This window comes from Pseudomonas sp. 3MAES_34.3B, from assembly GCF_058145875.1.
The window spans coordinates 613,726-671,396 of sequence record NZ_CM176960.1; the positions used below are offsets into that span (position 1 = coordinate 613,726).

The 57,671-nt window shown below is 61.4% G+C and carries 45 protein-coding genes, 2 tRNA genes, 1 other RNA gene and 2 pseudogenes (2 of these 50 only partly in view); 27 read left to right on the top strand and 23 right to left on the bottom strand.

All coding sequences use genetic code 11. The features are described 5' to 3' along the window. From AC3Z8Y_RS02690 to AC3Z8Y_RS02725, 8 genes are all read right to left on the bottom strand, one after another. Nucleotides 1-693: the 5' portion of an integrase domain-containing protein gene (locus AC3Z8Y_RS02690; RefSeq protein ID WP_490088353.1), read on the bottom strand. Its footprint begins 564 nt before the window's first position; 693 of the gene's 1,257 nt are visible here — the first part of the coding sequence; its start codon is at nucleotides 691-693; its stop codon lies off the left edge, out of view. Between the two features lie 187 nt (nucleotides 694-880). Beyond that, nucleotides 881-1,280: a transfer-messenger RNA gene (ssrA, locus tag AC3Z8Y_RS02695) on the bottom strand. Nucleotides 1,281-1,362: 82 nt separating this feature from the next. Next, nucleotides 1,363-1,650, bottom strand: a complete 288-nt coding sequence (locus AC3Z8Y_RS02700; protein WP_490088354.1) for a PA2433 domain-containing protein — start codon at nucleotides 1,648-1,650, stop codon at nucleotides 1,363-1,365. A 144-nt stretch (nucleotides 1,651-1,794) separates the two neighbouring features. After that, nucleotides 1,795-4,656 (bottom strand): FAD-binding and (Fe-S)-binding domain-containing protein, encoded by a 2,862-nt coding sequence (locus tag AC3Z8Y_RS02705; RefSeq protein WP_490088355.1) that lies wholly within the window; start codon nucleotides 4,654-4,656, stop codon nucleotides 1,795-1,797. Continuing rightward, nucleotides 4,653-5,324 (bottom strand): LutC/YkgG family protein, encoded by a 672-nt coding sequence (locus AC3Z8Y_RS02710; RefSeq protein WP_490088356.1) that lies wholly within the window; start codon nucleotides 5,322-5,324, stop codon nucleotides 4,653-4,655. Before AC3Z8Y_RS02710 ends, AC3Z8Y_RS02705 begins: the two co-directional genes overlap by 4 nt. Next, nucleotides 5,321-6,775, bottom strand: coding sequence for a LutB/LldF family L-lactate oxidation iron-sulfur protein (locus tag AC3Z8Y_RS02715; RefSeq protein WP_490088357.1), 1,455 nt, complete (start codon nucleotides 6,773-6,775; stop codon nucleotides 5,321-5,323). The genes AC3Z8Y_RS02710 and AC3Z8Y_RS02715 overlap by 4 nt, the downstream gene beginning before the upstream one ends. Then, complete coding sequence (locus tag AC3Z8Y_RS02720; RefSeq protein WP_490088358.1) at nucleotides 6,772-7,596, bottom strand: (Fe-S)-binding protein; 825 nt, start codon at nucleotides 7,594-7,596, stop codon at nucleotides 6,772-6,774. The genes AC3Z8Y_RS02715 and AC3Z8Y_RS02720 overlap by 4 nt, the downstream gene beginning before the upstream one ends. A gap of 94 nt (nucleotides 7,597-7,690) precedes the next feature. Further along, nucleotides 7,691-9,361: a lactate permease LctP family transporter gene (locus tag AC3Z8Y_RS02725; protein WP_490088359.1), complete on the bottom strand. Its 1,671-nt coding sequence runs from the start codon at nucleotides 9,359-9,361 to the stop codon at nucleotides 7,691-7,693. 220 nt (nucleotides 9,362-9,581) lie between these two features. Between AC3Z8Y_RS02725 and AC3Z8Y_RS02730 the strand changes: the two genes are divergently transcribed. Beyond that, nucleotides 9,582-10,349: an FCD domain-containing protein gene (locus tag AC3Z8Y_RS02730; RefSeq protein WP_490088360.1), complete on the top strand. Its 768-nt coding sequence runs from the start codon at nucleotides 9,582-9,584 to the stop codon at nucleotides 10,347-10,349. Nucleotides 10,350-10,428: 79 nt separating this feature from the next. Here the strand turns inward: AC3Z8Y_RS02730 and smpB are convergent, their stop codons facing one another. Further along, on the bottom strand, nucleotides 10,429-10,914 hold the full coding sequence (gene smpB, locus AC3Z8Y_RS02735; RefSeq protein WP_181117712.1) for an SsrA-binding protein SmpB: 486 nt from the start codon (nucleotides 10,912-10,914) through the stop codon (nucleotides 10,429-10,431). A 134-nt stretch (nucleotides 10,915-11,048) separates the two neighbouring features. Between smpB and AC3Z8Y_RS02740 the strand changes: the two genes are divergently transcribed. Continuing rightward, nucleotides 11,049-12,464, top strand: a complete 1,416-nt coding sequence (locus AC3Z8Y_RS02740) for a sodium-dependent transporter (protein WP_490088361.1) — start codon at nucleotides 11,049-11,051, stop codon at nucleotides 12,462-12,464. Beyond that, nucleotides 12,461-12,895, top strand: coding sequence for a type II toxin-antitoxin system RatA family toxin (locus AC3Z8Y_RS02745; RefSeq protein WP_181117714.1), 435 nt, complete (start codon nucleotides 12,461-12,463; stop codon nucleotides 12,893-12,895). The genes AC3Z8Y_RS02740 and AC3Z8Y_RS02745 overlap by 4 nt, the downstream gene beginning before the upstream one ends. A 93-nt stretch (nucleotides 12,896-12,988) precedes the next feature. Here AC3Z8Y_RS02745 and AC3Z8Y_RS02750 read toward each other — a convergent pair whose 3' ends face one another. Beyond that, the gene (locus tag AC3Z8Y_RS02750) at nucleotides 12,989-13,516 is read right to left on the bottom strand and encodes an outer membrane protein assembly factor BamE (RefSeq protein ID WP_490088362.1); all 528 of its coding nucleotides are present in this window, start codon (nucleotides 13,514-13,516) and stop codon (nucleotides 12,989-12,991) included. Nucleotides 13,517-13,613: 97 nt separating this feature from the next. Between AC3Z8Y_RS02750 and fur the strand changes: the two genes are divergently transcribed. After that, entirely contained in the window at nucleotides 13,614-14,018 is a 405-nt protein-coding gene (fur, locus tag AC3Z8Y_RS02755) for a ferric iron uptake transcriptional regulator (protein ID WP_181122760.1), read from the top strand. A gap of 71 nt (nucleotides 14,019-14,089) precedes the next feature. Here fur and recN read toward each other — a convergent pair whose 3' ends face one another. After that, nucleotides 14,090-15,763, bottom strand: coding sequence for a DNA repair protein RecN (gene recN, locus AC3Z8Y_RS02760; protein WP_490088363.1), 1,674 nt, complete (start codon nucleotides 15,761-15,763; stop codon nucleotides 14,090-14,092). Nucleotides 15,764-15,958: 195 nt separating this feature from the next. Here recN and grpE point away from each other — a divergent pair. The 4 genes and pseudogenes from grpE to dapB form a co-directional block, all read left to right on the top strand. Beyond that, nucleotides 15,959-16,540, top strand: a pseudogene (grpE, locus tag AC3Z8Y_RS02765) (nucleotide exchange factor GrpE); the annotation flags it as partial. 105 nt (nucleotides 16,541-16,645) lie between these two features. Then, nucleotides 16,646-18,559, top strand: coding sequence for a molecular chaperone DnaK (gene dnaK, locus AC3Z8Y_RS02770; protein WP_490088364.1), 1,914 nt, complete (start codon nucleotides 16,646-16,648; stop codon nucleotides 18,557-18,559). A gap of 281 nt (nucleotides 18,560-18,840) precedes the next feature. Beyond that, the gene (gene dnaJ / locus AC3Z8Y_RS02775; protein WP_490088365.1) at nucleotides 18,841-19,968 is read left to right on the top strand and encodes a molecular chaperone DnaJ; all 1,128 of its coding nucleotides are present in this window, start codon (nucleotides 18,841-18,843) and stop codon (nucleotides 19,966-19,968) included. A gap of 25 nt (nucleotides 19,969-19,993) precedes the next feature. After that, nucleotides 19,994-20,797, top strand: a complete 804-nt coding sequence (gene dapB, locus AC3Z8Y_RS02780) for a 4-hydroxy-tetrahydrodipicolinate reductase (RefSeq protein WP_490088366.1) — start codon at nucleotides 19,994-19,996, stop codon at nucleotides 20,795-20,797. Between the two features lie 64 nt (nucleotides 20,798-20,861). On the opposite strand, the gene AC3Z8Y_RS02785 is transcribed toward dapB, so the two are convergent. Next, nucleotides 20,862-22,249, bottom strand: a protein-coding gene (locus AC3Z8Y_RS02785; RefSeq protein WP_490086846.1) for an IS3 family transposase whose coding sequence is annotated in 2 segments (ribosomal slippage) — nucleotides 20,862-21,733 and nucleotides 21,733-22,249 — 1,389 coding nt in all. Because the reading frame shifts where the segments join, the coding sequence is not laid out codon by codon here. Nucleotides 22,250-22,551: 302 nt separating this feature from the next. On the opposite strand from AC3Z8Y_RS02785, the gene carA reads away from it, so the two are divergent. The 3 genes from carA to greA all read left to right on the top strand — a co-directional run bounded on the left by carA (nucleotide 22,552) and on the right by greA (nucleotide 27,515). Next, complete coding sequence (carA, locus tag AC3Z8Y_RS02790) at nucleotides 22,552-23,688, top strand: glutamine-hydrolyzing carbamoyl-phosphate synthase small subunit (protein ID WP_490088367.1); 1,137 nt, start codon at nucleotides 22,552-22,554, stop codon at nucleotides 23,686-23,688. Nucleotides 23,689-23,820: 132 nt separating this feature from the next. Continuing rightward, nucleotides 23,821-27,042: a carbamoyl-phosphate synthase large subunit gene (gene carB, locus AC3Z8Y_RS02795; RefSeq protein ID WP_490088368.1), complete on the top strand. Its 3,222-nt coding sequence runs from the start codon at nucleotides 23,821-23,823 to the stop codon at nucleotides 27,040-27,042. Continuing rightward, complete coding sequence (gene greA, locus AC3Z8Y_RS02800; protein WP_490088369.1) at nucleotides 27,039-27,515, top strand: transcription elongation factor GreA; 477 nt, start codon at nucleotides 27,039-27,041, stop codon at nucleotides 27,513-27,515. Before carB ends, greA begins: the two co-directional genes overlap by 4 nt. Before the next feature lie 76 nt (nucleotides 27,516-27,591). Here the strand turns inward: greA and yhbY are convergent, their stop codons facing one another. After that, complete coding sequence (gene yhbY / locus AC3Z8Y_RS02805; protein ID WP_181117726.1) at nucleotides 27,592-27,900, bottom strand: ribosome assembly RNA-binding protein YhbY; 309 nt, start codon at nucleotides 27,898-27,900, stop codon at nucleotides 27,592-27,594. A gap of 104 nt (nucleotides 27,901-28,004) precedes the next feature. Between yhbY and rlmE the strand changes: the two genes are divergently transcribed. From rlmE to AC3Z8Y_RS02885, 16 genes are all read left to right on the top strand, one after another. Continuing rightward, nucleotides 28,005-28,625, top strand: a complete 621-nt coding sequence (rlmE, locus tag AC3Z8Y_RS02810) for a 23S rRNA (uridine(2552)-2'-O)-methyltransferase RlmE (RefSeq protein WP_181117727.1) — start codon at nucleotides 28,005-28,007, stop codon at nucleotides 28,623-28,625. A gap of 220 nt (nucleotides 28,626-28,845) precedes the next feature. After that, on the top strand, nucleotides 28,846-30,753 hold the full coding sequence (gene ftsH / locus AC3Z8Y_RS02815) for an ATP-dependent zinc metalloprotease FtsH (protein WP_490088370.1): 1,908 nt from the start codon (nucleotides 28,846-28,848) through the stop codon (nucleotides 30,751-30,753). Between the two features lie 8 nt (nucleotides 30,754-30,761). Continuing rightward, nucleotides 30,762-31,613 carry a dihydropteroate synthase gene (gene folP / locus AC3Z8Y_RS02820; protein ID WP_490088371.1) on the top strand — a complete coding sequence of 284 codons (852 nt, stop codon included), beginning with the start codon at nucleotides 30,762-30,764 and terminating at the stop codon, nucleotides 31,611-31,613. 17 nt (nucleotides 31,614-31,630) lie between these two features. Next, the gene (gene glmM / locus AC3Z8Y_RS02825) at nucleotides 31,631-32,968 is read left to right on the top strand and encodes a phosphoglucosamine mutase (protein ID WP_490088372.1); all 1,338 of its coding nucleotides are present in this window, start codon (nucleotides 31,631-31,633) and stop codon (nucleotides 32,966-32,968) included. Between the two features lie 75 nt (nucleotides 32,969-33,043). Next, complete coding sequence (tpiA, locus tag AC3Z8Y_RS02830) at nucleotides 33,044-33,799, top strand: triose-phosphate isomerase (RefSeq protein WP_490088373.1); 756 nt, start codon at nucleotides 33,044-33,046, stop codon at nucleotides 33,797-33,799. 4 nt (nucleotides 33,800-33,803) lie between these two features. Beyond that, the gene (gene secG, locus AC3Z8Y_RS02835) at nucleotides 33,804-34,187 is read left to right on the top strand and encodes a preprotein translocase subunit SecG (protein ID WP_490088374.1); all 384 of its coding nucleotides are present in this window, start codon (nucleotides 33,804-33,806) and stop codon (nucleotides 34,185-34,187) included. Nucleotides 34,188-34,204: 17 nt separating this feature from the next. Next, nucleotides 34,205-34,290 (top strand) — tRNA-Leu (locus AC3Z8Y_RS02840). Between the two features lie 95 nt (nucleotides 34,291-34,385). Further along, nucleotides 34,386-34,462 (top strand) — tRNA-Met (locus AC3Z8Y_RS02845). Between the two features lie 128 nt (nucleotides 34,463-34,590). Continuing rightward, the gene (rimP, locus tag AC3Z8Y_RS02850; protein WP_181117766.1) at nucleotides 34,591-35,049 is read left to right on the top strand and encodes a ribosome maturation factor RimP; all 459 of its coding nucleotides are present in this window, start codon (nucleotides 34,591-34,593) and stop codon (nucleotides 35,047-35,049) included. Between the two features lie 60 nt (nucleotides 35,050-35,109). Next, complete coding sequence (gene nusA / locus AC3Z8Y_RS02855) at nucleotides 35,110-36,591, top strand: transcription termination factor NusA (RefSeq protein ID WP_490088375.1); 1,482 nt, start codon at nucleotides 35,110-35,112, stop codon at nucleotides 36,589-36,591. Between the two features lie 26 nt (nucleotides 36,592-36,617). Then, nucleotides 36,618-39,140 (top strand): translation initiation factor IF-2, encoded by a 2,523-nt coding sequence (gene infB, locus AC3Z8Y_RS02860; protein WP_490088376.1) that lies wholly within the window; start codon nucleotides 36,618-36,620, stop codon nucleotides 39,138-39,140. Between the two features lie 125 nt (nucleotides 39,141-39,265). Continuing rightward, the gene (rbfA, locus tag AC3Z8Y_RS02865; protein WP_490088377.1) at nucleotides 39,266-39,673 is read left to right on the top strand and encodes a 30S ribosome-binding factor RbfA; all 408 of its coding nucleotides are present in this window, start codon (nucleotides 39,266-39,268) and stop codon (nucleotides 39,671-39,673) included. Between the two features lie 3 nt (nucleotides 39,674-39,676). Continuing rightward, nucleotides 39,677-40,594, top strand: a complete 918-nt coding sequence (truB, locus tag AC3Z8Y_RS02870) for a tRNA pseudouridine(55) synthase TruB (protein ID WP_490088378.1) — start codon at nucleotides 39,677-39,679, stop codon at nucleotides 40,592-40,594. Nucleotides 40,595-40,704: 110 nt separating this feature from the next. Beyond that, nucleotides 40,705-40,974, top strand: coding sequence for a 30S ribosomal protein S15 (gene rpsO, locus AC3Z8Y_RS02875; RefSeq protein WP_490088379.1), 270 nt, complete (start codon nucleotides 40,705-40,707; stop codon nucleotides 40,972-40,974). Between the two features lie 292 nt (nucleotides 40,975-41,266). After that, nucleotides 41,267-43,372, top strand: a complete 2,106-nt coding sequence (gene pnp, locus AC3Z8Y_RS02880) for a polyribonucleotide nucleotidyltransferase (protein WP_490088380.1) — start codon at nucleotides 41,267-41,269, stop codon at nucleotides 43,370-43,372. A gap of 266 nt (nucleotides 43,373-43,638) precedes the next feature. Beyond that, complete coding sequence (locus AC3Z8Y_RS02885; protein ID WP_490088381.1) at nucleotides 43,639-43,995, top strand: BON domain-containing protein; 357 nt, start codon at nucleotides 43,639-43,641, stop codon at nucleotides 43,993-43,995. A gap of 71 nt (nucleotides 43,996-44,066) precedes the next feature. Here the strand turns inward: AC3Z8Y_RS02885 and AC3Z8Y_RS02890 are convergent, their stop codons facing one another. The 10 genes and pseudogenes from AC3Z8Y_RS02890 to AC3Z8Y_RS02935 all read right to left on the bottom strand — a co-directional run. Continuing rightward, the gene (locus tag AC3Z8Y_RS02890) at nucleotides 44,067-46,961 is read right to left on the bottom strand and encodes a DUF748 domain-containing protein (RefSeq protein ID WP_490088382.1); all 2,895 of its coding nucleotides are present in this window, start codon (nucleotides 46,959-46,961) and stop codon (nucleotides 44,067-44,069) included. A gap of 150 nt (nucleotides 46,962-47,111) precedes the next feature. Beyond that, entirely contained in the window at nucleotides 47,112-48,293 is a 1,182-nt protein-coding gene (locus tag AC3Z8Y_RS02895; protein ID WP_490088383.1) for an acetyl-CoA C-acetyltransferase, read from the bottom strand. A gap of 132 nt (nucleotides 48,294-48,425) precedes the next feature. Next, nucleotides 48,426-48,548 (bottom strand): annotated as a pseudogene (locus AC3Z8Y_RS02900) (oxygenase MpaB family protein); the annotation flags it as partial. An 11-nt stretch (nucleotides 48,549-48,559) separates the two neighbouring features. Next, on the bottom strand, nucleotides 48,560-50,224 hold the full coding sequence (pgi, locus tag AC3Z8Y_RS02905; protein WP_490088384.1) for a glucose-6-phosphate isomerase: 1,665 nt from the start codon (nucleotides 50,222-50,224) through the stop codon (nucleotides 48,560-48,562). Nucleotides 50,225-50,446: 222 nt separating this feature from the next. Then, nucleotides 50,447-51,307 (bottom strand): pantoate--beta-alanine ligase, encoded by an 861-nt coding sequence (panC, locus tag AC3Z8Y_RS02910; protein ID WP_490088385.1) that lies wholly within the window; start codon nucleotides 51,305-51,307, stop codon nucleotides 50,447-50,449. Continuing rightward, nucleotides 51,304-52,104, bottom strand: coding sequence for a 3-methyl-2-oxobutanoate hydroxymethyltransferase (gene panB, locus AC3Z8Y_RS02915; RefSeq protein WP_490088386.1), 801 nt, complete (start codon nucleotides 52,102-52,104; stop codon nucleotides 51,304-51,306). The genes panC and panB overlap by 4 nt, the downstream gene beginning before the upstream one ends. 224 nt (nucleotides 52,105-52,328) lie before the next feature. Then, a complete protein-coding gene (gene folK / locus AC3Z8Y_RS02920; RefSeq protein WP_490089918.1) occupies nucleotides 52,329-52,817 on the bottom strand; it encodes a 2-amino-4-hydroxy-6-hydroxymethyldihydropteridine diphosphokinase in 489 nt (162 codons plus the stop codon). Between the two features lie 5 nt (nucleotides 52,818-52,822). Next, on the bottom strand, nucleotides 52,823-54,214 hold the full coding sequence (locus AC3Z8Y_RS02925) for a polynucleotide adenylyltransferase PcnB (protein WP_490088387.1): 1,392 nt from the start codon (nucleotides 54,212-54,214) through the stop codon (nucleotides 52,823-52,825). A gap of 636 nt (nucleotides 54,215-54,850) precedes the next feature. After that, nucleotides 54,851-56,272, bottom strand: coding sequence for a sigma-54-dependent transcriptional regulator (locus tag AC3Z8Y_RS02930; protein WP_181117746.1), 1,422 nt, complete (start codon nucleotides 56,270-56,272; stop codon nucleotides 54,851-54,853). 23 nt (nucleotides 56,273-56,295) lie between these two features. Beyond that, nucleotides 56,296-57,671, bottom strand: the final stretch of a protein-coding gene (locus AC3Z8Y_RS02935; protein WP_181122780.1) for a sensor histidine kinase. The gene runs 1,579 nt beyond the window's last position; the window shows 1,376 of its 2,955 coding nt (coding positions 1,580-2,955); its start codon lies beyond the right edge, outside the window; it ends in the stop codon at nucleotides 56,296-56,298.

Here is a 57,671-nt window from a genome sequence, read left to right on the forward strand (position 1 = left end):
GATACTGGCGTTCGCGATCTCCAGCATGAGCTCGGGGAGTTCTTCGGGCGGAAGCGCAGCCATATTCTCTTTCTTGGGCTTCTTGAATACTGCCCTGATGCCGCTGAGCGGATTGGCGAAGATCAGGCCGGAGTTTACGCCGTAGGTCATGATCTCGTTTAGCCGCTGGCTAAGACGTTTGACCGTCTCCAGGCTGCCTTTCGCTTCGATTGGACGAAGCAATGCGATCACCATCGGCGCGGTGATTTTCGTCAGTGGGGTTGTCTTCAAATCGGGGAACACGTGCAGCGTAAGCGACCGCCAAATGTCCTCGGCGTAGGCCGGGGTAACCGAGTCTTTTTTCAGCTCGAACCAGGCGGTGGCCACATTCTCGAAGGTGTGTTCCGTTTCTGCGCGCTTGGCTTCATTCAACGTATTGCGCTGCACCTTTGGATCGATGCCCTGAGCGAGCAGCTCACGCGCATCGACTGCCATCTTTCGTGCGTTTGCCAATGACAGTTCGGGGTAGGTCCCGAAGCCGATGTTGATGCGCTTCTTGGTCACCGGTTCGCGGTAGTTGAAATTCCACAGCAACGAGCCGTTGCTGCGTACGCGGAGCTGCAAACCATCACCGTCAGTAAGGACGTAATCCTTGGACGCGGGTTTGACTCCCTTGAGCTGTCTATCGGAGAGGCGGAGGTTTTGAGCAGGCATGAGATTGTCCTCAGGCACTGATTCGGTATTCCAAAGATTAGCACCGGGTGAGCTGGAATACCGTCTGGAATACCCGAACGGCTGGAACTCAAAAACTCTCAAAAGACCGCAAAAGCGCTGGAGGCCGCGTATTTGCTGGGTTGCAGGCACAAAAAAAGACGTCCGTGGACGTCTTTTTTTGATCATTTGGTGGAGCCGGGGGGATTTGAACCCCCGTCCGCCAGTACTCCGCTGTCGGTACTACATGCTTAGCCCGTTCTACTGAGTTAACCCGCGGCCGCCCGAGGGGCAGGGTGCTTTGGGCGAGTCGTGTAAGTTTTAGCTGCGTCGTCCACGACATACTAGGCAGCGATCCTGTTCTATCTGACAGTCGGTTCGGGTTTACAGGCATCCCCTAGCGACTGCTGGTACCGAAGTAGCCAGAAGCTCAGGTTCTAGTCGTCGCAATTAAGCGGCGATGGCGAAGTCCTGGCCGTAGGTTTCGTCATTGGCAACTATAGAAGTTGCAACAGTGGATTTACGAGTTCTGTTACCAACTCGGCATGCACCTAAAGTTTCGTTACCGGCGTCGAATCCTGATCGGCCCCGTACCTGCAGCCATTGGCGGCAGGTCTGTGAAGCATACGCCCCTCGGCCAGAAAAGTCGACCGTTGAGCGCACCGTCGTGGCTCAGTTGCCTGCCGCGCCGCCTTTCTTGGTGTAGTTGTCCAGCTGGGTCAGGATTTTCCCGGTGCTGGCGATGCAGGCCTTGGTGTCGCCGCGGGCCTGGTCGGCTTTGGCGCCGTCGATCTGGCCGCGCAGGGTTTTTTCCAGGGCTGGGTTGGTGGCGGTGTTGGTGGTCATGGTGTCGTTGATTTTCTGCAGGTTCGCGGCGCACAGGTCGTCGGCGGCGAAGGCAGGCGCGGCCACAACGGTGGCGGCGCAAAGGGCGAAGGCGGAAAGAAGGGTACGGGTCATGGGCATTTCTCCTTTGAAGGATAAGTACGCTCATTGGCCAATGCCAAGGCGCCAAGGTTCGCCCGCGCGGTTGGGCTTACTTCATGGACTGCGCGAATTGCCGAGAGGTTCTATTTTTTGTGTACGAATTAACACGACAAGGTTTCAGCTGATCGCCGCGTGTTCGCCCTCTTTTAGCGCAACAAGCTCCATATCGGCATGCACCGGCTTGGGGCGTGTTACGCGTTCAACCAGGTACACCAGGCTGTGGTAATCGAGCCCGCTGTGCTCGCTGAGGCCGATCTCGCAGGTGCGGCTGGTGGAGATGCCTTCGTTGCAATGCTGCACCGCGTTCTTGAGTGAGCGCAGCGCGTGGGCATTGAGCTCTGGTTGTGTAAAGCCTTTGTCGCCGGCGAAGCCGCAGCAGTGAATGCCTTCCGGCACCACCACTTCGCGGCTGCAGCGTCGGGCGATGTCTAGCAGGGCCTGGCTCTGGCCCAGATGCTGGGTGCTGCAGGTCACGTGCACCGCCACGGGTGCTTGTTGGGGTGTGAAGTCCAGTTTGTCGAGCAGGTGGCTGTGGATAAACCGCACCGGGTCGTACAGGTTCAAGCGTGTGGCGGATAGGTTATCCACCAGCCGCAGCGTGCACGGGCTGGTGTCGCAGTACACCGGGTCCAGCCCGCCTCGGCTGGCTTTCAACAGGGCGCAGATCAGTGCCTGGCGCTTGGCTTCGCCTTGGTCCGGGTAGCCTTTGGAGGCGAACGGCTGACCGCAGCACAGGGCGTCCAGGCCTTCCGGGAATACCACTTGGTACCCGGCTTTTTCCAGCAACTGGCGGGTTTTGTCGATCAGGGGCATTTGCTCGGCATCGCTGCTCGCCGGGCCCATTGCGCGGGAAACGCACGCCGCGAGGTACACGACCCTGGGGCGAGCATCGGCGCTGGGTGCGGCGAAGTGAACCGGCGCCTGCGCTTGCGGCAATGCGGCGGGCCAGTGGGGCACGGCTTGGCTCACTCGGCGTAAACCGGCGGCATAGCGGGCCATGCGCGGCGCGCCCAGCAGCCGTTGAGCGCCATTGGCGAGGCGCAAGCCAGCACGGCCGCCGGCCAGTAGCGTGGCGAAATGCTCGGCGGCCCAGCTGGCCGTGCGGCCATGTTCTGCATTGTTAGTGCGTAGCTTTTTAATCAAGTCGCCGGTGTTGATGCCCACCGGGCAGCGTTCGGCGCACAGCCCGGTGGCGGCGCAGGTGTCGATGCCGTGGTATTGGAATTGATGCTCCAGCGCTGTGGTGTTCTGCCCGTCGCGCCGGCGTGCCTGAATGTCTCGCCACATCACGATGCGTTGGCGCGGGCTGAGGGTAAGCCCGCGGGAAGGGCACACCGGTTCGCAGAAGCCGCACTCGATGCATTTATCCACAAGCGCGTCGGCGGCGGGCATGGGCTTGAGGTGCTTGAGGTGGATGTGCGGGTCTTCGCTGAGCACCACGTCGGGGTTGAGAATGCCGTGGGGGTCCAGTAGGCGCTTGAGCGCCCACATCAATTGGTAGGCCTGGGTGCCCCATTCCAGCTCCACGAACGGCGCCATGTTGCGGCCGGTGCCGTGCTCGGCCTTGAGCGAGCCGCCGAATTCCACTGCCACCAGTTGGGCGACGTCTGCCATCAGGGCTTCGTAGCGGGCAATTTCCTCAGGATTGTTGAAGCCTTGGGTGAACACAAAGTGCAGGTTGCCTTCCAGTGCGTGGCCGAACAGGATCGCTTCGTCGTAGCGGTGTTTTTCCAGCAGCGCCAGCAAGCGGTTCACGCCTTCGGCCAAGCGCTCCAGCGGGAAGGTTACATCCTCGATGATCACCGTGGTGCCGGTTTCACGCACCGCGCCCACGGCCGGGAAGGTGCCTTTGCGAATGGCCCACAGGCGGGCGTTTTCCGTAGGGTCTGTGGTGAAGGCGATGCGCTGCTCCACTTCGAACGAGGCGAGGGTGGCGACCACCTGCGCCACCTGCGTTTGCAATGTTTCAGGGGTGCCGGCCGCGCTTTCGATCAGCAGGGCGCACGTGCCTGGGGATAAGTGCTGCACGAACGCCGGCATGCCGGGCTTGTGTTGCACCGAGCGCAGGCTGCGGCGGTCGAGCAATTCCACGGCGGCGACCGGTTGGCTGCGCAACGCGGTGACGGCGCGGCAGCATTCTTCCACGGAGGGGAACACTACTAGCGCGGTGGCCTTGTGGGGCAGGTCCACTACCGTGTTGTAGGTCACCGAGCTGATAAAGCCCAGGGTGCCTTCGGAACCCACCAGTAAATGGCTGAGGATATCCAGAGGGTCGGTGTAATCCACAAGCGCGTTGAGGCTCAGGCCGGTGGTGTTCTTCAGCCGGTACTTATGACGGATGCGCGTGGCGAGCGCTTCGTCCGCGCGTACCTCTTCACCCAATTGCTCTAGCGTGGCGAGCAAATCCGCATGGCTTTCTCTGAACTGCGTAACGCTGTCCGGGTTTTCGGTATCCACGCAGGTGCCGTCCGCCAGCACCAGGCGCAGGCCGGCGAGGGTGTGGTAAGTGTTTTGCGCGGTGCCGCAGCACATGCCGCTGGCGTTGTTGGCCACGATGCCGCCGATCTTGCAGGCATTGATAGACGCTGGGTCCGGCCCCAGCTTGCGGCCATAAGGTTTGAGCCAGGCGTTGGCCTGGGCGCCGATTACGCCCGGTTGCAGGCGGATCTGCTCGCCCTGGTTGCGGATGTCGCGGCCGTTCCAGAGGTCACCCAGCACCAGCAACACCGAGTCGCTGATTGCCTGGCCGGAGAGGCTGGTGCCAGCGGCGCGGAAGGTCACTGCAACCTTGTCGGCCGCAGCGGCCTTGAGCAGGCTGATCACTTCCGCTTCGGCTTCCACCCGTATCACCAGCTTGGGCAGCAGCCGATAAAAGCTGGCGTCGGTGCCGTAGGCGAGCGTTGCCATCGGGTCGTCGAACCGTCGCTCGGCGGGGATCAACGCCTGTGCATGGGCGAGGAAGCGGGCGGGCAGGGTCATGCGTCCTCCAAAATCAGCACCACAAGGTCCTTCGGCCCGTGGGCGCCGTACGCCAGTACCTGTTCGATGTCGGCGGTTTTCGACGGCCCGGACACCAGCAAGGCATTGGTGGGCATGCCGCCGGCCCAGTTGAACCGCTGCATCACTTCATAGAAGTTGCTGTGGATCTCACTGGCCTTCAGCAACGCGAAGTGCACCGGCGGCACCAGGCTCATCAACCGGGGTTCGTCGGCGGTGGGCCAGAGGATCAAGCTACCGGTTGCCGCAATGGCGCCCAGGGTGCCGGTAAGGCTGGCCGGTGTGTCGTCGAACAGCTCGCTTTTCCACGCCTCAATCGGGCGGTCGTACGCTTTGGTCTGCGGCGCTTGCGTGTCGCCTTCCCACGCGCTGAGCAGTTGCTCGCCATAGGGCGTGCGCGGTGCGATCAGCAGGCTGTCCAGTTGGCGGTCGCGCAACAGCTGCGCTAATAAGGTGGGCCATTGCGCTGCGGTGCTGAGGTGGACTTCGGTGTGCACCGTTTCCATCAACTGCCGCAGCCGGCCGATGCGTTCCTCCGGCGGGTAGGACCAAGGCGCGGTGACCAAGGCCTCGTCGAAGTTATCCACAATCGGCGTGGTGCCTTGCAGGCTCGCCCGCAGTTTTCCAAGGATGTTTTCACGGGCGCTCATGGCGTGGTTTTCCCTTTGGCGAGGTGCTCGGCGGCCAGCTCATGCAGCGAGCGGGGCGCCGGTTGGGGCGCGCTGTGGTTCTGGGTCCATGGGCCGATGTTCGCCGGGGTGAGCTTGCGCAAGCGCGTGGCCATTTTCAGGAGCGCGCGATACAGCGCGGGCGAACTGTTCAGCCGGGCCCAGGCATTCCAGGCGAGGCGTTCCTTGCGGGAGTATTTGCTGCCTTGGCCGCGCAGTAGTGGCGTGTCGCTGGGTGGCTTCACGTTTTCCTCGCGCAGCCGTCGCAGCAGGGCGGGGATCGGGATTTTTACCGGGCACACTTCGCCGCAGGCGCCGCACAGGGAGGAGGCGCTGGGGTGATCTGGCACCGCCGCCAGGCCGACCATGTGCGGGGTGATGATCTTGCCGATGGGGCCGGGGTACACCTGGCCATAGGTGTGGCCACCCACCCGTGTGTACACCGGGCAGTGGTTCATGCAAGCGCCGCAGCGGATGCAGTTCAGCGTCTGGCGCAGTTCGCTGTCGGCAAAGGCCTGGCTGCGGCCGTTGTCCAGCAACACCAGGTGCACCTCGCGCGGGCCATCGAGCTCATGGGCCTTGCGCGGGCTGGAGATCATGTTCACGTAGGTGGTGATGGGAATGCCCAGCGCCGAGCGCGTGAGCAACGACAGTAACGGCACCACGTCGCGCAGGTTTTCCACCACCTTTTCGATACCGGTCACGGCAATGTGCACAGGCGGCACGCTGGTGACCATACGGCCATTGCCTTCGTTTTCTACCAGCAGCAAGGTGCCAGTTTCGGCGACCGCGAAGTTCACGCCGGACACGCCAATGTCCGCTTCGAAGAACTTCTGCCGCAACACGCGGCGGCCGATCTGGATCAGCGCGTCCACGTCCCGGGTGTATTCCACCCCCAGTTTGCTCTCAAACAGCGACGCCACCTGCCCGGCGTTCTTATGGATGGCCGGCATGATGATGTGGGAAGGCTTTTCGTGGTCCAGCTGCACGATGAACTCGCCCATGTCGGCTTCCAGGCATTCGATGCCCTTGGCGGCCAGCACGTCGTTCATTTCCATTTCTTCGCTGACCATGGACTTGCCCTTGATCACCTGCCGCGCCTCATGCTTCGCCACAATGCCGAGCACAATCTCGTTGGCTTGCTCGATGGTTTCGGCCCAGTGCACCTGAATGCCTTGGCGGGTGAGGTTGCGTTCCAGGGTTTCCAGCAGGTCGGGCAATTTGGAAAGCGCCCGCGCGCGAATCGCATTGCCCAATACGCGCAGTTCCTCGCGTTCATCGGCATCGGCAAACGCCAGGGCGCGTTTGGTCATCAACGAATCCATGGCGGTGCGGAAGTTGCCGCGCAATTGGCTGTCGCCTAATGCAGTGTGGGCGCGCTCGCGGAAGGTGGTAGGAATTTCCAAGGCGGGAATGCGGGTTTGGCTGTTCATTGGCCACCTCCGGTGCGCTGCCACAGAAAGCTCGCCAGGTGCTGGCCCCGTAGCGGTTGGCGCTGTTTTTCCAAGGCGCCGTTGATGTTCATCAGGCAGCCACAGTCGGCGGTGATCACTTCATCCGCGCCGGAATCGATAAGGTTGCGGGTTTTATCTTCCACCATGGCGCCGGAGATGTCCGGCATGCGTACGCTGAAGGTGCCGCCGAAGCCGCAGCATTCGCTTTCATGGCTGTGGTCCACGCGCTCTACCTGCGCCAGTTGGTCAAGGAGGGCGCGGCCGTGCACATGGGTGTTCATTTCCCGCCGCGCCGAGCAGGACGTATGCAATGCCACCTTGATGGGCGAGCCTTGATCGCGAAGCTCAACCTGGCACACATGCAGCAGAAACTCCGCCAGCTCGTAGGTGCGCGCGGCGAGGGCTTGCGCCTGGGCCAGCCGCGCCGGGTCGTCTTGGAATAGCGCGCTGTAATGCTCGCGGAACATCCCAGCGCACGAGCCTGACGGCACCACCACGGGCCACGGCTGCTTGAACAATTCCAGCTGGGCAGCGGCGACCGTGCGGGCCTGGTCGGTGTAGCCGCTGGTGTAGGCGGGCTGGCCGCAGCAGCTTTGGCCCTGTGGATAATCCACGGCAATGCCTTCGCGTTCCAGCAAGCGGATCGCGTCCAGCCCGGCGTGAGGGAAGAACACGTCCACCACACAAGTGCCGAACAGGTATACCCGCGCAGGCTTGCTCGCCGGGTACTCACGCGCCTTTGGAATAGGCGCGGCGAGGCGGGTAGCGTTCGGGGCCGCGTTGTAAAAAAGCTCGCTCATCAGGCAGGTTCTCCACAATGGCCCGGCTTCTTTATTGCCATGGTCGGGCTCGGTCGCCACGCCGGGGTGTCCGGCGTGCCATTTCAGTAAAGCTTCAATGCACCAGAATGCCGGTAAACCAGTACGCCTGGGCCAGCGTAATCAGCCCCACCAGCGCCGCGAAGAACAGGCTGTGCTTGAGGGTGAAGCGGAACAGGTCGGATTCCTTGCCTACCAGGCCGGTGGCGGCGCAGGCCACGGCGATGGACTGCGGCGAAATCATCTTCCCGGTGACCCCGCCGCTGGTATTGGCGGCTACCAGCAAGGTGTCGTTCACGCCGATCTGGTGCGCAGTGGTGGCTTGCAGTGAGCTGAACAGCGCGTTGGACGAAGTATCCGAGCCCGTGAGGAATACCCCGAGCCAGCCCAGGAAGGGCGAAAAGAACGGGAAGGCCGCCCCGGTACCTGCAAGCACCAGCGCCAGGGTGGAGGACATGCCCGAGTAGTTGGTGACGAAGGCGAAGGCCAGCACCATGCCGATGGACAGGATCGGCCAGCGCAGCTCCTTCACCGTGGTGAGAAAAGTGGTAATACCAATAGACGGCCGTATGCGAAGCACCAACATGCTCACCAGGGCGGAAAGGAAAATCGCCGTGCCCGTGGCCGAGAGGGGATCGAGCTTGAACACTGCAGGCATCACCGTAGGTGCCGCCACGATGGGCGCTGCTTTCATCACCAATTGGTCCAGGTGCGGGATGGGGGTGCTCCATACCCAGCTGTAGAGCGAGCCGCCGGCGGCAAACAGGGCCTTGAAGGGCTTGAGCGTCCACACCGTAACCAGCAGGGTAAGGATCAGAAACGGTGACCAGGCTTTGAGAATGGCGCCCATTGAGTAGGGGGAAGCCTGGCGCGCGGGTGCGGTAACTACCGCGGCGCCGACACTTGCCCCCGCCAACTGCGCGGCGCTTGGCGCCGGTGCCCATACCTTGAGGAACAGCGCGAGAGACACCAGGCTGACCAAGGCAGAGGTGATGTCTGGCAGCTCCGGCCCTATGAAGTTGGAGGTGAGGTATTGCGTGACCGCGAAGCTGAGGCCCGCCACCAGTGCTGCCGGCCAGGTTTCTCGCACGCCGCGCCAGCCGTCCATGATGAACACCAGCCAGAAGGGCACGAACACCGACAGCAGCGGCAATTGCCGGCCCGCCATGGCGCCGATCTTGAACGCATCGATGCCAGTCACCTGGCCGGCCACGATGATCGGAATGCCCAGCGCGCCGAATGCCACGGGTGCGGTGTTGGCAATCAAACACAACCCGGCTGCGTACAAGGGGTTGAAGCCTAGCCCCACCAGCAGCGCGGCGGTGATGGCCACCGGGGCGCCGAAGCCTGCCGCGCCTTCCAGGAAGGCACCGAAGCAGAAGCCGATCAGCAGCACTTGCAGCCGCTGGTCTTCGGTCAGGGATAGTACCGAGGCGCGGATCACTTCGAACTGGCCGCTCTGCACGGTCAGCTTGTACAGGAACACCGCGGCCACAATGATCCACGCGATAGGCCATAGCCCATAGAGGAAGCCATAACCGGCGGCGGCCAGCGCCATGTCGGCAGGCATGCGGAACGCAAAGATCGCTACCAGCAACGAGAGGAGCAGCGTGAGGCTGCCGGCCACGTGGCCTTTAAGCCGCAACCAGGCCAAGGCCACGAAGAAAAACGCGATGGGGATCAGTGCGAAGGTGGCAGACAGCCCAAGGCTGCCCAGCGGGTTGTAAAGTTGTTCCCAGGTTTGCATGGCGGCCTCTAGTTGTTATTGGCAGGCGGTCGCTTGGGTAAATTGGTAATACCAATTTACAGGTTGTGGTGAGTAGGGTAGGGTGCCCGTGGTTGGCCTGTCAATTTCCCTTGGTCGAGACTTTGGTCGTAGCGCCTCGCTGAGGGCTGTGCAGCGCGATCGTTCGCGGGTAGGTAAAATTGCGGTATCAGCCCTTACGGCTGAGCATGGGAGGCGGTAGATGGGGTTCGATCAGGTTCGGCAGCGGCGCTTGTCCGACGATATTGTCGAGCGGCTTGAGGGGATGATTCTCGAGGGCACGCTCAAGGCTGGTGAGCGCTTGCCGGCGGAGCGGGTACTGGCCGAGCAATTTGGCGTGTCCCGCCCGTCCTTGCGCGAAGCCATCCAGAAGCTTGCAGCCAAGGGCATTCTGGTCAGCCGGCAGGGCGGCGGTAATTATGTGGTAGACAGCCTGGGCGCGACCTTCAGCGATCCTTTGCTCGAGCTGCTGGAGCACAGCTCCAGTGCCCAGCACGACCTACTGGAATTTCGCCATACGCTGGAAGCCTCCTGTGCGTATTACGCTGCGTTGCGGGCGACCGACGTGGACCGCGAACGGCTGACGGCCGCGTTCGATACGCTGCAGGATTGCTACGCCCGCGCCGATGAAGCCAGCCAGGTGGAGGAGGGCGCCGCCGATGCCCGCTTCCACTTGGCGATCGCCGAGGCCAGCCATAACGCGGTGTTGCTGCACACCATTCGCGGCCTGTTCGACCTGCTCAAGCGCAACGTGGTCACCAACATTGGCGGCATGTACAAGCAGCGGTCAGAAACCCGAGCCATGTTGATCAGCCAACACCGGGAGCTGTATCAGGCGATCATGGAGGGCCAGGCCGAGAAAGCCCGAGAGGTGTCGAGCCGGCATATTCTGTATGTGCAGGAAGTGCTGGAAGAAGTGCAGCAGCAGGCGCAACGGCTGGCCAGGGCGGAGCGGCGCAAGGGGTTGTAGGGGAGTGCCTGATTCGCGAGCTTTCGCCCGCTTCCTACCACCTTATTCGCGAGCTCCCGCAATGGCAGGGGGAGCGGCGTTACTCTTCGCCCTTGCCCTTGCTGCGTACGGCGCGCTGCATCTCGCGGTTGGAATCGCGCTCGCGCTCGGTGTCGCGCTTGTCGTATTCCTTCTTGCCCTTGCCCAGCGCGATTTCGCACTTGATCAAGTGCTTGCTCCAGTACAGCGCGGTACACACGGCGGTGTAGCCCTTCTGCTGTACGGAAGCGTGCAGGCGCTCGAGCTCTTTCTTGTTCAACAAGAGCTTGCGGGTGCGGATGGGGTCGGCGATCACGTGGGTGCTGGCGGCGGTCAGCGGCGTGAAGTGCGAGCCGAAGAGCCAGGCTTCGCCGTCCTTGAGCAGCACGTAGCTGTCGACCAGCTGCGCCTTGCCGGCACGCAGGCTTTTCACTTCCCAGCCGGCGAGCACCAGCCCCGCCTCCATGCGTTGCTCGATGAAATAGTCGTGGCGCGCTTTTTTGTTCAGCGCGATCGTCCCTGTGGGATGCTTCTTTTGCTTAGCCATAGGGCGCGCATTATAGGGATAACTTCAAGCGGCGGCTACGGTTTCGAAGTGTTTCACCCGCGCTTCACGGGTTGAGCCACCGAGGTGAATCCCGGACAATGCGCGCTCTTTTTTGTTCATGGGCGAGTAAACGGATGTCGAGTGAAAAGGTGTCCGTCCATGGAAGCTGGGCCAGCCGCTGGGTATTCATCCTCGCCGCTACCGGTTCCGCGGTCGGGCTGGGCAGTATCTGGAAGTTTCCTTACATGGTCGGCGAGTATGGCGGCGGCGCCTTCGTGCTCGTGTTCCTGGCCTGTATCGCCCTGATCGGCGTGCCGGTCATGCTCGCCGAAACCCTCATCGGCAGGCGGGCGCGGCAAAGCCCGGCCAACGCGCTGGCCATGCTTGCCCGTGAAGCCGGCCAGCCGGGCGCCTGGTCCTGGGCCGCCTTCGCCGGCATGCTCACGGCGCTGCTGATTCTTTCGTTCTATAGCGTGGTGGGCGGTTGGTCCTTCGATTACATCGTGGACATGGCCAAGGGCGATTTCGAGGGCGTTACGCCGGATCAGGTGGGCGCCTACTTCGGCAACGTGATCGCCGATCCCCTGCGGTTGATCTTCTGGCACAGCGTGTTCATGTTCACCTCGGCGGTGGTCATCGCCAAGGGTGTGGTTGGCGGGCTGGAGCGCAGCCTTCGCATCATGATGCCGCTGCTGTTCGTACTTCTGTTGATCCTGCTGGGCTACAGCATGACCACCGGGCACTTCATGGAAGGCGTGCATTTCATGTTCGACTTCGACGCGAGCAAGGTGCTCGATGGCCTGCTGCCCGCCATGGGCCATGCGTTCTTTTCGCTGAGCGTGGGCGTGGGGTCGATCATGATCTACGGCGCTTACATGCCGCGCAGCGCGTCCATCGGCGGCACTATCGTGTCGGTGGCTTTGCTGGATACCTTCGTGTCCCTGCTGGCCGGTATGGCGCTGTTCCCGATCGTGTTCGCGGCGGGCCTGAACCCGGGCGAAGGGCCGGGCCTGATGTTCGTAACGCTGCCTTATGCCTTCGGCAGCGTGCCCTTTGGCCAACTGATGGGCGTGGTGTTCTTTATTCTGGTAGGCGTGGCCGCCTGGAGCTCCGCGATTTCGCTGCTCGAACCCATGGTGGCGTATATGGTGGAGCGCTATAAAATATCGCGTGCCTGGGTCGCCACCTGGCTGGCCCTGGCCTGCTGGCTGTTCGGGCTGGGTACGGTGTTCTCGTTCAACCTGTGGAAGCAGGCCAAATTTTTCGTGAACGATGCCGCCGGCTTCCGCCTCTATCAATGGGGGGCCGATACCGGGCTGGATTTCTTCGGAGTGATCGATTTCTTCACTTCGCGGATCATGCTTCCGCTGGGTGGCCTGAGTTTTGTGGTGTTTGCCGGCTGGGTAATGGGTCGCGCCGCGGTACGGGATGAGCTGGCCATGCGTAACCCGCTAATGTTCCAGCTGACCTTCTTTTTGATGCGCTATGTGGCGCCGTGCGGCATTCTCATCGTATTCGCCGCTCAGTTTTGGAAAATGACGCGTTCATGACCACACATATTCAACGCTCTGCCTTGCTTCCGTATCCGGCCAAGGCGCTCTACGACCTTGTGAACGACGTGGCGCGCTATCCGGAGTTTCTCCCCTGGTGTTCGTCTACTCGCGTGATCGAAAGCAGTGACGATTTCATGCGCGCCAGCTTGGAGGTCGCCAAGGGCGGGTTGAGCCAGCGGCTGGTGACGCGCAATGCGCTGATACCCGGCGAGCGCATCGAGATGAACCTCGAGGAAGGGCCCTTCACTCAGCTCCACGGGATCTGGGTATTCAAGCCCCTGGGCGAAAAGGCCTGCAAGATCAGCCTCGACCTTTCCTTCGATTACGACGGCCCGATTGTGCGTGCCACCCTGGGCCCGCTGTTCAATCAGGCGGCGAATACCCTGGTAGATGCCTTCTGCCAGCGAGCGAAGCAGCTGAACGGCTGATCCAGCTTTGACTGCCCGGCTGCTGATGGGCGCCGGGCATAAAACCCAAGGCGAAAAAAAGCCCGGCGAACCGGGCTTTTTTGCATCCGCTGATTACTGCGGAGCGGTTTCGATCGGCGCGGGGCTTGGCACCGGCACTGGCTTGGCCTGATCCACGTCGCGCTGGATCTGCTCCAGCAGCGAGCCTGGCTTGGCTGGCGCTTCTGGTTGCTGCGGCTGCACAGGCGCGTTTTCCTCGGCCGGGGCGGCGTTGTTGTCCTTGCCCAGGATCGAGTCGTCGCGGCTCACGCCAGGCATGAAATCGCCCGAAAGGCTGGCAAGCTGGTCCGCTTCGTTGAAGAACACGCTTACGCGTTCCTGCTGCCGACGGGCACCGCCTTGCTGCATGCTATAGAGGTAATCCCAGCGGTTTGGGTGGAAAGTATCCACCAGCATGGGGTTGCCCATGATAAACCGCACTTGCCGGCGGGTCATTCCAGGCCTCAACTGGTCTATCATGTCCTGCGTGACGACATTGCCCTGCTGGATGTCGATCTTATAAACCCCGGGGAATGAACAACCGGCGAGTGCGAGCAGGCTCACGAAGGTGAGGCTGGTAAGCAAGTGCTTGGTGTTTTGCATCGGTGGGCGACTTCCACTATCTTGGCTGGGTCAACAAAGCCCCGATCATACCCGCAATGAATGAAGCTGCGAAGCAGCATCGGCGAGAAAGCTGACCATGGTTGAAAACAACGAATTACGAAAAGCAGGCCTCAAGGTGACCCTTCCACGGGTCAAGATCCTGCAAATGCTTGACTCGGCCGAGCAGCGCCATATGAGCGCGGAGGACGTGTACAAGGCCCTCATGGAAGCGGGAGAGGATGTTGGGCTGGCGACGGTGTACCGCGTATTGACCCAATTCGAAGCTGCCGGGCTCGTGGTTCGCCATAACTTCGATGGTGGTCATGCGGTATTCGAACTGGCCGACAGCGGCCACCACGACCATATGGTGGACGTGGATTCGGGTGAAGTGATCGAGTTTTTCGACAGCGAAATCGAAAAGCGGCAGAAGGAAATCGTTGCCGAACATGGCTTCGAGCTGGTCGATCACAACCTGGTGCTGTACGTCCGCAAGGGCAAGTAACCAGGCCTGCATGAAAAACCCGCCGTGAAAGGCGGGTTTTTTGTGTCTGCAGGTGAGCAGCTGCGGCGCGCTCAGCCTTTGGCGCTGACCACCATCTTGCGCGCGTGGGCGAGGGATTCTTTGGTGAGGTCCACGCCGCCGAGCATCCGCGCCACTTCCTCGATCCGCTCGGCCTTGGCCAGGCTTCGCACGGCGGTGCGGGTTTCGTCACTGCCGCGCAGCTTGTGCACAAACAGATGGTGATGGCCCTGGGCGGCTACCTGGGGCAGGTGGGTCACGGTCAGTACCTGGCCGCGGTCCCCAAGCCGGCGCAGCAGCTGGCCAACGATTTCTGCGGTGGGGCCACCGATACCCACGTCCACTTCGTCGAATACCAGCGTAGGCGTGCGAGACGTTTGCGCGGTGATCACCTGAATGGCCAGGCTGATACGCGACAGCTCGCCGCCCGACGCCACTTTTGCCAGAGACTTGATCGGCTGGCCCGGGTTGGCGCTGACCATCAGCTCGATGCTTTCCTGGCCGTTAGGGTGCAGGTCGTTACTGCCGTGTGGCTTGAGCTCGATGCGGAACGTACCGCCGGGCATGCCCAGGCGATGAATCTCTTCCTCGACCGACGCCGCCAGGCGCTTCGCTGCCTCGCCACGCAGGGCGGTGAGTTCGGCGGCTTTTTCCTGATAGTGCCGAGCAAAGGCCGCCAACTCGCCTTCAAGGCGCTCGATGGATTCATCGCTAGCTGCCAGGCTTTCCACTTCGTCGAAGATTTTCTGCTGAAGCGCGGCTACTTCTGACGGTTGTACCCGGTGTTTGCGCGCCAGGGTATAGATCGTGTCCAGGCGTTCTTCGATCAGTTGCAGGCGAGCCGGGTCTGCTTCGAAGTTGTCCACGAACCGGTTGAGCTCACCCACGGCTTCCTCGACCTGGATCTGCGCGCTTGCCAGCAGGTTCGCGGCCTCCTGCAGGGCCCGTGGCGGGTTGGCAATGGCGGTCAGCCGGTTGAGGCAGGCACCGAGCGCGTCGAGGATGTTGCCCGAATCGCTTTCGCTGCATTGCTCCACCACCTGGCGGCTGGTAGCGAACAGGCCCTCGGCGTTGGCGAGGTTCTTCTGCGCTTCTTCCAGCTCTTCGAGTTCGTTCTCGCCCAGCGCCAGGTTTTCGAGCTCTTCGAGTTGGTAGCTGAGCAACTGATGGCGGGCGCGCTGCTCGTCACTGGTGCTGGAAAGCCGGTGGATTTCCTGCCGGGTTTGCCGCCAGCGTTGCGCGGCCAGGTTCACTTGGCGTGCCAGGTCGGTTGCGCCAGCGAATTCGTCCAGCAGGCGGCGATGCGTATCGGGCTTGAGCAGCGACTGGTGCTCATGCTGGCCATGGATGTCGATCAGCAGTTCGCCCAGGGCTTTCAAGTCCCCAAGAGGGCTGGGCGCGCCATTGATGTAGCCACGCGAACGGCCTTCGCTGGTGATCACCCGGCGAAGAATGCAATGCGCGTCGGTTTCCAGGTCTCTTTCCGTCAGCCAGGCCTTGGCATCCGGGATTTCGCTCACGTCGAAGGTCGCCAGGATATCGGCCTTGTCGGCGCCCGGGCGCACTACGCCACTGTCGGCCCGGTCGCCCAGGGTAAGGCCCAGTGCATCGAGCATGATGGACTTGCCCGCACCCGTTTCACCGGTGATCACGCTCATGCCGCGTTCCAGTTCTAGGTCCAGGTGTTCGACGATGGCGTAGTTGTGAACGGACAGGTGCACCAGCATGGTCACGATCCCCGATGTGAGAAATGTCTGGTTATTTATACAGTGCTTTTGGTGGTGCTGACAATCCCGACCATCGCTCGCCCATGGCGCCGTTCAGCGGGCGAAAGTGAATTGGCTGCGCGCGGGGCCCTTGAAGCTTGTGATCGCGGCCCCATATAGCGGGCAACCTGTGCGAGGCAACACTCGCCGACGTATCCAAAGGAGAATTCCATGGCTGAAGAAAAGACTCTGGACGAACAGAACCCGGACACCACCCCGGCGCCAGAAGCCACCGGCGAAGACCTCGCCGCTCAAGTGCAGGCGCTCGAAGAGCAGCTGGCCGCAGCCAAGGACCAATCCCTGCGTGTGGCCGCGGACGTGCAGAACATCCGCCGCCGCGCCGAGCAGGATGTGGAAAAGGCGCACAAGTTTGCGCTGGAAAAATTCGCAGGCGACCTGCTGCCGATCATCGACAGCCTCGAGCGTGGCCTGGAAATGTCCAACGCCGAAGACGAAGCCCTTCGCCCGATGCGCGAAGGCATGCAGCTGACCCTGAAAATGTTCGCCGACACCCTCAAGCGGTACGGGGCCGAAGCGGTTGATCCGCATGGCGAACCGTTCAACGCCGAGCACCATCAGGCAATGGCGATGCAGGAAAGCGCCGACGTGGAGCCCAACACCGTGCTCAAGGTGTTCCAGAAGGGTTATCAGCTCAATGGCCGCCTGCTGCGCCCGGCGATGGTTGTGGTCAGCAAGCCCGTCGCCGCGGCATCGCCGTCCATCGACGAGAAGGCTTGAAATCCGCAAAGCGGCCCCCATTTAGTCGTCAAGCGTTCGAGTGCTACCGCGTGCAGCCACCACTGACGCGGCAACCTAATTCAAAGTTTCGGGAGAGTTTCATACATGGGCAAGATTATCGGTATTGACCTGGGGACTACCAACTCCTGTGTCTCCGTGCTGGAAAACGGCAAAGCCAAGGTGATCGAGAACGCCGAAGGCGCGCGTACCACCCCTTCGATCATTGCATACGCCAACGATGGCGAGATCCTCGTAGGCCAGTCGGCCAAGCGTCAGGCGGTCACCAACCCGCACAACACCCTGTACGCGGTAAAGCGCCTGATCGGCCGCAAGTTTGAAGAAGACGTTGTACAGAAAGACATCAAGATGGTGCCGTACAAGATCGCCAAGGCCGACAACGGTGACGCCTGGGTGGAAGTGAACGGCCAGAAGATGGCGCCGCCACAAATTTCGGCCGAAGTGCTGAAGAAAATGAAGAAAACCGCCGAAGACTATCTCGGCGAAGCGGTGACCGAAGCGGTCATCACCGTTCCTGCCTACTTCAACGACAGCCAGCGCCAGGCGACCAAAGACGCCGGCCGTATCGCGGGCCTGGACGTCAAGCGCATCATCAACGAGCCTACCGCGGCTGCGCTGGCGTACGGCATGGACAAAGCCAAGGGCGACCACACCGTCATCGTGTATGACTTGGGTGGCGGTACCTTCGACGTGTCCGTGATCGAAATCGCTGAAGTTGACGGCGAGCACCAGTTCGAAGTGTTGGCCACCAACGGCGACACCTTCCTGGGTGGTGAAGACTTCGACATCCGCTTGATCGACTACCTGGTAGACGAATTCAAGAAAGAAAGCGGCATGAACCTCAAGGGTGACCCGCTGGCCATGCAGCGCCTGAAAGAAGCCGCTGAAAAGGCCAAGATCGAGCTGTCGTCCTCGCAGTCGACCGACGTCAACCTGCCGTACATCACCGCCGACGCCACCGGGCCGAAGCACCTGAACGTGAAGATCTCGCGCGCCAAGCTCGAAGCCCTGGTCGAAGACCTGGTGCAGCGCACCATCGAGCCTTGCCGTATCGCACTGAAGGACGCTGGCATCGACGTCGGTTCGATCAACGACGTGATCCTTGTCGGTGGCCAGACCCGCATGCCGCTGGTTCAGAAAACCGTCAGCGACTTCTTCGGTAAAGAAGCACGCAAGGACGTGAACCCGGACGAAGCCGTGGCCATGGGTGCTGCCATCCAGGGTGCGGTACTGGCCGGCGACGTGAAAGACGTGCTGCTGCTGGACGTCAGCCCGCTCACCCTCGGTATCGAAACCATGGGCGGCGTGATGACCCCGCTGATCGAGAAAAACACCACCATCCCGACCAAAAAGTCGCAGGTGTTCTCGACCGCAGACGACAACCAGGGCGCAGTGACCATTCACGTGCTGCAGGGTGAGCGCAAGCAAGCCTCGCAGAACAAGTCCCTGGGCAAGTTCGACCTGAGCGACATCCCGCCAGCACCACGTGGCGTACCTCAGATCGAAGTGACCTTCGACATCGACGCCAACGGCATCCTGCACGTGGGCGCGAAAGACAAGGCCACCGGCAAGCAGCAGTCCATCGTGATCAAGGCCAACTCCGGCCTGTCCGAGGAAGAAATCCAGCAAATGGTGCGTGACGCCGAGGCCAACGCCGAGGAAGACCGCAAGTTCGAAGAGCTGGCCGCTGCGCGCAACCAGGGTGATGCACTGGTGCACTCCACTCGCAAGATGGTGAGCGAAGCCGGTGACAAGGTGACCGCCGAGGAAAAAGCCGCGATCGAAACGGCTGTTACCGCGCTGGAAACCGCTGTGAAAGGCGACGACAAGGCTTCGATCGAGTCGCGTATCGAAGAGCTGTCGAAAGTCACTGCTCCGGTTGCCCAGAAGATGTACGCCGACGCCGGTCAGGAAGCGCCTGCCCAGCCAGCCGGTGAAGAACCGAAGAAGCACGACGACGTTGTCGATGCCGAGTTCGAAGAAGTGAAAGACAACAAGTAAGCGATTACTTGTGATCGGCCGGTTCCCTGCTTAAGCGCGGTGACTGGTAGCATGTCGCCGCGCGGGGGCCTTGGTCCCCGCGTTGGCGTGTCTGGGATACAGGAATTTCAAGCACTCGCCGCGGCGGGTGCTCCGGCTGGCTGCAGTGGCCCGTGACCGCATCGCGGCGCGGGGGCAGGCCAGAGCGCAGGTTGCCGGCTATGGGCCTTGGCGCTTGCGTACGTTTGCCGGCTCGGTTCGGCGGGCATTGGCGAAAATTATTCAGGGTGTGAAAAAACCATATGGCTAAGCGTGACTATTACGAGGTACTGGGGGTAGAGCGGGGCGCGAGCGAAGCCGACCTGAAGAAGGCCTATCGCCGTCTGGCGATGAAGCATCACCCCGACCGCAACCCGGGTGACAAGGCATCGGAAGAAAGCTTCAAGGAAGCCAACGAGGCCTATGAGGTGCTCTCGGATGCCAGCAAGCGCGCCGCCTACGACCAGTATGGTCATGCCGGTGTAGATCCGCAGATGGGCGGCGGTGGGCCGGGCTTCGGCGGCGCCAACTTCTCCGACATCTTCGGCGACGTGTTCAGCGACTTCTTCGGTGGTGGCGGGCGTGGCGGCGGCCGTGGCGGTGCCCAACGTGGCAGCGACCTGCGCTATACGCTCGAGCTGGACCTCGAAGAGGCCGTGCGCGGCACTACCGTCAGCATCCGTGTGCCCACGCTGGTCAACTGCAAGGTGTGTGACGGTAGCGGCGCCAAGAAGGGCTCTTCCCCGATCAGTTGCCCCACTTGTGCCGGTATCGGCCAGGTGCGCATGCAGCAGGGCTTCTTCTCGGTGCAGCAAACCTGCCCGCGCTGCCATGGCCAAGGCAAGATCATCTCCGACCCGTGCGAAGGCTGCCATGGCGAAGGCCGCGTCGAAGAGTTCAAGACCCTTTCGGTCAAGGTGCCACCAGGGGTTGATACTGGCGACCGTATTCGCCTGTCGGGCGAAGGCGAGGCGGGCACCCAGGGTGGCCCTACCGGCGACCTCTATGTGGTGATCAATGTGCGCGAGCACTCGATCTTCCAGCGCGACGGCAAAAACCTTTATTGCGAAGTGCCGATCAGCTTCACCGACGCGGCGCTCGGTGGCGAGCTGGAAGTGCCCACGCTCGACGGCCGCGTGAAGCTCAAGATCCCGGAAGGCACTCAAACCGGCAAGCAGTTCCGCCTGCGCAGCAAGGGTGTAGCACCTGTACGCGGCGGTTCGCCCGGTGACCTGCTGTGCCGCGTGGCGGTCGAAACCCCAGTCAACCTCGACCGTCGTCAGCGCGAGCTGCTGGAAGAGTTCCGGGCTTCCCTGGAAGGCAATACCACGAACTCGCCCAAGGCCAGCGGCTGGTTCGAGGGCATGAAGCGCTTCTTTGGCGACCTCTGAAGCGAACGTATAAAAGGATTCACTGATGCGACGTATAGCTGTGATGGGCGCCGCCGGGCGCATGGGCAAAACCCTGGTCGAAGCGGTCCAGCAAACCCCGGGTTCTGGCCTGACCGCCGCCATCGATCGGCCTGACAGCACCCTGGTGGGCGCGGATGCCGGTGAGCTGGCCGCGCTCGGCCGTATCGGCGTGCCGGTATCCGGGGACCTGGCCAAGGTGGCGGAGGAGTTCGATGTGCTCATCGACTTCACCCACCCATCGGTTACCCTGAAAAACCTGGCTTTCTGCCGCAAGGCCGGCAAGGCCATGGTTATCGGCACCACCGGCTTCAGCCCGGAAGAAAAGGAACGCCTGGCGGATGCCGCCAAAGACATCCCTATCGTGTTCGCGGCCAACTTCAGCGTAGGCGTGAACCTGTGCTTGAAGCTGCTCGATACCGCTGCCCGGGTGCTCGGCGATGAAGTGGACATCGAGATCATCGAAGCCCACCACCGTCACAAGGTCGATGCCCCCTCGGGTACCGCCCTGCGCATGGGGGAGGTGGTAGCCAACGCATTGGGTCGCAACCTTCAGGAAGTGGCCGTGTACGGCCGCGAAGGCCAGACCGGCGCTCGCGACCGCCAGACCATCGGCTTCGCCACCGTGCGCGCTGGCGACGTGGTGGGTGACCATACGGTGCTGTTCGCCGCCGAAGGCGAGCGCGTCGAGATCACCCACAAGGCTTCCAGCCGCATGACCTTCGCCAAAGGCGCCGTGCGCGCGGCCATGTGGCTGGATGGCCGGGCTGCGGGGCTGTACGACATGCAGGATGTGCTCGACCTGCGGTAGAAAAGCTACCTGCCCCGTAGGAAGCGGGCAAAGTGGCATGCGCCCATAAAGTTGGACGAGTAAATCAGGCTGCTGCGGCCTGGGTCCTGTACGCCACAGGGCTCAGGCCGTCGAGCTTCATCTTGATGCGGTAATGATTGTAATAGTGAATGTATTCCTCAATCGCCGTCCATAGCTGATCGATGCTGGTAAAGCGCTCCCGGTAGAAGAACTCCGTCTTGAGCGTGCCGAAAAAACTTTCCATGGCCGCGTTGTCCAAGCAGTTACCTTTGCGCGACATGCTCTGTTCCAGACCCGCTGCCTGTAGCCGGTCGCGGTACTCCTGATAGCGGTAGTGCCAGCCCTGATCCGAGTGCAGCAGCGGCGTGGCACCGTCCGGCAAGCGCTTCAGAGCCTGCTCCAACATTTGCCCCACCAGCGCATACTGTGGGCGTTCGGCGAGCTGATAGGCCACGATCTCGCCGTTGTACAAGTCCAGCACGGGCGACAGGTACAGCTTTTCACTGCCCACCTTGAACTCGGTCACGTCGGTCACCCACTTCTGATTCGGCGCCTCGGCCTTGAAATTCCGGGCCAGCAGGTTGGGCGCGGCTACCCCTATCAGGCCGTTGTACGACTTGTACCGCTTGGGTCGTACCTTGCATTGAAGCCCCATCTCGCCCATCAGCCGACGCACTTTCTTGCTGTTGACCAGCTGCCCGTCGTGACGCAGGGTCGCGGTCACGCGGCGGTAGCCGTATCGGCCCTTGTGCTGATCCTGAATGCTCTGGATCGCAGCTTTCAGCGGGGCGCTCATGTCCCCGGCAGCAATCGCCTTGAGTTGGTAGTAGTAGGTGCTGCGCGCCAGCCCGGCCGCCTTGAGCAGCGCATCAAGGTCAAAGTCCGACCGCAGCGCGGTGACTATCCGGGCTTTTTCTTCCCGGCTGCCGCCTGCCTTTCCTTTTCCTCCCTTAACGCCTTCAACTTTTTTAGGTAAGCGTTCTCCACCCGAGCCTGGTACAGCCTGGCCAGCAACTGGTCATGGGTCAGGTCTTCATCCTTGATCGACTCGGATGGAAGGGGCGTCTGGGGTTTTGGAAATTTCGGCTTGGACATGACAACAGGCAATTCCTGGGGCCCCGGGCGCGGGGCTTCGATGGCGCTACTGTAGTACTCACGCTCCCATCTGCCCACCTGGCTGGAACAGCCGAGGTTGAACAGGGCCGCGACCTCTCGAAGCGATAGGTGATCGCGCCACTTCGTTTGCAGTACCATCAGCTTGAATTCGGTGGTGTACGACTGGCGCGCACGCGGCGTGACACCCTGTTCGCCATGTTGCCTATAGGCCGCAATCCAGCGGCGCAGCAGCGTGGGATCAACGCCGAAGTCGGCGCCAACGCGGCGAAAACCGTAGGCCCCAGAGAGGAAGGCGCCGATCGCTGAAAGCTTGAACTGCGTACTGTACTTGCTCATGAATACACCCCAGAGGTTGGATGGATGTCCAACTTCTAGGGCGCGCTTCAAAGCTCGCGAATAACGACCATTCGCGAGCTTTGCCCGCTTCCTACGAGTTAATAGGCCCATCCGACGGCCTGTGAATTAAAAGCGTGCAGTGGGTGGACCAAAATGTCGCTTTTCTGTAAGCTACAGCTTTAGTGTGTCCACTAAAAGCGCGCAGATAATTCGATGAAGAAGCGGGGTGACGTGTCAATACGTCTCTCCGCTTTTTTACAACCTGCGATCGCCCTTTCAGGCTTGATTTATCGGAGGTCTTCTTGACTAAGCCAGCCATACTCGCCCTTGCCGACGGCAGCATCTTTCGCGGTGAAGCGATCGGAGCCGACGGCCAGACTGTCGGAGAGGTGGTGTTCAACACCGCAATGACCGGCTATCAGGAAATCCTCACAGACCCTTCCTATGCCCAGCAGATCGTTACCCTGACCTACCCGCACATCGGCAATACCGGCACCACCGCGCTGGACGCCGAGGCCGATCGCGTATGGTCGGCTGGCCTGGTCATCCGGGACCTTCCACTGGTGGCCAGCAACTGGCGTAACACCCAGTCCCTGTCGGACTACCTCAAGGCCAACAACGTTGTGGCCATCGCCGGTATCGATACCCGCCGCCTCACCCGCCTGCTGCGTGAAAAAGGCGCGCAGAACGGCTGCATCCTGGCCGGTGACGACATTTCCGAAGAAGCCGCCATCGCCGCCGCCCGTGCGTTCCCGGGCCTGAAGGGCATGGACCTGGCCAAGGAAGTGAGCACCAAGGAGGCCTACCAGTGGCGCGAAGGTGTATGGGCCCTGGCCACTGACACTCATGCGGTGATGAAGGACGAAGAGCTGCCTTACCACGTGGTCGCCTACGACTACGGCGTGAAGCTGAACATCCTGCGCATGCTGGTTGCCCGCGGCTGCCGCCTGACCGTAGTGCCGGCGCAAACCCCGGCCAACGAAGTGCTCGCCCTCAAGCCGGACGGCGTGTTCCTGTCCAACGGCCCGGGTGACCCTGAGCCGTGCGACTACGCCATTGAGGCGATTCAGGAAATTTTGAAAACCGATACCCCGGTATTTGGTATCTGCCTGGGCCACCAGCTGCTGGCCCTGGCCGCAGGCGCCCGCACCGTGAAGATGGACACCGGCCACCACGGCGCCAACCACCCTGTGCAGGACCTGGACAGCGGCGTGGTGATGATCACCAGCCAGAACCACGGGTTCGCGGTAGACGAAAGCACGCTGCCAGGCAACGTGCGCGCCATCCACAAGTCGCTGTTCGACGGCACCCTGCAGGGGATCGAGCTTACCGACAAGGACGCATTCAGCTTCCAGGGGCACCCGGAAGCCAGCCCGGGCCCGACCGACGTGGCCCCGCTGTTCGATCGCTTCATCGATTCGATGGCCAAGCGCCGCTAACTGCCAATAGCCCTGGGCCCGCTCCGTTACCCTTCACGGGTTACGCGGGCAGGCCTGGCGCCGCCCCTGATTGTTCTCGGCCGCCCGCCGCAACCGGGCCCGCCGACCGATACGCGGAATTGAGTGACAACCATGCCAAAACGTACAGACATCAAAAGCATTCTGATCCTTGGCGCCGGCCCGATCGTGATCGGCCAGGCGTGCGAGTTCGACTACTCCGGCGCTCAGGCCTGCAAGGCGCTGCGTGAGGAAGGTTACCGGGTGATCCTGGTCAACTCGAACCCCGCCACCATCATGACCGACCCGGCCATGGCCGACGCGACCTACATCGAACCGATCAAGTGGCAGACCGTTGCCAAGATCATCGAAGCCGAGCGCCCGGATGCCTTGCTGCCGACCATGGGTGGCCAGACCGCGCTCAACTGCGCCCTGGACCTGGAGCGCGAAGGCGTTCTGGAGAAGTTTGGCGTGGAAATGATCGGCGCCAATGCCGACACCATCGACAAGGCTGAAGACCGTTCGCGTTTCGACAAGGCCATGAAGGCCATCGGCCTGGCCTGCCCGCGCTCGGGCATCGCCCACAGCATGGAAGAAGCCAACGCGGTCCTCGAGACCCTGGGCTTCCCGTGCATCATCCGCCCCTCGTTCACCATGGGCGGCACAGGTGGCGGCATCGCGTACAACCGCGAAGAGTTCGAAGAAATCTGCGCCCGCGGCCTGGACCTCTCGCCGACCAAGGAACTGCTGATCGACGAATCGCTGATCGGCTGGAAAGAGTATGAAATGGAAGTTGTCCGCGACAAGAAGGACAACTGCATCATCGTCTGCTCCATCGAGAACTTCGACCCGATGGGCGTGCACACCGGCGACTCCATCACCGTCGCGCCGGCGCAGACCCTGACCGACAAGGAATACCAGATCATGCGCAACGCCTCGCTGGCGGTGCTGCGTGAAATCGGCGTGGAAACCGGTGGTTCGAACGTGCAGTTCGGCATCTGCCCGGACACCGGCCGCATGGTCGTGATCGAAATGAACCCACGGGTATCGCGCTCCTCGGCGCTGGCATCCAAGGCCACCGGCTTCCCGATCGCCAAGGTCGCAGCCAAGCTGGCAGTGGGCTACACCCTCGACGAACTTCAGAACGACATCACCGGCGGCAAAACCCCGGCCTCGTTCGAGCCGTCCATCGACTACGTGGTCACCAAGCTGCCGCGCTTCGCCTTCGAGAAATTCCCCAAGGCAGACGCTCGCCTCACCACCCAGATGAAGTCGGTGGGTGAAGTGATGGCTATCGGCCGGACCTTCCAGGAATCGCTGCAGAAGGCCCTGCGTGGCCTGGAAGTAGGCGTGTGCGGCCTGGACCCTAAAGTAGAGCCGAGCAACCCGGAATACCACAGCATCCTCAAGCGCGAGCTGACCGTGCCTGGCGCCGAGCGCATCTGGTACGTGGCCGACGCCTTCCGCGCGGGCATGACCTGCGACGAAATCTTCGCCCTTACCAGCATCGACCACTGGTTCCTGGTTCAGATCGAAGACCTGATCAAGGAAGAAGAAAAGGTCAAAACCCTGGGCCTGGCCGATATCGACAAAGCCCTGATGTTCCGCCTCAAGCGCAAAGGCTTCTCTGACCAGCGCCTGGCCAAGCTGCTGGGTGTGACAGACAAGAACCTGCGCCGTCATCGCCACAAGCTGGAGATCTTCCCGGTCTACAAGCGCGTGGACACCTGCGCCGCCGAGTTCGCCACGGACACCGCCTACCTCTACTCCACCTATGAGGAAGAGTGCGAGGCCAACCCGTCCACCCGCGACAAGATCATGATCCTGGGTGGCGGGCCAAACCGTATCGGCCAGGGCATCGAGTTCGACTATTGCTGTGTGCACGCAGCCCTTGCACTGCGTGACGATGGTTACGAAACCATCATGGTCAACTGCAACCCGGAAACCGTTTCCACCGACTACGACACCTCCGACCGCCTGTACTTCGAGCCGCTTACCCTCGAAGACGTGCTGGAAGTGGTACGGGTCGAGAAGCCCAAGGGCGTGATCGTGCAGTACGGCGGCCAGACCCCGCTGAAACTGGCGCGCGCGCTTGAAGAAGCCGGCGTACCGATCATCGGTACCAGCCCGGACGCCATCGACCGCGCCGAAGACCGTGAGCGCTTCCAGCAGATGGTGCAGCGCCTGAACCTGCTGCAGCCGCCGAACGCCACCGTTCGCAGCGAAGAAGAAGCCATTCGCGCCGCTGGCACCATCGGCTACCCACTGGTGGTTCGCCCGTCCTATGTACTGGGCGGCCGCGCGATGGAAATCGTTTACGAGCTCGACGAGCTCAAGCGCTACCTCCGTGAAGCCGTGCAGGTATCCAACGACAGCCCGGTGCTGCTGGACCACTTCCTCAACTGCGCCATCGAGATGGACGTGGATGCGGTGTGCGACGGTACCGACGTGGTCATCGGCGCCATCATGCAGCACATCGAGCAGGCCGGTGTTCACTCCGGTGACTCCGCGTGCTCGCTGCCACCGTACTCGCTGCCTGCCCATGTGCAGGACGAAGTACGCGAGCAGGTCAAGAAGATGGCCCTGGAGCTGGGTGTTGTCGGCCTGATGAACGTGCAGTTGGCACTGCAAGGCGACAAGATCTACGTGATCGAGGTCAACCCGCGCGCCTCGCGTACCGTGCCGTTCGTGTCCAAGTGCATCGGCACCTCGCTGGCCATGATCGCAGCGCGTGTGATGGCCGGTAAAACCCTGAAGGAGCTGGGCTTCACCAAGGAAATCATCCCCAACTTCTACAGCGTGAAGGAGGCGGTATTCCCCTTCGCCAAGTTCCCTGGCGTGGACCCGATCCTGGGCCCGGAGATGAAATCCACCGGTGAAGTAATGGGTGTAGGTGACACCTTTGGTGAGGCCTTCGCCAAGGCCCAGATGGGCGCCAGCGAAGTGCTGCCTACCGGCGGTACCGCCTTCATCAGCGTACGTGACGACGACAAACCCTTCGTGGCTGGCGTAGCCTCGCAGCTGATCGAACTGGGCTTCCAGATCGTAGCCACCTCCGGCACCGCCAAGGTGATCGAAGAAGCAGGCCTTAAGGTGCGCCGCGTGAACAAGGTCACCGAAGGGCGGCCACATGTGGTCGACATGATCAAGAACGACGAAGTGACCTTGATCATCAACACCACCGAAGGCCGCCAGTCGATTGCCGACTCGTACTCCATTCGCCGCAACGCCTTGCAGCACAAGATTTACTGCACCACGACCATTGCCGCGGGCGAAGCCATCTGTGAGGCACTGAAATTCGGCCCCGAGAAAACGGTGCGCCGCTTGCAGGATCTACACGCAGGACTCAACGCATGAATAAATACCCGATGACTGTCCAGGGCCACCGCGCCCTGGAAGAGGAACATGCTCACCTCTCCAAGGTTGTTCGCCCCAAGCTGAGCCATGACATTGGCGTGGCGCGGGAGCTGGGCGACCTGAAGGAGAATGCCGAGTACCATGCTGCCCGCGAGCAACAGGGCATGGTCGAGGCGCGCATTCGCGACATCGAAGGCCGCCTGCAGAATGCCGTGGTGATTGACGTCAGCACCATCGAGCCGACCGGCAAGGTGATCTTCGGTACCACCGTGGAAATCGCCAATACCGAAACCGACGATCGCCTGAAGTATCAGATCGTTGGCGAGGATGAGGCGGATATCAAGGCTGGCAAGATTTCGGTCGGTTCGCCTATCGCCCGTTCCCTGATCGGGAAAACGGAAGGCGACATCGTGGTAGTGAAAACCCCGAGCGGCACCGTGGAGTACGAAATCATCGAGGTGTTGCACCTCTGATTATTCGCGAGCTACGCCGGTTGTCCGGCGTAGCTCGCGAACATCTCAAACCCGCCGAAAATATCCGGGTTACCGGTTAATGAAACCGGTGGATATTCGACAGCTGCTTGTTCGGCTGTGGATTGCGACGGTACACCAGCGCCATCTTGCCGATCACCTGCACCAGCTCCGCACGCCCGGCCTGGCAAAGGCTCGTGATCGTCTCCAGCCGTTGCTCACGGTCCAGGATGTTGACCTTCACCTTGATCAGTTCGTGGTCGGCCAGGGCACGCTCCAGCTCGGCCGCGACCCCTTCGGTAACGCCGTTGTCGGCTACGATCAATACCGGCTTGAGGTGGTGACCGATGGATTTGTACTGCTTTTTCTGCTCTGTATTGAGCGGCATAATCTGACCCTTTGAATGAAACCGTATAAAACGGCGGCCATTTTACCCGAGCGTGCCGGTCCAAGCCCAGCGACACGCATCGCCGTCTTACCCAGAGGTGCCCTGTGGCCCGTTCCAAGACAAGCCATAACTGGCTGAAAGAACATTTCAACGACCCCTACGTGAAGATGGCGCAAAAAGACGGCTATCGCTCACGGGCCAGCTACAAGCTGCTGGAAATCCAGGAGAAGGACCGGCTGATCCGCCCCGGCATGTCGGTTATCGACCTCGGCGCAGCGCCGGGTGGCTGGTCGCAGGTCACCAGCCGGCTGATCGGCGGCCAAGGCCGGCTGATCGCTTCGGACATTCTGGAAATGGACAGCATCCCCGACGTGACCTTCATCCAGGGGGACTTCACACAAGAGGCCGTGCTCGCGCAAATCCTCCAGGCGGTAGGTAGCAGCGAAGTCGACCTTGTTATTTCCGATATGGCCCCCAATATGAGTGGATTGAGCGCGGTGGACATGCCGCGTGCCATGTTCCTGTGCGAGTTGGCACTGGACCTGGCCGACCGGGTGCTCAAGCCAGGCGGCGATTTTCTCATCAAGATTTTCCAGGGTGAGGGCTTCGATACGTATCTCAAGACCGTTCGGCAGAAGTTCGAAAAGGTCCAGATGCGTAAGCCGCTGTCGTCGCGAGATCGTTCCAGGGAGCAATACCTTCTGGCGCGCGGGTTCAAGGGCTGACAGCTACACTCACAACGGGCTTGTGGCTGGCGATAGCTTTTTTCAAATGGTGGTCGCTGTGAAGCATAAGCGACTATTACGCAGTCAAAAGTTTCACAAAGCGTTACAAGCAGCGTCTGCGCATGCCTACGGTTGTGTAGTAAGTTAGGCCGATGGACATCATACGAAGCCTGGCGCTAGGTCTCAGAGACTGGCTTCAGAGGGTAGCGAATTGAACGATATGGCAAAGAATCTCATCCTGTGGCTGATCATCGCCGCCGTTCTGGTGACGGTGATGAACAATTTCTCGAGCCCCAACGAGCCGCAAACCCTCAATTACTCCGATTTCATCCAACAGGTGAAGGACGGCAAGATTGAGCGCGTGCAGGTCGACGGTTACGTAATCACCGGCAAGCGCAACGACGGCGACAACTTCAAGACCATCCGCCCGGCGATCCAGGACAACGGCCTGATCGGCGACCTGGTGGACAACAAGGTCGTGATCGAAGGCAAGCAGCCCGAGCAGCAAAGCATCTGGACCCAACTACTGGTCGCCAGCTTCCCCATACTCGTCATCATTGCCGTGTTCATGTTCTTCATGAGGCAGATGCAGGGCGGGGCAGGCGGGAAGGGCGGCCCCATGAGCTTTGGCAAGAGCAAGGCCAGGCTGCTTTCCGAAGATCAGGTGAAAACGACGCTCGCCGACGTGGCGGGCTGCGACGAAGCCAAGGAAGAAGTGGGCGAGCTGGTCGAGTTCCTTCGTGATCCCGGCAAGTTCCAGCGCCTGGGAGGGCGAATCCCTCGCGGCGTGCTGATGGTCGGCCCGCCGGGTACCGGTAAAACCCTTATCGCCAAGGCCATCGCCGGCGAGGCGAAAGTACCGTTCTTCACCATTTCGGGTTCGGACTTCGTTGAAATGTTTGTGGGTGTCGGTGCCAGCCGTGTTCGGGACATGTTCGAACAGGCTAAAAAGCACGCGCCCTGCATCATCTTCATCGACGAAATCGACGCCGTCGGCCGCCACCGTGGCGCCGGTATGGGCGGTGGTCACGACGAGCGCGAGCAAACCCTCAACCAGTTGCTGGTGGAGATGGACGGCTTTGAAATGAATGACGGGATCATCGTCATTGCAGCCACCAACCGTCCTGACGTGTTGGACCCTGCCTTGCTGCGCCCCGGCCGCTTCGACCGTCAGGTAGTAGTTGGTTTGCCAGATATCCGTGGCCGCGAGCAGATCCTGAAAGTGCACATGCGTAAAGTGCCGATGGGCGACGACGTGAATGCTGGCGTTATCGCTCGCGGCACACCCGGCTTCTCGGGCGCCGACCTGGCTAACCTGGTGAACGAGGCGTCGCTGTTCGCGGCTCGTGCTGGCAAGCGTATCGTTGAAATGCGTGAGTTCGAGCTTGCCAAGGACAAGATCATGATGGGCGCCGAGCGCAAGACCATGGTCATGTCCGACAAGGAAAAGCGCAACACCGCGTATCACGAAGCGGGCCACGCCATCGTCGGCCGCATCGTTCCTGAGCACGACCCGGTGTACAAGGTATCGATCATTCCTCGTGGCCGCGCCTTGGGTGTGACCATGTTCCTTCCCGAGGAAGATCGTTACAGCCTGTCCAAACGTGCCCTCATCAGCCAGATCTGCTCCCTGTACGGCGGCCGTATCGCCGAAGAAATGACCCTGGGCTTCGATGGCGTGACCACGGGCGCGTCCAACGACATCATGCGTGCCAGCCAGATTGCTCGGAACATGGTGACCAAGTGGGGGCTGTCCGAGAAGATGGGCCCGCTCATGTATGCCGAAGAAGAGGGTGAAGTGTTCCTTGGCCGTGGCGGCAGCTCGCAGAACGGTAGCCTGTCGGGCGAAACCGCGAAGATGATCGACGCTGAAGTTCGCAGTATCATCGATCACTGCTACACCACCGCCAAGCAGATCCTGGCGGACAACCGCGACAAGCTCGATGTCATGGCCGACGCGCTCATGAAGTATGAGACCATTGACGCGGATCAGATCGAAGACATCATGGCCGGCAGGCCGGTGCGCGAACCTCGGGACTGGACCGGAGGCTCCGGCTCTTCCGGAACCGCGGCCAAAGGCAGCGAGCGTCCGGAGGCGCCCATCGGCGGGCCCGCCGCTCAACACTAAGGCGTCGCATGACCTCTGCGCTGTACTCGACCCGGTTACCTTGTGGTAACCGGGTTCTTGATTTATCACGTACCCATGTCATGGGTATTCTCAACGTTACCCCCGACTCTTTCTCCGACGGTGGCCGCTTCAAGGGGCTCGACCGCGCGCTGGCTCATGCCCGTGCCATGGTCGACGCGGGCGCCACGCTCATTGACGTGGGCGGGGAATCCACTCGCCCGGGCGCATCGGCGGTATCCGTCCAGGAAGAGCTGGACCGGGTGTGTCCCGTGGTCGAGGCCATAGCCGGCGAACTGGATGTAGTGATTTCCGTGGACACGTCCACGCCAGAAGTCATTACCGAAAGCGCCGGCAGGGGCATGGGCTTGATCAACGATGTGCGCGCCTTGCGCCGGCCCGGTGCGCTGGAGGCAGCCGCAGGTACCCACGCTGCGGTATGCCTGATGCACATGCTCGGCGAGCCCGGCGATATGCAAGACAATCCTTACTACACTGATCTGGTCGGCGAAGTGTCCGATTTTCTCGCCGGGCGCGTGCTGGCCTGTCAGAATGTGGGCATAGACCCGTCGCGGATTATCCTTGACCCAGGGTTCGGCTTCGCGAAAACCCATGCTCACAACCTGAGCCTGTTCAAACACCTGCAAGGCTTGCACGCGCTTGGCCTCCCGTTGCTGGTAGGCGTTTCGCGCAAAAGCATCGTAGGCCAGGCGCTGAGCAAGCCTGTAACCGAGCGGCTGTTCGGCAGCCTGGCATTGGCGGCGTTGGCCATGGCCAAAGGCGCGCGGATCCTTCGCGTTCACGACGTTGCTGAAACAGTAGACGTGGTGCGCATGATCGCAGCGGTCGACGCGGCGGAATAAGAACGAACGGAGCACCTATGAGCAAGAAGTATTTTGGCACCGACGGAATTCGGGGCCGCGTCGGTCAATACCCAATCACCCCCGATTTCATGCTCAAGCTTGGCTGGGCTGCGGGCATGGCGTTCCGCAAGATGGGCGCATGCCGGGTTCTGGTGGGCAAGGACACGCGCATTTCCGGTTACATGTTCGAATCCGCGCTCGAAGCCGGCCTCTCGGCCGCCGGTGCGGACGTGATGCTGCTGGGGCCTATGCCTACGCCAGCCATTGCCTACCTCACCCGAACCTTCCACGCCGAAGCGGGCATTGTTATCAGCGCCTCGCATAACCCGCACCACGACAACGGGATCAAATTCTTCTCCGGGCAGGGCACCAAGCTGCCGGACGACATCGAACTGATGATCGAAGAGCTGATGGATCAGCCGATGACAGTGGCCGAGTCGGGCAGCCTGGGCAAGGTATCGCGTATCAACGACGCAGCCGGCCGCTACATCGAATTCTGCAAGAGCAGTGTTCCCACAAGCACTGATTTCGCTGGCCTCAAACTGGTTGTGGATTGCGCGCATGGCGCCACCTATAAAGTCGCCCCCAACGTGTTCCGTGAACTGGGTGCCCAGGTTACCGTCATTTCCGCCCAACCCGACGGCCTGAATATCAACGAAAACTGCGGCTCCACCCACATGGAAGCCTTGCAGGCCGCTGTGCTGCTCGGCCATGCGGACATGGGCATCGCCTTCGACGGTGACGGCGATCGTGTACTGATGGTCGACCACACCGGTGCCATCGTCGATGGCGACGAGCTGTTGTTCATCATCGCCCGAGATCTCAAGGAGCGCGGGCGGCTGGAGGGTGGCGTGGTCGGCACGCTGATGAGCAACCTGGGGCTGGAGCTGGCGCTGCAGGATCACGACATTCCGTTCACGCGGGCCAAGGTGGGCGACCGCTATGTCATCGCCGAGATGTCCGAGCGCCATTGGCCACTGGGCGGTGAAAACTCCGGGCATATCGTCTGCTCCCAGCACACCACCACCGGGGACGCGATCATTGCGTCGCTGCAAGTGTTGCTCGCGCTCAAGCGTCGTGGGGAGACGCTCGCCCAGGCCCGTCACGGCCTGCGTAAGTGCCCTCAGGTACTGATCAACGTGCGTTTCGGTGGCGGGCAGGACCCAACCAGCCATCCGGCGGTGGAGCAGGCGTGCGAACGCGTGACCACGGCCATGGGGGGTCGCGGGCGTGTGCTGCTACGCAAGTCCGGAACAGAGCCGCTTGTGCGTGTGATGGTCGAAGGCGATGAAGAAGTGCAGGTTCGCCGCTATGCCGAAGAGCTCGCCAAGCTTGTTGAAGAAGTTTGCGCCTGATTTGCCATCTGAAGGCTTGCCACTGCGCTTTGTTCTGGGTAACATCTGCGCCCACTTTGACCGACGGGGTAAAGTATGCGTCGCTTGATGGTAGCTGGTAACTGGAAAATGAACGGTACCCGCTCCAGCGTAGCGGAGCTGCTCAAGGGGTTGAAAAGTCAGGAGTTTTCAGCGACAGTAGACGTCGCGGTTTTCCCGACATTCCTCCACGTCAGCGAAGCGGTTGAAGCGTTGCGAGAGGTGGGCGTTGCAGTAGGGGCGCAAAACGTTGCTACCCAGTCGGGGCCAGGTGCCCTTACCGGTGAAGTTGCAGCGAGCCAGCTCAAGGATGCAGGTTGTTCGCTTGTCCTGATAGGGCATTCGGAACGCAGGCAGATTCTGGGCGAGGCTGAAAGCGTTCTCGTTGCGAAGTTCAAGGCTGCACAAGAGGCTGGGCTGGTACCGGTGCTCTGTGTAGGCGAAACCCTCGAGGATCGCAAAGCCGAACGAACTTTCGATGTGGTCGGTGCGCAGCTCGACAGCGTCATGGACGCGCTTGGTGTAGAGGTATTCTCCCAGGCAGTCATTGCTTACGAGCCGGTATGGGCGATTGGCACAGGTTTGACGGCAACGCCAGAGCAGGCTCAGGACGTGCATCATGCGATCCGGGCCAGGCTGGCAGCCAGGAATGCTGAAGTCGCACAAGGCGTGCGACTTTTATACGGCGGCAGCGTAAAGGCGGCCAACGCGGCTGATCTGTTCCGTATGCCGGATATCGACGGGGGGCTGATTGGTGGTGCCGCCCTGAATGCAGATGAGTTCGGTGCGATCTGTCGCGCCGCGGGAAGCTGACAACATGCTGGAAAACGTCGTTGTAGTGTTTCACCTGTTGGGTGCGCTCGGGGTAGTTGTCCTCGTGCTGCTTCAGCAGGGGAAAGGTGCAGAAGCAGGAGCATCTTTCGGCGCAGGTGCTTCAAATACTGTGTTCGGAAGCCAAGGTTCCTCTACCTTTCTAAGCAAGTTTACTGGTATACTCGCTGCATGTTTCTTCTTGACCAGCTTGGGGTTAGGATACTTTGCTAAGGAAAAGGCTCACCAGTTGAGTCAGGCAGGGCTTCCAAATCCAGCAGTGCTCGAAGTACCTCAGCAAAAGCCGGCGGCAGATGATGTTCCGGTGCTCAACGAGCAGAAAGGCGGGGTGAACACTAACGATGTTCCTCCAGCTCAAGAGCAGAAGTAACGGGTTTTAAGAGTTTTGCCGAGGTGGTGGAATTGGTAGACACGCAACCTTGAGGTGGTTGTGCCCATAGGGTGTAGGGGTTCGAGTCCCCTTCTCGGTACCATATACAAGGAGCCCGCATTTTTGCGGGCTTTCTTGTTCCAGCGCTGTTGATTGACCGTTCAGGCCCGAAGCCGTATACTTTCGGGCCAGTTATGTCGCGGGGTGGAGCAGTCTGGTAGCTCGTCGGGCTCATAACCCGAAGGTCGTTGGTTCAAATCCAGCCCCCGCAACCAGTTTTAGCGGAGCCCCTGTTCAGGGGCTTTTTGTTAGCTGATCAGCACATGCGTCGCTATCCGGCGGCGTTTCCAGTGTGGGCGTTTCGCCCATTTTTTATTTGCAAAGCATGCACGAGGGGGTTCAGTTGTCGAGCAAGCTAGAACAGTTGCAGGCCCTGCTGGCCCCAGTGGTCGAGGCGCTTGGTTATCAATGTTGGGGTATAGAGTACATATCCCAGGGTCGCCACTCACTGCTACGTATTTTTATTGATAAGGAAGGCGGTGTGCTCGTCGAGGACTGCGAAATCGTCAGTCGTCAGGTCAGCGGGGTACTTGATGTCGAAGACCCGATCGCTGTCGAGTACACGCTTGAAGTTTCCTCTCCAGGCATGGATCGCCCGTTGTTTACGCTGGAGCAGTTCGCTGCCCATGCCGGCGACCAGGTAAAAATCAAGTTGCGCACGCCTTTCGAAGGTCGGCGCAATTTTCAGGGCCTGCTTCGCGGTGTGGAAGAACAGGATGTGGTGGTCCAGGTCGATGACCATGAATTCTTGTTGCCGATCGATTCCATCGATAAAGCAAACATTATTCCCAGTTTTGACTGAGACGTTTCGGGTTCTGCGTGAATCGCGGAACCCAAAGGCTTGCGAAAGGCGAGGCGTACGATGAGTAAAGAAGTACTGCTGGTTGTTGAATCGGTATCCAATGAAAAGGGCGTACCGGCGGGTGTCATTTTTGAAGCACTGGAAATCGCCCTGGCTACCGCTACCAAGAAGCGGTTCGAGGACGAAGTAGACCTGCGCGTGGCGATCAACCGCCACACAGGCAGCTACGAGACGTTCCGCCGCTGGACCGTCGTCGAGGACGAAAACTTCGACGATCCGGCCATCCAGCTGGCTGTCGACCAGGCTCAGGCCCGCAAGCCTGACTCGGTTGCAGGCGACATCATCGAGGAAAAGATCGACTCCATCGAGTTCGGTCGCATCGCCGCGCAAACCGCCAAGCAAGTTATCGTGCAGAAAGTGCGCGAGGCCGAGCGTGCTCAGGTGGTCGATGCCTACCGCGAGAGGGTTGGCGAGATCATCTCCGGCACCGTAAAGAAGGTGACTCGCGACAACGTCATCGTGGACCTTGGCAACAATGCCGAGGCGCTGCTGGCGCGTGAAGACATCATCTCCCGCGAAACCTTCCGTGTTGGCGTGCGTGTTCGCGCGCTGCTCAAGGAAATCCGCAGCGAGAACCGCGGCCCGCAACTGATCCTGTCGCGCACTGCCCCGGAAATGCTCATCGAGCTCTTCCGTATCGAAGTACCGGAAATCGCCGAAGGCCTCATCGAAGTGATGGCCGCTTCCCGCGACCCGGGTTCCCGCGCGAAAATCGCGGTTCGCTCCAAGGACAAACGCATCGACCCTCAGGGCGCCTGCATCGGTATGCGCGGTTCCCGCGTACAAGCGGTGTCCGGCGAGCTGGGTGGCGAGCGTGTCGACATCGTCCTCTGGGACGATAACCCTGCACAGTTCGTCATCAACGCAATGTCCCCGGCGGAAGTCGCGGCCATCATCGTTGATGAGGACGCGCATGCCATGGATATCGCCGTTGCGGCTGACAACCTCGCCCAGGCCATCGGCCGCGGCGGGCAGAACGTTCGTCTGGCCAGCCAGCTGACCGGCTGGACGCTGAATGTCATGACCGAGTCCGATATCCAGGCTAAACAACAGGCCGAAACCGGCGACATCCTGCGCAATTTCGTCGAGCAACTCGAAGTCGACGAAGAGCTCGCCCAGGTTCTGGTTGACGAAGGTTTCACCAGCCTGGAAGAAATCGCCTACGTGCCTTTGGAAGAAATGCTCAACATCGATGGGTTCGATGAGGAGATCGTCAATGAGCTTCGTGCTCGGGCCAAGGATCGCCTGTTGACCGCTGCCATCGCCTCCGAGGAAAAGCTCGCTGACGCCCACCCGGCCGAAGACCTGCTTTCCCTTGAAGGTATGGACGCGGACCTTGCGAAGGAATTGGCGGTACGCGGCGTAATCAACCGCGAAGACCTGGCCGAGCAGTCTATTGACGATTTGCTCGACATCGACGGCATCGACCAAGAGCGTGCCGGCAAGTTGATCATGGCCGCCCGAGCCCATTGGTTCGAGTAACTGGCGCGGCCTGAGGAGAGAAGTGCATGACGCAAGTCACGGTGAAAGAACTGGCCCAAGAGGTCGCCGCACCGGTGGAGCGCCTGTTGCAACAGATGCGTGAGGCGGGGCTACCACATACCGACGCCGGCCAGGTTGTGACCGATACCGAAAAACAAGCGCTGTTGGCGCACCTGAAAAGCAGTCACAAGGCAAAAGTGGAAGAACCCCGCAAGATTACCCTGCAACGCAAGACCACCAGCACATTGCGCGTGGCCGGCAGCAAGACCATCAGTGTCGAGGTCCGTAAGAAGAAGACCTTCGTCAAGCAAAGCCCTGAGGAGATCGAGGCTCAACAACGCCGCGAACTCGAAGAGCGCCGCGCTGCTGAAAACGCTGCTCGCGACAAGATCAACGATCAGGTCCGCCTGCGCGCTGAAGAAGAGGCCCGCAAGGCCGCGCCTGCCGCCGAGGCCAGCCAGCCCGTGGCTGACGCGGTTGCACAGGCACCAGCCGTACGTGCTCCCGAGCCGGCCGCTGCACCCGAGCGTGCGCCACAGCCGACCCAGGTCGCTGAAGTGCGCAAGCGCGACGACGCACGCCGTCCGGACAAGCCCAAGGCAACCACCGACGACGATCGTCGTGGCGACCGCAAGAACCAGCCGCACCGCGCGACGGTGAAGGAAAAGGCGCCTACTCCGCGTGCCGCCCCACGTACCACCGACGAAGAGAGCGATGGCTTCCGTCGCGGTGGCCGTGGCAAGTCCAAGCTCAAGAAGCGCAACATGCACGGCTTCCAGAGCCCGACTGGCCCGGTTGTTCGTGACGTTGTGATTGGCGAAACCATCACCGTGTCCGACCTGGCGCAGCAGATGTCCGTCAAGGGCGCTGAAGTGGTTAAGTTCATGTTCAAGCTCGGCACCCCGGTTACCATCAACCAGGTGCTCGATCGGGACACCGCTCAGCTGGTCGCCGAAGAACTCGGCCACAAGGTCAAACTGGTCAGCGACAACGCCCTGGAAGAATCCCTGGCCGAATCGCTGCGCTATGAAGGCGAAACCGTCGCTCGTGCGCCGGTGGTTACCGTCATGGGCCACGTTGACCATGGCAAGACCTCGCTGCTCGACTACATCCGTCGTGCCAAGGTTGCTGCTGGCGAAGCCGGTGGTATCACTCAGCACATTGGTGCCTACCACGTCGAAACCGACCGTGGCATGGTTACCTTCCTCGACACCCCTGGCCACGCCGCGTTTACCGCCATGCGTGCTCGTGGTGCCAAGGCGACCGACATCGTCATCCTCGTGGTGGCGGCGGACGACGGCGTGATGCCGCAAACCATCGAAGCCGTTCAGCACGCCAAGGCTGCCGGTGTACCGCTGGTTGTCGCAGTGAACAAGATCGACAAGCCGGGCGCTGACCTGGACCGCATCCGCAGCGAGCTGTCGGTGCAGGGCGTGACCTCCGAAGAGTGGGGCGGCGATACCCCGTTCGTTCCGGTCTCCGCGAAAATGGGTACCGGTGTCGACGAACTGCTCGAAGCCGTTCTGCTTCAGGCTGAAGTACTCGAGCTCAAGGCAAGCCCGGCTGCGCCTGGCCGTGGCGTTGTGGTCGAGTCCCGTCTGGACAAGGGCCGCGGCCCGGTTGCGACCGTTCTGGTTCAGGACGGTACCCTGCGTCAGGGCGACATGGTGCTGGTAGGCTCGAACTTCGGCCGCATCCGCGCAATGCTCGACGAGAACGGCAAGAACGTGAAAGAAGCGGGCCCATCGATCCCGGTCGAGATTCTCGGCCTGGACGGTACCCCGGACGCCGGCGACGAAATGAGCGTAGTGGGCGACGAGAAGAAAGCCCGTGAAGTTGCCATGTTCCGTCAAGGCAAGTTCCGCGAGGTCAAACTGGCTCGCGCTCATGCCGGCAAGCTCGAGAACATCTTCGAGAACATGGGCCAGGAAGAGAAGAAAACCCTCAACATCGTGCTCAAGGCCGACGTGCGTGGTTCTCTCGAAGCCCTGCAGGGCGCCCTGGGCGGCCTGGGCAACGACGAAGTACAGGTTCGCGTCGTGGCTGGCGGTGTAGGCGGCATCACGGAAAGCGATGCCAACCTGGCCCTTGCCTCCAACGCAGTCGTGTTCGGCTTCAACGTGCGTGCCGATGCCGGTGCTCGCAAGATCGTCGAGCAGGAAGGCCTGGACATGCGTTACTACAACGTGATCTACGACATCATCGAAGACGTCAAGAAGGCCCTTACCGGCATGCTTGGCAGCGATGTCCGCGAGAACATCCTCGGCATCGCCGAAGTACGTGACGTGTTCCGTTCGCCGAAATTCGGCGCCATCGCCGGCTGTATGGTGCTCGAAGGTATCGTTCACCGGAATCGCCCGATTCGCGTACTGCGCGAAGACGTGGTGATCTTCGAGGGCGAACTCGAGTCGCTGCGCCGCTTCAAGGACGACATGTCCGAAGTGCGCGCCGGCATGGAGTGCGGTATTGGCGTGAAGAGCTACAACGACGTGAAAGTCGGTGACAAGATCGAAGTCTTCGAGAAGGTCCAGGTAGCTCGTACCCTCTAAGCTGTACTCAGGGAAGGCCCAGCGCCCGCCCTTAACGCAACGCCCGGTCCGGCTACTCGCTGGGTCGGGCGTTTGCCGCTTTCAAGCCGCCCGCCATGCGGGGGGTCGATACAGGTAGTCTTGCCATGGCAAAAGAATATAGCCGTACCCAACGCATCGGCGACCAGATGCAGCGCGAACTGGCGCAACTCATTCGGCGCGAAGTGAAAGACCCGCGCGTGGGTCTTGTCACCATTACCGCAGTAGAAGTCACACGCGACATTGGCCACGCCAAGGTCTACATCACCGTGATGGGTGACGACGGCGGCGAACAGGTCAAGCAGAGCGTGAAGGTGCTCAACGCGGCGGGCAGTTTCCTGCGCACGCAGCTGGGCCGGGAAATGAAGCTGCGCAGCGTTCCGCAGTTGCACTTCCACTATGACGAAAGCGTGTCGCGCGGGGCGCACCTCTCTGCCCTGATCGAACGCGCGGTCGCCGAGGACAGCCAGCACGCGCCGGCCTCGCCCGAGCCCAAAGATGTGGGCGAGGACTGACAGGTGGCTCAGGTCAAGCGTATACGCCGTAACGTGAGCGGCATCATCCTGCTGGACAAGCCCCAGGGCTTTACCTCCAACGCAGCGCTGCAGAAGGTGCGTTGGCTACTCAATGCCGAGAAGGCCGGCCACACCGGTAGCCTGGACCCTCTGGCCACGGGCGTATTGCCGCTGTGCTTCGGGGAGGCGACCAAGTTCTCGCAGTACCTGCTCGATTCCGACAAGGGCTACGAGACCGTCATGCAACTGGGTGTTACCACCACCACCGCCGATGCGGAAGGTGAGGTACTGCGCGAGCGTGAGGTGACCGTCGGTCGTGCTGACATCGAAGCGGTACTGCCCCACTTCCGTGGCCCTATCCAGCAGGTTCCGCCCATGTACTCGGCGCTCAAGCGTGACGGGCAGCCGCTGTACAAACTTGCGCGTGCCGGGGAAGTAGTGGAGCGCGAAGCGCGTTCTGTTACTATTGGCAGCCTTGAGTTGCTGGCGGTAGAGCAAACCCGGGCTACGCTGGCAGTGCATTGCACCAAAGGCACCTACATTCGAACCCTGGTCGAGGATATCGGCGAGCAGCTCGGTTGCGGGGCTTATGTGGCGCAGCTGCGGCGTACACAGGCGGGGCCGTTCAAGCTCGCGCAAACGATCACCCTCGAAGCCCTGGAACAGGCGCATGCCGAGGGTGGCAACGAGGCGCTGGACCAGTTCCTCCTGCCGGCCGACAGCGGCCTTCAGGATTGGCCGCTGCTGCAGTTCTCGGAACACAGTGCGTTCTACTGGCTCCATGGGCAGCCAGTTCGTGCCCCGGAGGCTCCGGCCTTTGGTATGGTGCGCGTACAGGATCACAACGGTCGCTTCATCGGTATCGGTGAAGTGAGCGAAGACGGGCGCATTGCGCCGCGTCGACTGATTCGGTCTGAATGACCGAACGAGGGTGGCTGTCATTAGGCGCGGTCACTCCTCCTATTAAACGACAGGGGTTTCCCCTGGCCTATTGGAATCGCTTGGCGGTTCCGTGAAATGGAGAACGCCTCATGGCACTCAGCGTTGAAGACAAAGCTCGTATCGTTGGTGAATATCAGCAAGCTGCTGGCGACACCGGTTCCCCGGAAGTGCAGGTAGCCCTGCTGACCCACAACATCAACAAGCTGCAGGACCACTTCAAAGCCAACGGCAAAGACCACCACTCGCGTCGTGGCCTGATCCGTATGGTTAACCAGCGTCGCAAGCTGCTGGACTACCTGAAGGGCAAAGACGCCACTCGCTACAGCGCCCTGATCGGTCGCCTGGGCCTGCGTCGCTGATAGCGGCCCGGCCAGTGGTGTGCACGGCCTCGCGACGGTCGCGCTTGATGCGCAATCGATGCAGGGGCTGGGCAACTCAATGAGGTTGGCGACCCGTCTCTTTCGAGCCTTGTGTTCGAGAGGGGCGGGTTTCCAGCCTCAAGTTTTATGGGGCCGGTGATACCCGGGCCCAGCGTTATCCGGACGTGGTACGGGCCGAAACCCGTTGGCGCCCAACTATTCGAGGCCAGGTAGGCAACGGCTTACTGGCTTGGTACAGATTCCCCCAAGAGCAAATGGAAGGTAGGAAACCGTGAACCCGGTAATCAAGCAATTTCAGTTCGGTCAGTCGACCGTAACCCTCGAGACTGGCCGCATCGCCCGTCAAGCCTCCGGCGCCGTGCTGGTCACCGTCGACAACGACGTGACCGTGCTGGTCACCGTGGTAGGTGCCAAGCAGGCTGATCCAGGCAAGGGCTTCTTCCCGCTGTCTGTTCACTACCAGGAAAAAACCTACGCGGCCGGCAAGATCCCTGGTGGCTTCTTCAAGCGTGAAGGCCGCCCGTCCGAGAAAGAAACCCTCACTTCCCGGCTGATCGACCGTCCGATCCGCCCGCTGTTCCCCGAAGGCTTCATGAACGAAGTGCAGGTTGTCTGCACCGTCGTGTCCACCAGCAAGAAAACCGATCCGGACATCGCCGCGATGATCGGTACCTCGGCTGCCCTGGCCATCTCCGGTATTCCGTTCGAAGGCCCGATCGGCGCTGCCCGTGTCGCGTTCCATGAAAGCACCGGCTACCTGCTGAACCCGACCTACGAGCAACTGGCCGCTTCCAGCCTCGACATGGTCGTGGCCGGTACCGCCGACGCCGTGCTGATGGTTGAATCCGAAGCCAAGGAATTGACCGAAGACCAGATGCTGGGCGCCGTGCTGTTCGCCCACGACGAGTTCCAGTCGGTGATCACCGCTGTGAAGGAACTGGCCGCCGAAGCCGCCAAGCCTACCTGGAACTGGGCCCCCAAGGCCGAGAACACCGAACTGCTTAACGCCATCCGTGGTGAAGTCGGTGCTGCTGTCTCCGAGGCTTACACCATCACCGTCAAAGCTGATCGCTATGCTCGCCTGGGCGAACTGCGCGACCAGGCTGTTGCCAAATTCTCCGGTGAGGAAGGCCAGCCAACCGCCGCCGAAGTAAAAGAAATTTTCGGCGAGATCGAATACCGCACCGTTCGCGAAAACATCGTGAATGGCAAGCCGCGTATCGATGGCCGTGACACCCGCACCGTTCGCCCGCTGAACATCGAAGTAGGTGTGCTGCCCAAGACCCACGGTTCGGCCCTGTTCACCCGTGGTGAAACCCAGGCACTGGTAGTAGCGACCCTGGGCACCGCCCGTGACGCACAGCTGCTGGACACCCTGGAAGGCGAGAAGAAAGACCCCTTCATGCTGCACTACAACTTCCCGCCGTTCTCGGTGGGCGAGTGTGGTCGCATGGGCGGTGCTGGCCGTCGCGAAATCGGCCACGGCCGTCTGGCCCGCCGCAGCGTCCAGGCCATGCTGCCGGACTCCAACGTGTTCCCCTACACCATCCGCGTTGTATCGGAAATCACCGAATCCAACGGCTCCAGCTCCATGGCCTCGGTGTGCGGTGCTTCGCTGGCACTGATGGATGCGGGTGTACCGATGAAAGCCCCGGTGGCCGGTATCGCCATGGGCCTGGTGAAAGAAGGCGAGAAGTTCGCCATCCTCACCGACATCCTGGGTGACGAAGACCACCTCGGCGACATGGACTTCAAGGTTGCCGGTACCGCCAAGGGCGTTACCGCACTGCAGATGGACATCAAGATCAACGGCATCACCGAAGAGATCATGGAAATCGCCTTGGGCCAGGCCCTGGAAGCGCGCCTGAACATCCTCGGCCAGATGAACCAGGTGATCGGCCAGTCGCGTAACGAGCTGTCTGCCAACGCGCCTACCATGATCGCGATGAAGATCGACACCGACAAGATCCGTGACGTTATCGGCAAGGGCGGCGCAACCATCCGCGCTATCTGCGAAGAAACCAAGGCTTCGATCGACATCGAAGACGACGGCACGATCAAGATCTTCGGCGAAACCAAGGAAGCTGCTGAAGCTGCCCGCCAGCGCGTACTGGGCATTACCGCAGAGGCCGAGATCGGCAAGATCTACATCGGCAAAGTAGAGCGCATCGTTGACTTCGGCGCCTTCGTGAACATCCTGCCAGGCAAGGACGGCCTTGTGCACATCTCGATGCTGAGCGATCAGCGCGTAGAGAAAGTGACCGACGTGCTGAAGGAAGGCCAGGAAGTGAAGGTACTGGTAATGGACGTGGACAACCGCGGCCGTATCAAGCTTTCGATCAAGGACGTACCAGCGGCGGAAGCCTCCGGCGTCTGATCACCTGATCGATCGTAATGATGAAAGGGCCCCGCTTCGGCGGGGCTTTTTTTATCCGGTTTTCGGCGATTCATGTCCCTGCAACTTGCACGCAAATTTTCGTCAGTGATTGCAGCTTGCACGATGGCATTCCGGTGCTCTAAATCATAAGTGACTGATTTATATAGATTAATCGCCAAGCGAACCGTTGGCACGGTGACTGCAACACTACTGTCACTCAGTGGCCAACAGGCTACGGGATATCCAAAAGAACAGGAGTGACTCCCATGAAAAAACTCGCTATCGCTGCCGCAGCTGCTTCCGTCATGGCGATGGGCCTGACCAATGTCGCCTTTGCCCAAACCACTCAAGCCGCGCAATCGCCTATGGTGCTGGCAGCGGGTGAAGTGGATCAGGCCAAGGAAGCGACCTCCGATACCTGGATCACCACCAAGGTCAAATCCGACCTGGTTACCGAAAAAGGCATTCCAGGTACTGACATCAAGGTTGAGACCAACAAGGGCGTCGTTTCCCTGTCGTCGACTGTCGAACTGAGCAAGGCTCAGAAAGACACCGCCGTCATGATCACCAAGAAAATCAAAGGCGTTAAAGCCGTTTCGGCTGATGGCCTGAAAACCAACTGATCCCGGTCGGTTGTAAAAGGAAGCCCCGCAATTGCGGGGCTTTCTCGTTTCTGAAGGTTAAAGTCCGGTTGCTATGGGGCTACGTCAAGGTGCAGCAGGCTGGTCACGCGGCCATTGGGCCCAGGCGTCTCCAGGCGAGCATCAATGAGGTAAACCCGATCATCAGAAAGCTTGCCTTGGGCAACCATGAAGTCCTTGATGCTGGCGGCGCGTGCCTGGCCGAGCTGGCGCAGGAGGGTATTGTTGTCACGCCATGAGTCGATAACCGCCACCCGAAGCTTCTGCTGCCGCTCCGCTGACGCCAGCGCCTGCCAATCCGCAGGCGGTTGTTGCTTGAGGCGTGTGCGGTAGATACCTTCCAGCAGCGCCGGTTTCTCCTCGGCTGGAACGGTGATCTGCGCCGCTTGCGCCGGCACTTTCTCGCCGCGCCGCTGCAAGATCTTGTACCACATGGCCTGGTATTCCCGCTCCAGCCGTTGCATTGCAATCAGCGGCCCATCACTCGCTGCCGCGCTCGCGCCTTCTACCTCAAGGCGTAGCTCAGGCTTCTGGTTCAAGGCGCTCGCTACTTTGAGCAGATCGGCCTGAGCCTGGGCGTCCAGCTCGCTGCTGCCGGGGTCGAAGGAGACGGTGCCGAGGTCTTCACCGCCGCCGCCCTGTACCAGGCTACCGAGCAGCCTGAATGGCGCCTGAGCCGCACGGACCATCAGGTTACGCAAGGTTTGCCATACCACCGGCATCACGCTGAACTGCGGATTGTTCAAGTCGCCCGACACGGGCAGTGCAATTGAAATCCGCCCATGGCTGTCCTTGAGCAAAGCGATCGCCAGTTTGATGGGCAGGTTGACCGCATCGGGGCTGTCCACCTTCTCGCCGAGTTCCAGCTGTTCCACCACCAGGTTGTTGTCGGCTTTGAGCTGCCCCTTGGTGATCTGGTAGTGAAGGTCCAGGTCCAGCCGGCCCTTGCGAATGCGGTACCCGGCGAATTTTCCGGAGTAAGGGGTAAGCGTGGTCAGCTCTACCCGGCGGAAATGGGTGGCGATGTCCAGGCTCGCCAGCGGGTCGAACGGCCTGAGGCTGCCTTCGATCGTAACCGGCGCGTAGCGATCCACTCGGCCTTTGATGTCCACGCGCGCGGCGAGAGGGCGCTGGTTGTCGAGGGTGCCTACCTGCCCGGTGAGTTGCTGGATGGCCGTGGCGAAGTTGGGGGTAAGGCTGAAATCCGCGAAGTTGGCAGAGCCGTCGCTGAAAGCAATGCCGCCGATGCGTATGGCAAGGGGCTTCGAGGGTTCGGTGGGCGCCCGCGGTACCGGCGGAGCGGCGGGCTGCGGGACCAGCAGGTCGTCAATGTTGGTGCTGCGGTCTTCATTGATCATGAAGCGGACGTAGGGCTGCGCCAGGGTGACCTGATCGATGCTCAGCCCCTCGCCGTGACGATAGTCGATACCGTCCAGGTTCAGGCGAGCCCAGCGCAGGAAGTCCCGGGACTTGAGCGTATCCAGCGTATGCAGCTGATTCACCTGGGCCTTGCCGGTGACGGTAAACGCCAGCGGCGCGGTATTGCTCAGCGCTACGCTCAGGTCGCTGTCGAGCATGCCGCTGCGCAATTCCAGGCGCATGAAGGGCGTGATGTAGGCCTGGGCGATACGCAGGTCGATGTCCCGGGTGGTAACCGCGAACTCGCCACTCACGGGGCTCAGAGACAGTTGCCCCTTGGCCTGCAGCTTGCCTTGGCGCCCAACGCCAGTATCGATGTCCACGCGTACTGGCTGGCCATTGATGCTGTCGTAACCGCTCACCTGCACGTTCAGTGGGGCAAGGTCCAACTCAACCGGGTCGGCGGCTGACCTGTCCGCGAGGTGCACCCGGGCGTCGCTCAGGCGCGCATCGTTGAGCGTGATGCGCCACGGCTGTGCCTCGGCGGTGGGTGCGGGCGGTGGGGCAGCCGGGGCGGGTGGGTTTGGCGAGCTGAACAACCGTTGCCAGTCAAGCCGGCCATCCGCTTCGCGTGCGGCCCAGGTTTCCAATTGCTGGGCCGCAATGCTGGAAAGCGTCACATGGCGCTGTGCGAGATCGAAAGAAGCGCCCGTAACGTCCAAAGCCTTCAAGCGTACCAGGGGCTTGCCGTCGGGGCTGGCCATGGCGAAGGGTGCCAAGCTCAACCGAGCGTTGCTCACAACCACCTGGGCCTGCCAGGTCAGGTCCAGGGTGTAATCAAGACCGGCGCTCACCTGCCCCTGCTCCAGCTTCAAGGGCGCGGCGGCTTGCACGTAAGGCCACCACGTTTGCAAGGGGGCATTGGTAAGCGTGAGATGGCCCTTGGAGGTAAACGGGAAAAGCGAGAAGCGTCCGGCCCATTCCAGTTTCCCTACCAATGGGCCCCGCGCCGTCAGTTCCATTTCCGCGTCGCCCTTGGGCAGGGTGGTCAGGTGCCGAAGCTGGAAGTCCATCGCGTCGTAGGTGAATTCCACCGGTGCCTTCGAGCGGGCATCACGGAAGTGCACATAGCCTTGGCTCAGCGCCAGCGTGTCAATCGTGACGGGGAACGGCGAGTCGTCTTCGGTGGTTGCCGGCTGCTCGGCGGCGTTGGAAGGCTTGAACAACTGGGCAAGGTTGAGCGTGCCGTCTGCGGCGATCAATACCTGCACCCGGGGCTGAACCAGCTCGACGCTTGCCAGGTGTACCTGACGGCGCCACAGGCTATCGACCTGTAAATTGGCTGCCAGCCGTTGGAACCCCACCTGCTCGGCCCCTGCTTCTCCGAACCTGAGGCCGTACAGCTCCAGCTGCAGGGTGAACGGGTTGAACCGGATTTGCTCCAGGCGCGCTGGCACGGCGGCCAGCTCGGCGAGCTTGTCGTTGGTAATGCGCAGGGCAACGACCGGCGCGACCCAGAACCCCAACAGGGCATACAACGCCAGAGCAATCAGCACCCCGGCGCCGATGCGTAGCAATCTGATGGGCATGTCGGCTTCGCTTGATCAGGAAAGGTGCGTTGGAGTGTAACGCAGCCGTTGGGTTCCCGGCGGCAGCTCCAAGCCTCAAGCTTCAAGCCGCAAGTAAGAGCAATACGCGGCGCTCTTTCTTGCAGCTTGCCGCTTACAGCTTACGGCTTATCAGGGCCGTTCGATGGCCAGGGCAACGCCTTGACCGCCGCCGATGCACAGCGTGGCCAGCCCTTTCTTCACGTCCCGGCGGATCATTTCATGCAGGAGGGTAACCAGTACACGGCAGCCGGAGGCGCCAATGGGGTGCCCGAGCGCGATCGCACCGCCGTTCACGTTCACCTTGTTCATGTCCCAGCCCAGTTCGCGTGAAACCGCTAGGGCCTGGGCCGCGAATGCCTCGTTGGCTTCGATCAGGTCGAGGTCTTCAAGGGCCCAGCCAGCTTTCTCGAGGCACCGCCGTGTGGCGCTGACCGGGCCGATGCCCATGATGGCGGGGTCTACGCCGGCGTTGGCGTAGCCGGCAATGCGCGCCAGTACCGGCAAGCCAAGGGCTGCGGCTTTTTCAGCGCTCATGAGAATGACCGCGGCGGCGCCGTCATTCAGCGAAGAGGCGTTCCCGGCGGTAACCGAGCCATCTTTTTTGAACGCGGGTTTGAGCTTGGCCAGTGCTTCGACGGTGGTACCGGCACGAGGCTGTTCGTCATCGACGATCTGCAGCGGGTCGCCCTTGCGCTGGGGCACGCTGACAGGCGTGATTTCGCTATGGAAGCGGCGAGACTCGACCGCAGCGGCGGCCTTGTGCTGGGACGCCGCAGCGAAGGTGTCCTGGTCTTCCCGGCTGATGCCGTATTTCTCTACCAGGTTCTCGGCCGTGATGCCCATGTGGTAATCATTGAAGGCATCCCACAGGCCATCGCTGATAAGCGTGTCCACCATGGTGGCATGGCCCATGCGCAGCCCGGTGCGGGCGCCCGGAAGCACATAGTTGGCCAGGCTCATGCTTTCCTGCCCGCCGGCAATGATCACATCGGCGTCGCCGCAGCGAATCGACTGCGTAGCCAGGTGCAGCGCCTTCAGGCCAGAGCCGCACACCTTGTTCACCGTCATGGCCGGCACGGCTGGTGGTAAGCCTGCCTTGATGGAGGACTGCCGTGCGGGGTTCTGGCCTGCGCCGGCGGTGAGCACCTGGCCGAGAATGACCTCGTCCACCTCTGCCGGCGCCAGGCCGGTGTCGCTGAGCAACTGGCGGATCACCGTTGCCCCTAGCTCAACCGCGGAAACGGCTGCCAAGGCGCCTTGGAAACTGCCCACGGGGGTGCGCTTGGCAGCGACGATAACGACCTCTTTCATGCGCTTCGATCCTCATTGTTTTTGGCTGGCCTGGGTAGGCTGGAGATAGCGGAGTGGGCGCATGTTGGCATATTTGTATCTGTTGCGCCTACGTACGGCGCAGCACTAGCCCGGCATTCCCAAGCGTTGGCGGCATACGGACTGTGGCCCGAACAGGCCTGGGTCGCCAGGGGACGAGCGTAGATCCAGCTGCCCCAGCGCCAGGCCGGTCAGGCTGAGCACCTGACGTTCGACCCCGCGCCGGAGGGCTTCGATCATCCAGCGATTCAGCCGCGGTGACGGCTGCGGAAGAAGTCGATCAGGCCTTGAGTGGAGGCGTCTTCTGCCGGCTCCTCTACATCGCCGATCAGGCGCTGGTACACGTTCTTGCCAAGCTCCTTGCCCAGTTCCACGCCCCACTGGTCGAAGGCGTTGATACCCCACACCACGCTCTGTACGAACACTTTGTGTTCATACATGGCCACCAACGCACCCAGGCGGCGAGGGCTGATACGTTCCACCACCAGTGTATTGCTCGGCCGGTTGCCCGGGATGACCTTGTGCGGTGCAAGCCGCTCCACTTCTGCCTCTGCCACGCCCTTGGAGCGCAGCTCGGCCTCGGCTTCGGCACGGGTTTTACCCAGCATCAGCGCCTGGCTTTGAGACAGGCAGTTGGCGAACAGCCATTGATGATGGTCGGCAACCGGGTTGAAGCTCACCACTGGCACGATGAAGTCTGCGGGGATCAGCTGGGTGCCTTGATGCAGCAACTGGTGATAGGCGTGTTGCCCGTTGGCACCCACGCCGCCCCAGATCACAGGGCCGGTGTCGGTCACAACGGGAGAGCCATCCTGACGCACGCTCTTGCCGTTGGATTCCATGTCCAGCTGCTGCAAGTGCTTGGTGATGTTGCGCAGGTAATGGTCGTAGGGGAGGATCGCGTGGCTTTGCGCCCCCCAGAAATTCCCGTACCACACCCCCAGCAACGCCAACAGAACCGGCATGTTGCGCGAGAACGGGGCAGTCTGGAAATGCTGGTCCATGGTGTGTGCGCCGGACAGCAATTCCTTGAAGTTCGCCGTACCGATGGACAGGGCGATCGGAAGGCCGATGGCAGACCATAGCGAATAACGCCCACCTACCCAGTCCCACATCGGGAAGATGTTTTCTTCACGGATACCAAAGGCGACCGCGGCGGCATTGTTGCTGGATACCGCGATGAAGTGTCGGTGCAGCTCAGCTTCCGAGCCACCCTGTGCCAGGTACCAGGCCCGGGCCGCTTGGGCGTTTTTCAAGGTTTCCAGCGTGCCGAAGGACTTGGACGACACGATGAACAGGGTGGTTTCGGCCCGAAGTTTCGCCGACAGTTCATGGAATTCACTGCCGTCGATGTTGGCCAGGTAATGGCAACGCACACCTTTCTGACTGTAAGGCAGCAGGGCTTCGGAGACGAGCTCAGGGCCGAGGAAAGAGCCACCAATACCGATATTCACGACATCGGTGATTGGTTTTTCGGTGTAACCACGCCACAGGCCATCGTGGATGCGGGTAACCAGTTCGGTGATCTGCCCAAGCACCTTGTGCACTTCGGGCATGATGTTGGTGCCGCCCACCTTCAGCTTGTCACCGATGGGGCGGCGCAAGGCGGTGTGCAGGGCGGGGCGGCCTTCGGACGCGTTCAGGATCTCGCCATCGAACATCGAGTTGATCGCTTCGGACAGCTTTACCTCGTTGGCCAGCTGCACCAGCAGGTCACGGGTTTCCTTGGTGATCAGGTTCTTGGAATAGTCGAGGAACAAGCCACAGGCGCTGAGCGAGAAAGTGCCGAAGCGCTCGGGGTCGGCCTGGAAGGCTTCGCGCATGCTGAAATGCTGCATGGCGGCGCGGTGCTCTTTGAGCGCCTGCCAGGCGGGAAGGGCGGTCACGTCATGAGGATTGCGGTAGTACGCCATCTCTGCAAGTTTCCTTTTACTTGGTCAGCCTCTTGGACACTACGGGGGGCGGCCGGGTTGCTTTGTATTTGAGCTGCCAGAGCACGAGGCAGCGTTTGGCCGGAGCATCACGGTAACGCTTGTGCAGGGCGCTGTCTGCGCCTGCATCCAAGCGTTTCCGATACTATCTTATGTCACCGGAAGGTAGCAGGCGCTGTTGCGCTGTGCCCGTTAACCTTTTCCTCAGGCGGGCGGGCGCAGGCTTACCCGCAGGTTGTCGATCAACCGGGTATTGCCCAGGTAAGCGGCGGCAAGGATTACCAGCTCCACATCTTGCTCGGTTGCGGCGCGCAAGGTGTCGGCGTGGCGTATTTCCAGGTAATCGAGGCGCATGCCGCTGTCCACGATGCGCTTGCGGTGCTCGGTCATCAACCCCTGAAGGTCGCGATTGCCCTGCATGAGCGCCGTGGCGATAGCCTCGAGGCTGCGGTGGATCGCCGGCGCAATGGCACGATGTTCCACGCTGAGGTAGCCGTTGCGGGAGGACAAAGCCAGGCCATCTTCGGCGCGCACCGTGGGCTCGCCAATGATCTGCACCGGAAGGTTCAGGTCGCGCACCATCGCCTTGATCACGGCCAGCTGCTGGTAGTCCTTCTGGCCGAACACGGCGAGGTCTGGCTGCACCATGTTGAATAACTTGCTGACCACTGTGGCCACACCTTCGAAGTGCCCCGGGCGGCTGGCGCCGCACAATTCCTGGGACAGTTCGGGCACGCTGACGCGGGTTTGTGTGGATGTGCCGCCGGGGTACACCTCACTCACAGAGGGTGCGAACAGCAGGTTACAGCCCGCCTCCAGCAGCTTTTCCTGATCCGCGGCCAGTGTGCGGGGATAACTGTCCAGGTCTTCGTTGGCGCCGAACTGCAGAGGGTTCACGAAAATACTCGCCACCACGAAATCTGCGCGCTGACAGGCCTTGGTCACCAGCGCCACATGGCCGCTGTGCAGGTTACCCATAGTAGGCACGAAACCGATCCGTTTACCTTCCGCGCGCGCCCGTGCCACGGCGGCACGCAGCTCGAGTACGGTCTTTACTGTGTTCATGCGTTGAATCCGTGTTCGGGGGCAGGGAAGCTTCCATCCTTGACCGCGGCCACGTAGGCCCGCAGCGCGGCATGGATGTCGGGCTGGCCGGTCATGAAATTGCGGACGAACTTGGGCACGCGGCCGCTCAGTGACAGGCCAAGCATGTCATGAAGCACCAGCACTTGGCCGTCGGTGGCAGGACCGGCACCGATACCGATGACGGGCACGCGAACGGCCTGGGTAATCTCCGCGGCCAGTTCGCTCGGTACGCATTCGAGCAGGATCATCGCCGCGCCAGCGTCCTGCAGCGCGATGGCGTCGGCGCGCATCTGCCGCGCCTGGCTCTCGAGCCGGCCTTGCACCTTGTAGCCGCCCAGCACATTCACCGACTGTGGCGTAAGGCCCATGTGCGCGCACACCGGCACGCCGCGCTCGGCCAGCAGGCGGATGGTCTCGCCCAGCCATGCGGCACCTTCGACCTTCACCATGTGTGCGCCCGCCTGCATCAGCGCGGCGCTGTTGGCGAACGCCTGTTCGAGCGTGGCGCACGCCATGAAGGGCAGGTCGGCGAGGACCAATGCGTCGGTGTTACCGCGTTTCACACAAGCGGTGTGATAGGCCATTTCTGCGTTGGTAACGGGAAGGGTGCTGTCATGGCCTTGCAGGACCATGCCCAGGGAGTCCCCGATGAGCAGTATCTCAACCCCTGCATCACTGGCTGCTTTGGCGAAGGTAGCGTCGTAGCAGGTCAGCATTGTTATTTTTTCACCCTTGGCCTTCAGGGCGCTGAGGGTGGTCAGGGTTATCGCTGGCATGAATTCCAATCCTCGCTCGGCCTTGCCACGGGGGCGAGGCAACACATGTCTCTCGGTAGCGGTGCGCAGGCATACGCAGGGCGCGGGGGCAGGCAGCGGCCCTGCGTTACCGGTTTGTGCCTACCGGGAAGCCGGCAGGCCGCCTATAGTCGTGAGCCACCCCTGGGAAGTCAATCCAGGCGGCACACTTGGGCGTTACCGGTGTTACCGGCAGCCCCTCGGTGCTACGCCAGGTTGCCTACGCGCTCCAGGCCTTCGAAAGGGCACTCGCTCAGCAGAGAAGCCAGGCTACGGCCATCTGCCAGAATGAAGCGCTCATCGACCAGCTCGGCCAAGGGATAGAGGACGAACGGTCGGGCATGCAGGTGGTAGTGGGGCACCCGCAGCCGGGGGATGTCGATTTGCCGCTCGCCGAACAGGATGATGTCCAGGTCCAGTGTGCGTGGCCCCCAGCGTTCGGCGCGCACACGGCCCTGGCTGTTTTCGATGCCTTGCAGCGCGTCCAGCAATGCCAACGGCTCAAGGGACGTGTCCAGTGCCGCGACCGCGTTGCTGTACCGGGGCTGGCCCGGCAGCAGCGAATCGCTCATGTACAAGCCCGAGGTGCCTGCCAGCGCGCAGCCGGGCAGGTGGCTGAGGCTGTCGATAGCCTGGCGCAATTGGTCGGCGGGGGCGGCCAGGTTACTGCCCAGCCCCACGAATACCCGCTCCATGGCATTCATTCGGCGACGCTGTCGCCTTTGCGCCGGGTATTGCTGCGGCGTTTCTTGCGCACCGGTGCGCCCGCGCCAGCGGTGTCTTCCCGGCTGCCCAGGTCGCGAATCATGTTACGGCGCTCCGTGTCGGAGGCGTCCTGGTAGTCCGTCCACCATTCGCCCAGGCCGTCGGTTTCTTCACCGGCGGTTTCGCGCAATAGCAGGAAGTCGTAACCGGCGCGGAAGCGAGGGTTGTCCAGCAGGGCATCGGCACGCTTGCCGCTACGCCGCGGCAGGCGCTCCTGCATGTCCCAGATTTCCTTGATGGGCAAGGTGAAACGCTTGGGAATGGCAATGTATTGGCACTGCTCGGCGATCACGTCGTGGGCGGCTTCCTGCATGGCAGGGATCGGCGGCATGCCCTTGGCCTGCAATTGCAGGGCGCGTGCTGGCAGTGCCGGCCACAGAAGCGCCGCAAAGAGGAAGGCAGGCGTGACCGGCTTGCCCTGTTGCACCCGCAGGTCTGTGTTGACCAGCGCGTTGCGGATCAGCGTGTGCGTATAGGTAGGGTTATGTTCCAGCGCGTCGGCGCTGGCCGGGAACATCTGCTCGAACAGGTTGAGGTCCACCAGCATCTCGAACGTATCGGTTGCCTGGCCGGACAGGAACAGCTTGAGCACTTCCTCGAACAGGCGCGCGCCCGGGATGTCCTGCAGCAGCTCGGCCATTTCTCGGATGGGCAGCATGGTGTGGCGCTCGATGCCGAAGTCCAGCTTGGCGGCGAAGCGCACCGCGCGGAGCATGCGCACAGGGTCTTCCTGATACCGCTGACGGGGTTCGCCGATCAGCCGCACAAGGCGGTTGCGCACGTCGTGCACGCCGTTGGCGTAATCGAGGATACGGTCGCTGACCGGGTCGTAATACAGCGCGTTGATGGTGAAGTCGCGCCGTTGCGCGTCTTCTTCCAGGGTGCCGTAAACGTTGTCCCGCAGGATCAGCCCGCTTTCGTTGCGCGACGAATGATGGCTGGTAGCCGTTTCGTCGTCTTCCGGATGGTTGGCGCGGAAGGTCGCGACTTCGATGATCTCGCGGCCGAAATGGATATGCACGAGCTTGAAGCGCCGGCCGATGATCCGGGCGTTGCGGAATTCCGCACGGATCTGCTCGGGCGTGGCGCTGGTGGCAACGTCGAAGTCCTTGGGGGTGATATTGAGCAGCAGGTCGCGCACACAGCCGCCTACCAGGTATGCCTGATACCCGGCTTGCTGCAGGCGTTCGACGATGCCTACGGCGTGGCGGCTGAACTGCTGACGCTGCAGGCCATGGGTGCCGCTGTTCAGCACTTCGGGCGTGCTACGTTGATGGTGGACCTGACGGGCCGGGGGACGAAAAGACTGGAACAGCTTCTTCAGCATGGGATGCACTGTATGAAGGGATGATCGGTCATACCAGGAGTGACCGCATGATGGGCGGGGATTCTAGCATTTAGTGACGGGATGGTGTAGGAGGCCGCGAAATGGGCTGGTGCGGACACGACAAGGGGAGCCGAAGCTCCCCTGCAAAGTCGTTGCTTGCTCGTTTTTATTGTTACGCGGGCTTTTTGTTTTTGTTGAGTGCCCAGCCCTTCAGGCGTTTTGCCAGGGGCTTCTCCCAAAAGGGGAGCAAAGAGCAAACGGATTGCTTTGAACGCCGTATTGTGACGACCCGTGGGTCCAACCAGTTCAGGCACTGCTGTAGCGCAGTTTTTGTTGTTCTCGGCCTGGTCGCGGAAAATCCGAAACAATACCTCTCCAAAAGAATCAGTTAGCTACGCCTCATGCCGTCTTGTTTTTGTTATGCGTGAGTCGATTCGTGTTGTTTTTATTATGTGTCTTGGCGCTTGTTGTTGTTCTTGTACCGTAGATATAGCAGATGCTGTGCCAACTTTTAAAAACCCTTTATTTTCAAGGGGTTGAGCTGAAAGGTAGTGGTTTGCCAGGTGCGCTACAGCGAAAAATCGTTACCGTATACCCCGGCTTTGTTACGTGATGTGCCGGGGCGGTAACACCTTCTCAGCCTTCGTTGGCTACGCTGGATTTGCGGCGGGGGATGCCCAACCGCTGCCGGCGCTCCCACAGGCACTTGCGGCTGACCCCCAGCTTGCGGGCCAGCTCTGTTTCGGTCATGTGGTCCTGGTGCTCGAGCACGAAATGCTGGAAGTAGTCCTCCAGCGAAAGGTCCTCGGTAGGCTCATGGTTGTTCGATGGCTGGGCAGCGCTCGCCGCCGGGAAGTCATCGTCCTCATCCAGGCTGCCCAGCTCGATGTCTATGCCCAGCAGGTCAGCGGAAATCTGATTACTCTCGCTGAGGATCACCGCCCGTTCCACTGCGTTCTCCAGCTCGCGGACGTTGCCGGGCCAGCCGTAGTGCCGAATGGCGCTCTCGGCGTCGGGCCCGAAGCGAACCCCGTCACGGCCGGCGCGCGCGGCCTGCCGGGCGAGGAATACGTTGGCGATTTCGATCACATCGCTGCCACGCTCACGCAGCGGCGGCAGCTTCAGGGCAATCACGTGAAGGCGGTAGTAAAGGTCTTCGCGGAACTGGCCAACCTTGGCGAGGCTTTTCAGGTCTCGGTGGGTGGCTGCGATCAAGCGCACATCCACCTTTTGTGACTGCACCGAGCCTACCCGGCGAATCTCGCCTTCCTGCAATACGCGCAGCAGGCGGGCCTGCGCTTCAAGGGGCAGTTCGCCGATCTCGTCGAGGAACAGCGTGCCGCCGTCTGCAGCTTCTACCAGGCCCGCGCGGCCTGCGCTGGCACCGGTGAACGCGCCTTTTTCATGGCCGAACAGCTCGGATTCGATCAGGGTTTCCGGGATGGCCGCGCAGTTCACCGAAATCATGGTCGCCTTGGCGCGCCGTGACAGGTTATGCAGCGCGCGCGCGACCAGTTCCTTGCCGGTGCCGGATTCGCCCTGGATCAGCACGTTTGAATCCGTAGGCGCCACTTTGCGGATTTTCCCGTACAGGTCCTGCATGGGCGGGCAGGAACCGATGATGCCGATCTCACCCTGAGGGTTGCCTGCCAGCTTGTCGTTACCGCGTGGCGCGGCTTTTTGCGGATCACCGGCCGAGGCGGGCCCTTGGCGCTCGCGGAGAATCCGTGCCACGGCTTGAAGCATTTCGTCGTGGTCGAAAGGCTTGGCGATGTAATCCACCGCGCCCATCTTCATGGAATCCACGGCGGAGCGCAGGCTGGCGTAGCTGGTCATGATGAGCACCGGCCGGCCTTCGCCATGGCGGATCAGCTCGGTGCCCGGTGCGCCTGGCAACCGCAAGTCACTGATGATGAGGTCGAACGAGGCAATGGTGAAACGTTCCTGTGCTTCCTGCACAGACCCCGCTTCGCTGACCTGGTACTGATTCCGTTCAAGCAGGCGACGCAAGGCAGAGCGAATAATGGTTTCGTCTTCGACGATGAGAATGTGCGGCATCTGATTCGGTTCTCTCGACGGTCTCAGTTAACGGCGGACGTCGCTTCGACGTGGCGTGGCAGGGTTACCCGGATACGGGTTCCGATTTGCTTTTCTAGGTCAGCCGGGCTGTCGATGGTGATTTGCCCATAATGCTCCTCCACAATGGAATAGACCAGCGCGAGGCCCAGCCCCGTGCCTTCGCCCGGATCCTTGGTAGTGAAAAAGGGTTCGAACAGCCGATCCATGATGTTTTTGGGAATTCCGGTGCCTTCGTCTTCGACGATCAGGTCTACGGTGTGTTCGCTGGCGTCGCTGCGCACCCGCACGGCGCTGCCGGCCGGCGAGGCATCCCGGGCATTGGACAGCAGGTTGATCAGTACCTGGGCCAGGCGCTGGGGATCGCCTTCGGCCCAATGGTCCGGGTCACAGAGGTTGTAGAACTGCACCTCGAAATTGCGCCGGTTGAGGGCCAGCAGGCCGATCGCATCCTGGGCGACCTCGGCCAGGTTCACGGCTTCTTCGCTGTTCTGATGGCTACCGGCGTGAGCAAAGCTCATCAGCGACTGGACGATGCGCGACACCCGCTTGGTCTGCTCGAGTATCTGGTTGGAAAGCTCGGTGATTTCGCCATCCTCCTCGCGCTCTTCGCGCAGGTTTTGCGCCAGGCAGGCAATGCCGGTGATCGGGTTGCCGATTTCATGGGCAACACCTGCGGCCAACCGGCCAATACTCGCCAGCCGCTCGGAATGCACCAGTTTGTCTTCGAGCATCTGTGTGTCTGTGAGGTCCTCGACCAGAAGTACCAGGCCGCTGTTACCCGGGGCGAGCGGCTCGTCGATCGCTGCTTTGTGAAGGTTGAGCCAGCGGATCTGCCCATCCAGTGCCAGGCGCTGCTTGTGCAGGTGTTCGTCTGTGCCTTCGATGAAGCTTTGCAGCAGTTCGTGCCAAGGCTCGCTGATGGTGGCCAGGCGCGAGCCCACCACACGCTGCGCCGAAATACCGGTGAGCTCTTCCATGGCCTTGTTCCACATCAGGATTTCCCTATCCTTGGCCAGTGAGCACACCCCCATGGGCAGCTCCTGAAGCGTTTGCCGGTGGTAGCGGCGCAGGGCATCGAGCTCGGCGGCAAGGCCGGTGAGGCGAGAGTGATAGTCCTCCAGCCGGCTCTCGATAAAATGTATGTCTTCGGTGACATAGGTTTCGCCGCCGGACTTGTAGGGCAGAAACGTCTCGACGATATCCTGGGCAACGCTGGGGCCCATTAGGCCTGACAGATTGGCCTCGATACGGTCGCGCAAGCGGCGCAAGGCGTAGGGGCGGCGTTCGTCGAATGGCAGATAGAGGTCGCGCAGCGCTTGCTCCACCTCCTTTTGCGCGGCGCGTGCGCCCAGCGGCTTGGCCAGTTGGGTCGCAAACT

Coding starts and splice junctions, on each gene's coding strand:
- AC3Z8Y_RS02700 (WP_490088354.1), bottom strand. CDS start 1,650: ATGACCCGTACCCTTCTTTCCGCCTTCGCCCTTTGCGCCGCCACCGTT.
- AC3Z8Y_RS02705 (WP_490088355.1), bottom strand. CDS start 4,656: ATGACCCTGCCCGCCCGCTTCCTCGCCCATGCACAGGCGTTGATCCCC.
- AC3Z8Y_RS02710 (WP_490088356.1), bottom strand. CDS start 5,324: ATGAGCGCCCGTGAAAACATCCTTGGAAAACTGCGGGCGAGCCTGCAA.
- AC3Z8Y_RS02715 (WP_490088357.1), bottom strand. CDS start 6,775: ATGAACAGCCAAACCCGCATTCCCGCCTTGGAAATTCCTACCACCTTC.
- AC3Z8Y_RS02720 (WP_490088358.1), bottom strand. CDS start 7,596: ATGAGCGAGCTTTTTTACAACGCGGCCCCGAACGCTACCCGCCTCGCC.
- AC3Z8Y_RS02725 (WP_490088359.1), bottom strand. CDS start 9,361: ATGCAAACCTGGGAACAACTTTACAACCCGCTGGGCAGCCTTGGGCTG.
- AC3Z8Y_RS02730 (WP_490088360.1), top strand. CDS start 9,582: ATGGGGTTCGATCAGGTTCGGCAGCGGCGCTTGTCCGACGATATTGTC.
- smpB (WP_181117712.1), bottom strand. CDS start 10,914: ATGGCTAAGCAAAAGAAGCATCCCACAGGGACGATCGCGCTGAACAAA.
- AC3Z8Y_RS02740 (WP_490088361.1), top strand. CDS start 11,049: ATGTCGAGTGAAAAGGTGTCCGTCCATGGAAGCTGGGCCAGCCGCTGG.
- AC3Z8Y_RS02745 (WP_181117714.1), top strand. CDS start 12,461: ATGACCACACATATTCAACGCTCTGCCTTGCTTCCGTATCCGGCCAAG.
- AC3Z8Y_RS02750 (WP_490088362.1), bottom strand. CDS start 13,516: ATGCAAAACACCAAGCACTTGCTTACCAGCCTCACCTTCGTGAGCCTG.
- fur (WP_181122760.1), top strand. CDS start 13,614: ATGGTTGAAAACAACGAATTACGAAAAGCAGGCCTCAAGGTGACCCTT.
- recN (WP_490088363.1), bottom strand. CDS start 15,763: ATGCTGGTGCACCTGTCCGTTCACAACTACGCCATCGTCGAACACCTG.
- dnaK (WP_490088364.1), top strand. CDS start 16,646: ATGGGCAAGATTATCGGTATTGACCTGGGGACTACCAACTCCTGTGTC.
- dnaJ (WP_490088365.1), top strand. CDS start 18,841: ATGGCTAAGCGTGACTATTACGAGGTACTGGGGGTAGAGCGGGGCGCG.
- dapB (WP_490088366.1), top strand. CDS start 19,994: ATGCGACGTATAGCTGTGATGGGCGCCGCCGGGCGCATGGGCAAAACC.
- carB (WP_490088368.1), top strand. CDS start 23,821: ATGCCAAAACGTACAGACATCAAAAGCATTCTGATCCTTGGCGCCGGC.
- greA (WP_490088369.1), top strand. CDS start 27,039: ATGAATAAATACCCGATGACTGTCCAGGGCCACCGCGCCCTGGAAGAG.
- yhbY (WP_181117726.1), bottom strand. CDS start 27,900: ATGCCGCTCAATACAGAGCAGAAAAAGCAGTACAAATCCATCGGTCAC.
- ftsH (WP_490088370.1), top strand. CDS start 28,846: ATGGCAAAGAATCTCATCCTGTGGCTGATCATCGCCGCCGTTCTGGTG.
- folP (WP_490088371.1), top strand. CDS start 30,762: ATGACCTCTGCGCTGTACTCGACCCGGTTACCTTGTGGTAACCGGGTT.
- glmM (WP_490088372.1), top strand. CDS start 31,631: ATGAGCAAGAAGTATTTTGGCACCGACGGAATTCGGGGCCGCGTCGGT.
- tpiA (WP_490088373.1), top strand. CDS start 33,044: ATGCGTCGCTTGATGGTAGCTGGTAACTGGAAAATGAACGGTACCCGC.
- secG (WP_490088374.1), top strand. CDS start 33,804: ATGCTGGAAAACGTCGTTGTAGTGTTTCACCTGTTGGGTGCGCTCGGG.
- nusA (WP_490088375.1), top strand. CDS start 35,110: ATGAGTAAAGAAGTACTGCTGGTTGTTGAATCGGTATCCAATGAAAAG.
- infB (WP_490088376.1), top strand. CDS start 36,618: ATGACGCAAGTCACGGTGAAAGAACTGGCCCAAGAGGTCGCCGCACCG.
- rbfA (WP_490088377.1), top strand. CDS start 39,266: ATGGCAAAAGAATATAGCCGTACCCAACGCATCGGCGACCAGATGCAG.
- rpsO (WP_490088379.1), top strand. CDS start 40,705: ATGGCACTCAGCGTTGAAGACAAAGCTCGTATCGTTGGTGAATATCAG.
- AC3Z8Y_RS02885 (WP_490088381.1), top strand. CDS start 43,639: ATGAAAAAACTCGCTATCGCTGCCGCAGCTGCTTCCGTCATGGCGATG.
- AC3Z8Y_RS02890 (WP_490088382.1), bottom strand. CDS start 46,961: ATGCCCATCAGATTGCTACGCATCGGCGCCGGGGTGCTGATTGCTCTG.
- AC3Z8Y_RS02895 (WP_490088383.1), bottom strand. CDS start 48,293: ATGAAAGAGGTCGTTATCGTCGCTGCCAAGCGCACCCCCGTGGGCAGT.
- pgi (WP_490088384.1), bottom strand. CDS start 50,224: ATGGCGTACTACCGCAATCCTCATGACGTGACCGCCCTTCCCGCCTGG.
- panC (WP_490088385.1), bottom strand. CDS start 51,307: ATGAACACAGTAAAGACCGTACTCGAGCTGCGTGCCGCCGTGGCACGG.
- panB (WP_490088386.1), bottom strand. CDS start 52,104: ATGCCAGCGATAACCCTGACCACCCTCAGCGCCCTGAAGGCCAAGGGT.
- folK (WP_490089918.1), bottom strand. CDS start 52,817: ATGGAGCGGGTATTCGTGGGGCTGGGCAGTAACCTGGCCGCCCCCGCC.
- AC3Z8Y_RS02925 (WP_490088387.1), bottom strand. CDS start 54,214: ATGCTGAAGAAGCTGTTCCAGTCTTTTCGTCCCCCGGCCCGTCAGGTC.
- AC3Z8Y_RS02930 (WP_181117746.1), bottom strand. CDS start 56,272: ATGCCGCACATTCTCATCGTCGAAGACGAAACCATTATTCGCTCTGCC.